The following is a 57,671-nucleotide window of genomic DNA, read 5'->3' on the forward strand; positions in this document are numbered from 1 at the left end:
TCGAGCAGGTACGAAAGTAGGTCTTAGTGATCCGGTGGTTCTGTATGGAAGGGCCATCGCTCAACGGATAAAAGGTACTCCGGGGATAACAGGCTGATACCGCCCAAGAGTTCATATCGACGGCGGTGTTTGGCACCTCGATGTCGGCTCATCACATCCTGGGGCTGAAGCCGGTCCCAAGGGTATGGCTGTTCGCCATTTAAAGTGGTACGCGAGCTGGGTTTAGAACGTCGTGAGACAGTTCGGTCCCTATCTGCCGTGGACGTTTGAGATTTGAGAGGGGCTGCTCCTAGTACGAGAGGACCGGAGTGGACGAACCTCTGGTGTTCCGGTTGTCACGCCAGTGGCATTGCCGGGTAGCTATGTTCGGAAAAGATAACCGCTGAAAGCATCTAAGCGGGAAACTTGCCTCAAGATGAGATCTCACTGGGACCTTGAGTCCCCTGAAGGGCCGTCGAAGACTACGACGTTGATAGGTGGGGTGTGTAAGCGCTGTGAGGCGTTGAGCTAACCCATACTAATTGCCCGTGAGGCTTGACCATATAACACCCAAGCAATTTGTTGACCCGATACAGGGCACCAGATTGCGGTGTGTGAAGACGCTATGAACCGAAAGTTCGCACAACACACAAACCTATCGCATACCCATTTGCTGGAACGTGACCGCAAGGCACGCGCTGGCTACCGAATTTCTTGACGACCATAGAGCATTGGAACCACCTGATCCCATCCCGAACTCAGCAGTGAAACGATGCATCGCCGATGGTAGTGTGGGGTTTCCCCATGTGAGAGTAGGTCATCGTCAAGATTAAATTCCGAAACCCCTATCTGCTGACGCAGGTAGGGGTTTTGTTTTTGTGCCGAAAAAAAAGGATGACCTGAAGAGGTCATCCTTTTTTTGCATCAATGGTTAAGCCCCAGGGACCGGGCAGCTCAGATCACCTTCTTCGCACTTGAGGTAGGTCTTGAGCGTCTCGACCCGGGCCTTGGTTACGGCTGTGGCGCAATTGCTGTGGACCAGCGGATAGACGCTACCCCCTTCGACTCCGGAGGCAGAAAAATTGCATTCGGCGTCACGGAAGCTGATCCAGGCCCGCTGTGCCTTGACCAGTAGCTGCTTGGCCTGCGGGTCATCTTTAAGGCGTGCAGTGATCTGCTTGTACAGACTGTTCAGCTCGTCGTCAGCGGCTTTGTTCTCTTGGGCTGCGCACTGGTTCATTGCTCCCTGGGTGCTAGCATTGGCGCAGTCATCGGCTTGGACAATACTGATAAAAAGCAGCGGCGTCAGGCCCAGAAACAAGCGTGGGAACATGGTCGATCTCTCCTTGATGGGATTTCTAAATGCCGAAGGAGTGTACCCAAACGCTGGGTCGATACAACTTTCTGGTTGGCCTCGTGGTCTTACAGGCCTAGGGTTGAACACAGGAGGTGACTCATGCATTCATCTGATCGCATCGAAAGAAAAATTCTGCTCAAGGCGCCGCGCTCTCAGGTCTGGCGGGCCTTGGCCAATGCCGAAGCCTTCGGTCAATGGTTCGGCGTCGCGCTTGAAGGCAGACGATTTGTCGCGGGCGAGCGTACCCAGGGGCAGATCACCTATCCTGGTTATGAACACCTTATCTGGGACGTTGCGGTAGAGCGGGTCGAGCCGGAGCGGGTTTTTTCGTTTCGCTGGCATCCGTACGCCATTGAACCGCAGGTGGACTACTCTCAGGAACCCGAAACGAGGGTTCAGTTCGAACTTGAAGACATGGATGGCGGCACCTTGCTCAAAGTGGTGGAGTCGGGCTTTAACGGTATCCCGGAGGCGCGTCGGCTTAAGGCTTTTCGTATGGACAGCCGTGGTTGGGACGAGCAGATGGCGAATATCGAAGCATTCCTGGCCAAGGCCTGATCCTCAGTGCCCGTGCATCTAAGGGTTTACGGAAGGGCTGCTATAGCGAATGTCTTACACGCCATGGTTGCTATATCGTCTGTTGCGCTTTGGATCCGATGCGTAATCTGTACTCAACCACTGAAGCACAGGGAGTGCTTCAGGATCAGGGACGATCGACCTTGCAAGGATGGCTATCGACAGGGAGTCGTGATGGTCTTGGAAAAACCCGCCTCGGCGGGTTTTTTTTCGTCTGCAGAAAAGCCGACCTATCAAGCCAGGCGTCGCGCCATGGTACGGTCGGAACCATCAGCGGCAAGTGCCTGCCCAGGTGTGCGGTCGGAACCATCAGCGGCAAGTGCCTGCCCAGGTGTGCGGTCGGAACCATCAGCGGCAAGTGCCTGCCCAGGTGTGCGGTCGGAACCATCAGCGGCAAGTGCCTGCCCAGGTGTGCGGTCGGAACCATCAGCGGCAAGTGCCTGCCCAGGTGTGCGATCCGAACCATCAGCGGCAAGTGCCTGCCCAGGTGTGCGGTCGGAACCATCAGCGGCAAGTGCCTGCCCAGGTGTGCGGTCGGAACCATCAGCGGCAAGAGTCTGCTCAGGCGTGCGGTCCGAACCATCAGCGGCCACAGGCTGCTGATATCCGAGCGTTTGCGTAAAGAAACGGTCCTGCTGCTGGCTGGGCAGGGCAAAGGCACTGACGCTCAGGACGAAGGTGGTAACGGCGATCAAGGAACTGAAAGTTTTCATGGCGATGACTCCGGTCATATCAAAAGGGGTTGAGTGCCGGGTCGTTCAGATGTCGCGATCTGCTGAACCCGTTGCAGCCCGGACGGTAGTCTTGCTGCATGGGTTCAGAGTAGGGGCGAGGAGGGGGACGCCGTTAGACGGATACTACCCTTGGTTTGCCTGATCCTGTTTGTGTGCAGGATCAGGCGCGACTCATCTGCAAGGCCTCGGCACGTAGCCGGGCGATGTCCTTGCTCGGCGAGGCCCCGAATAGACGGCTGTATTCGCGGCTGAACTGCGAGGGGCTTTCATAGCCCATTTTGTAGCCGATTGACGAAACGTCGCTGTTCTCCGCCAGCAGCAGCCGTCTGGCTTCCTGCAGGCGCAGCTGTTTCTGGTATTGCAGCGGGCTCATGGCGGTCACGGCTTTGAAGCGATGGTGCAATGCCGAAGGGCTGAGATTGATCATTTGTGCCAGGCTATCGATGCTCAGCGGCTCGGCATAATGGTTGTTGAGCCACTCGATTGCGCGACTGATACGGTGGGTTTGCGTGTCGGGGATGGCAATTTCGTGCAAGCGCTGGCCCTGTGCACCCCGTAGCAGGCGGTAGAAAATTTCCTGTTGGGCCAAGGGCGCGAGCGTGGCGATATCGTCCGGACTCTCCAACAGCCGCAGCAAACGCAACACCGCATCGAGCAGCGGCGCGTCGATGCGGTCCAGGAATAGTCCTCGATCGGTCCGTTGGGCCGGTACCCCAATGGGGCTGGCGTCGGCGATCAGACGGCAGATCTGCGCCGGGTCGATATCCAGGCGAATGCACAGGTAGGGGCGCTCGGGGCTGGCTTCGATCACCTGACCCGCCAGCGGCAGGGTGACCGAGACCACCAGGTAGTTGAGCGAATCATAGACGTAGCATTCATCCGCCAGCCGAACCTCTTTGCGCCCCTGGACGATCACGCACAAACCGGGCTTGTGGATCGTGTGCAGGGCTTCGGTGGGCTGGTCGCTACGGATCAGGTGCAAGGTCTCGATGGCGGTGGGATGAACGCCGAATTCCGGGGCGAAGCGCTTCATCAGTTCCGCCAGTTCGGTGCGGCGCTGGTTGACGCCGTCCTCAGGCGTTACGTGTATGGACGTGGATACCGACATGCCGATCTATCTCCCTGGCCAAATGGGTGGACCGCGCTAGTAAAGCCGATTGTGCGCCCGGCGACCAGAGGCGGTTTTATCGCTACAGGATCGTGCAAGGGCGCAGGAGGATCCGGCTAACCCAGACACGGATCTGCTCCCTAATCTGGACCTGTCAAAACGCTCCCATCGGGGGGCCATACATCCAGACGAGGAAACCATCATGTCCGCTATTCAAAACAAAGTTGTGGTGATCACCGGCGCCAGCAGCGGTATTGGCGAAGCCGCCGCACGGTTGCTGGCTGCCCGGGGCGCACGAGTGGTGCTGGGTGCGCGACGCGTCGATCGCTTGCAGGCGCTGGTGCAGGAACTTGAAGCCGACGGCCAGCAGGCTGCTTGCAAAGCCGTGGACGTGACGCGCCGTGATGATGTGCAGAGCCTGATCGACTTCGCTGTCGAGCGATTCGGCAAGGTCGATGTGATCGTCAACAACGCCGGGGTCATGCCGCTCTCCAAACTCGAGGCGCTGAAAGTTGACGAGTGGGATCGCATGATCGACGTCAACATTCGTGGCGTACTCCACGGCATCGCCGCCGGTTTGCCTTTGATGCAACGCCAGCGCAGTGGCCAGTTCATCAACATTGCTTCCATTGGTGCCTACACGGTCAGCCCGACGGCGGCGGTGTACTGCGCCACCAAGTTCGCCGTGCGAGCGATTTCCGAGGGTTTGCGTCAGGAGGTCGGTGGTGACGTACGGGTGACGGTGATTTCCCCTGGCGTAACCGAGTCGGAGTTGGCCGAAAGTATTTCCGATGAAGGTGGGCGCGCCGAGATGCGCGAGTTTCGCCGGATCGCCATTCCCGCCGAGGCGATTGCCCGGGCGATTGCCTACGCCATTGAACAGCCGGACGATGTGGACGTCAGCGAACTGGTGGTGCGCCCGACGGCCAGCCCGTTCTGAATTGAATCGATGCGGCAGGAGATTCTTCATGTCTTGTGTGGTGAGGGGATAAAACCCCTCACCACCTTTTTTTGGGGGGACTGATTGGCGTTAATCGTTATTGCAGTGCCAATCGCGCCGCTGCCCGTTGAGTAATCTGCGAGCGCACTCGAAACGACTCTGCTGCACGTCGGTTGGCTTCTGCCAACACTTGGGACGGTGCAGTGTCCGGGCAGCCGGCGGTGAACGGCGGGGCCGGGGCGTATTCAAGCTGTAGCTGGACCAGCTCGGCGGTGTCCTGGTCGAACAGTTCGGCCGCCAGGGTCAAGGCAAAATCTATCCCGGCGGTGATGCCACCACCGGTGAACAGGTTGCCGTCGCGTACCACACGGTCCTTGACCGGTGTGGCGCCCAAGGTTTGCAGCAGACTGTGATAAGCCCAATGGGTGGTGGCCCGTTTACCCTGCAATAAACCCGCCGCGCCAAGCACCAGCGAACCGGTGCACACGGAGGTGATGTACTGCGCGTGGGCCGCCTGTTGCTTGATGAACGCCAAGGTCTGCTCATCTTCCATCAACGGCCCGACGCCGCTGCCGCCTGGGATGCAGATCACGTCGAGCTTGGGGCACTTCTCGAACGTGGTGGTTGGTAGGAGTACCAGCCCGGTGCTGGCGGTGACTGGGGCCAGGTCTTTCCAGATCAGGTGCACCTTCACGTCTGGCAGCGAGGCGAGCACGTCATAAGGGCCGGTGAGGTCCAGTTGTTGAACCTGGGGGAATAACAGAAAACCGATCTGCAACGCCATGGCGCTTTCTCCTGAAGTGATGCCTGAGGGGGTGGACGGTTTAACTTTAGGCTCGTAGGCTCTGGCGTATACGCCAATAAGCCCACGAATTACGCCAATATGCCAAATCCACCGAAAACCGTTCATGTACTGGCTTTCGCCAACGTGCAGGTGCTGGATGTCACCGGGCCCTTGCAGGTTTTTGCTTCGGCCAACGACCTGGCACGCCAGCAAGGCTTGCCGTTGCCTTACGCCCCCACCGTGATTGCTGCCGGTGGCGGGGCGGTGATGTCGTCGGCGGGGCTCACGCTTATGGCCGAGCCGCTGCCGAGCGAGGGTAGCGACACATTGCTTATCGCCGGCGGTTGGGGGGTGTACGAGGCGGCGCAGGACGCGGCGCTGGTGGCCTGGGTCAGGGGCCATGGTCTGCGCTCGCGGCGCGTGGCGTCGGTGTGCACCGGGGCGTTCCTGCTGGCCGCCAGCGGTTGGTTGGACGGACGCCGAGTGGTCACGCACTGGACCCGTTGCGAACAACTGGCCAGGCAGCACCCGCAACTGCGGGTCGAACCCAACCCGATTTTTATCAACGACGGCCCGGTCTGGACTTCGGCGGGCGTTACGGCCGGCATCGACCTGGCGTTGGCCCTGGTGGAGGACGATTTGGGTCGCGCCATCGCTCTGGAAGTCGCCCGGCAACTGGTGGTGTTCCTCAAGCGTCCAGGCGGTCAATCGCAGTTCAGCGTGACCTTGTCACTGCAGAATCAGGGCAGTCGTTTTGATGATCTGCACGCCTGGATCGCGGAAAACCTCACCCAGGACCTGGGCTTGCCGAGTCTGGCGGCAGAGGCGGGGATGAGCGAGCGCAGTTTCGTGCGTCACTACCGTGCCGACACCGGCCAGACGCCAGCGCGGGCGGTGGAGCTGATTCGTGTGGAGACCGCCCGCCGGCTGCTGGCCGACACAGCACTGCCGATCAAGCGGGTCGCGGTGCAATGCGGCTTTGGCAGCGAAGAAACCCTGCGCCGCAGCTTCCTGCGGGCCATGGGTGTGACGCCCCAGGCGTATCGCGAGCGTTTCGCGGTCAGCCCTCAAGCAGATCCAGCAATGCCCTGAGCGTGGCCTGGGGGGCTTCCTGGGGAATGTTGTGGCCGACACCGGCGAGCACTCGACGCTCGTAGACACCGCTGAAATGTTCGGCGTCTTCGTCGAACTCAGGTGCAGGTCCAACGCCGTCATCGGCACCGCACAGGGAGATGCTCGGCACGCTGATGGCCGGTTGCGCGGTCAGTCGTTCCTCCATCCACTCCAGCGTCGGGTCGCCCGGTGCGTACATGAAGCGATGACGGTAGGAATGAATCACCACCTCGACGAAATCCGGGTTGTCGAAGGACGGGGCACTGAGGGGATACAGCGCTGTGCCGCGTGTCCAGGTCGGTGACCACAGGCGCCAGAGCAACTGGCACAGTTCGCGCCGGTTCTGTGTCAGGCTCTCGACGCCCCGGGCGCTGTGGAAGTAATACTGGTACCACAATCTGTGCTCGGTCTCAGGGTCCAGCGGCTGAGTCGATCGGGGAATGTCCTGCACGTTATAGCCATCGCCGGTCACCAGGCAGCGAACCCGTTCGGGCCACAGCGCCGCCACGATACACGCGGCCCGCCCGCCCCAGTCGTAGCCGCACAACCCGGCTTGGGGAATGGCGAGTGCCTGCATCAGGTCCAGCAGATCCTGGGCAAGCGCCGCTTGCTGGCCGGAACGCAGGATGCTCGGGTTATTGAACCGGGTCGGGCCGTAGCCGCGCAGGTACGGCACGATGACCCAATAGCCGCGCTGGGCCAAGGCCGGTGCGACTTCATCAAAGGCCCTGGGGTCGTAAGGGAAACCGTGCAGCAGGATCACTGGGGCGCCGCTGGCGGGGCCGTGCTCTTCGTAGGCGATGCGCAGCAGAGGCGTCACCGCGAAGTTGATTCTGGGCGCCTGGTTCATGTCGGTCTCCTGCACGGCTCGGTTGCCGTTATGCGGGTTCCTGATTCACATATTTGGCCCGATCCGGCGTGAAGGTCACGATCATGTTCGTGCTGGAGCAGGTCAGGGTGCGGTCCTGGGACAGATCGATGTCCAGGTCTTCACCGCGCAGGCCCTGCCATTGGGCGAGGTACTTGAGGCAGCCGAACTTTTCGTTTTTCTTCAGGCTGCGACTGACACCGCCTTTCCAGCCGAGCACCGGCAATTCACCGGCCAGGCAACGCTGCGCCAGATCGGGAAACTTCAGCGCCCGATCGCGGCCGATTTCCCAGCACTTGATCAGGCCCTTGTCTTGGCCTTCCCAGAGGTCTTCCCGGGTCAGGCCTGTTCGGGGCGGGGTGGTGATAGAGCGTTTTACATGGGTCATGTCAGATCCTTGAATCGGGTTTTATCGGGCAGCTCCGCTGCACCCTTGAGTGCATCGATCTTAGGAGGGGTTTACAGGGCTGGCAACCTGAAACCGGCGGCAGCGATAGATGGAGAAATGTTGGTGCCCGCTTCTGTGGCGAGGGGATTTATCCCCGCTGGGCTGCGTAGCAGCCCCGAAAACGGTCAACTCGGTCTGTCTGGCAAAGTGGATTGGCCTATGGACGGGCTGCTACGCAGCCCAGCGGGGATAAATCCCCTCGCCACAAGGGTGTGGAGTTCCTACAAAAAAATAGGTGAACCGGAATTTTCCGACGAGTCGTGGCGGTTGCTGGTTCGGAAACGGCGGGGCTAGGCTTTGCCGGTCGCTGCAAAATCAGCGACCGGGTTTGGTCACCCGTCCAATGTCAGGCGCACACGCGCCAACCTCAGCATGTCGGCGCTTTTTTGTGTGCTTGTCGGTATGCTTTGCGGTGGGCTGTGCGCGGGGCACTTTCGAGTGCGCCGGGTGCCTGACTTCCCGGTTGACCAACCTGCGTATAGCCCACCACCCCTCGTTTGGTCACGAGGTGAGTGGGCTCAATTTCAAGTCAGGAGCTTCACAAATGGTCAAGATCACCCCCAACCCTCCACGCGCCGAAAACCTGTCCGCCTACACCACCCTCGACACCAAAAAACTCCGCGAAGCCGCTGACCGGGCGCTGAATGTCCACTTGTCTCCCCCAGCCCCAGCCAAACCCGACACCCAGGACGGCCAGATATTTTCAGTGGTCCCCGGCCTCAACACCGAATCCGTGCTGACCAGCCTCAGCGAAACCCTGGCTTCGGCCAACGCCATGGTCAGTGACCTGGCATTCGAGCTGGAAGGTTCCCGGCGGCATGTTGCGCTGGGGATTCAGCAGTTGATTGAGCTGGGTACGTTGCTGGCCAATCGAGCGTTGGATGATCTCGAACTGGCTGAGTCGGCGCGGTAGCAGATACACCACTTGTTGTACTGAGCTTTGGTGGTGCAGGGTGGGAGCAAGGCTTGCCCGCGATGAGGGCGACTCGATTTCACGACCGCGTCGCCTTCATCGCGGGCAAGCCTTGCTCCCACAAAAGCCCGTGCACAGCGGGGAATACGTTCACTCGCCAGCCCGGCTCACGGCTGCCAATGCGTTTTGTCCCCACTCAATTTGCGGTCCAGGAAGCTGGCGGCGCTGATCAGCGCCAGGTGGGTCAAAGCCTGGGGGGTGTTGCCCAGGTGGTAGCCGTGGCTGTCGAACTCCTCGGCGTACAAGCCCAGCGGGTTGGCGTAGCGCAGCAGTTGTTCGAACTCCAGTTGGGCTTTTTCCACGCGGCCGGCGCGGGCCAGGCATTCGACGTACCAGAACGAACACGCAGCGAACGAACCTTCAATGCCGCTGAGGCCGTCGACGGGGCTTTCGTCGTTGCGGTAGCGGTAGACCATGCCATCGCGCACTAGGTCTTTTTCAATGGCATCGAGGGTCGAGAGCCAGCGCGGGTCGCGCGCGCTGACGAAGCGCACAAGCGGCATCAACAACATCGAACCGTCGAGGGCGGTGCTGCCCAGGCGCTGGATGAAATGCTGCCGTTCCTCGCTCCAGAAATTTGTCCAGATGTCTTCATAGATGGCCTGGCGAGTCTGGTCCCAGCGGGCGAAAGGCGCAGGCAAGGAGCGTTTGACCGCCAGGCGGATGGCGCGGTCGACGGCGACCCAGCACATCAGCCGCGAATGCAGGAAGTGGTGCTTCTCCCCGCGCATTTCCCAAATGCCCACGTCTTTGTCCTGCCAGATATCACAGACCTGATCGACCACATTGACGGCGTGTTTCCAGCCCTGATGGGAAATGGCTTCGCCGTATTTGTTGACCAGGTACACCGCGTCCATCAATTCGCCGAAGATATCCAGTTGCACTTGTTTGTAGGCCAGGTTGCCGATGCGCACCGGCTTGGCATGACCAAAGCCGCTGAGGTGTGGCAGTTCGACTTCTGGTAGCTCCAACCTGCCGTCCAGGCCGTACAGGATGTTGAGTTTGATCGGCTGATCGCAGCAGTCGCTGACCCGGCCCCGCAGAAAACGCATGTAGGCGTTGGCTTCTTCAACGAAGCCCAGGCGCATGAACGCGTAAACGGTGAAGGACGCGTCGCGGATCCAGGTGTAGCGATAGTCCCAGTTGCGCTCGCCGCCACGGGTTTCCGGCAGGCCGAAAGTGGCGGCGGCGAGGATGGCGCCGTGTTTGCGTGAGGTCAGCAGTTTCAGCGCCAAGGCCGAGCGGTTGACCATTTCCCGCCAGCGCCCGCGATAGGTGGATTGGCCAATCCAGCCGCGCCAGAACGCCAGTGTTCGCTCCAGGCATATTGCGCTGATGTCATCCTGAAGCCGCGGGTCGTCAATACCGCCCAGCAGGAACTCGGCGCTCTGGCCTTGTTCCAGCCTGAACTCGGCCACCGCCGCCCGGTCGTCCAGGGTCATGAGCTGATCGGAACACAAACGCAGGCCAGGTTGCCCCGGTGCTTCGAAGCAGATGTGATCGCCGTCACGGCGTGCGCTGGTGAGGCTGCGGGCGTAGTCGTGGCGGACCGCGCAGCGCATGCGAAACGTCGCGCTGCCGAGGGTCATGCTCACTTTACGGATCAATACCGGCAGGTCATCCTCGCTGTCGCCGATGGGCAGCAGGTCGGTGATTTCCACCACGGCGTCATCACTCAGCCAGCGGGTTTGCAGTACGTTGGTGTCAGGCAGGTAGATCTGCTGGCGACGGGCATTAGGCAGGTCCGGCGCCAGTTGAAAGATCCCCGCGTCCGGCGTGTCCAGCAGCGAGCAGAAAATTGATGGGCTGTCGAATTCCGGCCAGCAGAAAAAGTCGACACTGCCTCGGTCATTCACCAGGGCAGCACTGCGCATGTCGCCGATGATGCCGTGGTTCTCGATAGGGCTTTGGGTTTCGTGATAGTCAGCCATTGCCGTGGAACCCCGGATAAAGGCTCATCCCGCCATCGATGAACAACGTGGTGCCTACCACGTAATCGGACAAGTCCGACGCCAGCCAGACCACCGCGTTGGCGACATCTTCCACATCGCCGATACGCCCGTAAGGAATCAGCTCCAGCAATTTCTGCTCCTGTTCCCCTTCGGTGACCTCGCGGTTGATGGCCGTGCGGATCGCGCCGGGCGCGATGCTGTTGATGCGGATGCGCTGGTGGCTGATTTCCTGGGCCAGACTCTGCATCAGCAGATGGACGCCGCCCTTGGAGGCAGCGTAGTTGATGTGACCGGCCCAGGGGATGCGCTGGTGCACTGAGCTCATGTGGATGATTTTGCCGGCGGCCCGGGACACGCCCTGGCGAATGCCCTGCTGGTTGAAAATCCGCAGGGCGGCACGGGCGCAGAGGAACTGGCCGGTCAGGTTGGTGCCGATCACGGTGTTCCAGTCCTCCAGGCTCATGTCGACGGCGGCGGCGTCTTTTTGCAGGCCGGAGTTGGCCACCAGGATGTCCAGCGTGCCAAAGGCTTCGACAGTCTGGGCGAACAGTCGCTCGACATCCGGCTCCTTCGACACATCGGCACCGACGGCGATGGCGCGTCCACCGTTGGCGTTGATTTCACGGGCCAGGTCTTGTGCCGGGCCGGCGCTGGAGTGGTAGTTGAGCACCACCGCGGCACCGGCGTCTGCCAATGCCCTGGCCGCGCCTGCACCAATGCCGGAACTGGCGCCGGTGACCAGGGCAACCTGTCGGGCGAGGGATATCTGCATGGTCTAGCACCTTGAGTTGAGGGCTTTACCTGCTGACTGGTATGAGGTGCGTGGAGTTCATTTGGGTGAAGCAGTCTTCACGATGGAATGAACGCGCCACCCATGGCGAACACAAAACCTGTGGCGAGGGGATTTATCCCCGCTGGGCTGCACAGCAGCCCCAGAACCTGGCAACGGTGATGTGGCAGACAGTTTGAATGGGGCCGCTTCGCGCCCCAGCGGGGATAAATCCCCTCGCCACAAAGGCCGCTCGCCTCAAGTCAGCGCTCACCAACCCCGCCCCGAATTCACCCAGAAGTTCACTGACAACGAAGTGGACACCGACTCCACCTGATGGAACCAGCCTTCAGGCAGGAACAGCAGATCCCCGGCCTCCAGCGTCACCCGCAGGAAGGTCACGTCACGGGCGCGGGGGAAGCGCTGGTAGTCCGGCGCGTCCGGGTTGAAATCGCAACCGTCCAGGCCGCCTTGGGGCGCCGTGGACCAGGTGCCGAGGGCTTCTCTGTGATGGGGGGCGGCGAGGGTGAAGATTTTCTGGCCCCAGACCTGGGCGAACAGGTTGTCGGTGTCGTCGCGGTGCAGCGGGGTGAGGGTGCCCTTTGGGCCGATCCAGATGCGTGGCGGGATGAACAGCGACGGGTCGAAATAGGGCGGGTAGTTGATTTGCTCCATCAATTGCGCCGGCAGGATGTTGTTGCCCATGTAGGCCGGCGGTTCACCATCGGCGCCCTTGACCGCCGGGCTGTCCAGAGAAGCAATGAAATCGGCCATGGACGTGGAGCGGAAGTCCCGCTCGGTGGAGAAGGTTTTCTTCACGTAGTCGCCGTGGCGGGTGATGCCTTGCAGCTCGGCAAAATGCACCAGGGATTCTTCGCGACTGAGCTTGAACAACGGCCAGTCCTGCAAGGCATTGCTGATGACCACCGGAATGCCATGGGGCAGGTAGCGCGCTTGAAACGCTTGCACCGACAGCTCGCTGCGCGGGCGACGTTCCACGCTGCGCTGGGTCGGCAGGCTGGCGGTGAGCTTTTCGCTGAAGCGCGGCGGGGTGGGGTAGCGCTTGTTCATGTCGACCTTTTCCACCGTGCCACTGCCGTGGCGGGCATGCTCGATGATCTGCGGCAACAACGTCGCCAGGCCCATGTTGCCGCCGATCTTCAGGCGTCCGCTGGCAAACAGCTCCTCGACATTGGCCAGGCCGGCCATGATCCCGAGAAAGTCCTTTTCCGCCACTTCAATGGTCACGTCGGGGCTGCTGTGGCGACCGGCCTGGGTGCGGCTGCTGGTTCTGACCTCCGACCAGTACGCCTGCTGGGGGCCGAACACGAATTGGAAAACACCTTCGATACCAACGGCGCCCGCGTTGGCGAACAGTTTGCCCAGAATGGTTTGCAGGTCCACGGCGGTCACTCTTGTGGGTTTTGGTCTGAGCAGGTAACGAGGGCCGGGACCGGAAATTTAACCCTCGCTGCTCTAGCGGGTCGCGACCATGAACACACGGGGAAATGGCAGCAGCACCGTTCCATCGTCCATGGCCGGATAAGCCTGTTCAACGGCGTTGAGATACTGTTGCAGGTATTGCCCGCGTTGCACCTCATCCAGCGGGTCGAGAAACGGCCGCAAGCCGCTGCCCTTGAACCACTCCACCACGCCGGCGGCGCCCCCGGCCAGCGGGTGATGGTAGGTGGTGCGCCACACATCGACGCGGGTGCAATGGGGCTTGAGGATCGAGTAGTACAGGCTGGCATCGGCCACTTCCGTGCGCGTATCGGCGGCTCCGGCCAGTAGGCTGGCCCAGGGCCCATTGGCGGCGATTTCCCGCATCAAGCGGTGGGACGGCTGGTGCAGGGTGTCGGGCATCTGGATCGCCAGGTTGCCACCCTCGGCCAGTTTGCTGACCAGTGATGGCAGCAGGGTTGCGTGGTCGGGCAGCCATTGCAGCACCGCGTTGGCGAAGATCACATCGAAGGGGCCGGGTTCGTCCCATTGGCCGATGTCTGCGGTGTCGAAGGCCACTTCGGGCAGGCGCTGACGGGCGGCCTGTATCATGTCGCTGGAACTGTCCAGGCCACGCACCGTTGCCCCGGGAAAGTGCTCCACCAATAATTCTGTGGAATTGCCGGGGCCGCACCCCAGGTCGATCACCGAGCGCGCCTGCCCCGGCGGGATGGCCGCCAGCAGGTCCCGGGCCGGACGGGTGCGTTCCTGTTCAAACGTGACGTATTGCTTGGCAGACCAGGTCATGGCGTTCTCCTTTGCGATGGGCGAGCCGAGATGCCGCCAGTATAGGGGGCGTGTGAAGCCATGGGGCAGGTACGGCGACACTGACTAATTCAGACTGTCGCCAGTTCGTTATCTTCCATACACAACTGATCGGAGAAAACCGCGGTGACCCAACTGACCTTGCTATGCCTGCCGTATTCCGGCGCCAGCGCCATGGTTTACAGCCGCTGGCGGCGCAAGGTGCCGCAATGGCTGCAGGTGCAGCCGGTTGAGCTGCCGGGGCGCGGGGCGCGTTTCGGCGAGCCGCTGCACACCGACATGGGCCCGTTGGCGATGCAACTGGCCCGGGAACTGCGCCCCTCGCTCCAGGCCCCTTATGCGCTGTTCGGCCACAGCCTGGGCGCATTGCTGGCCTGCGAAATCGCCCATGCCTTGCGCGAGCTGGGTTGTCCGGAACCGGTAGCGCTGTTCGCCTCGGGCACCGCGGCGCCGACGATGCGCGCCGATTACGACCGCGGTTTTGCCACACCGAAAACCGATACCGAATTGATCGAACAACTGCGCACCCTCAATGGCACCAGCGAAGAAGTCCTGGCCAATGAAGAATTGATGGCCCTGACCTTGCCTGTGCTGCGGGCGGATTTTCTGCTGTGCGGGCGCTTCCAGCCGCGAACCCGAGCACCGCTCAAATGCCCGGTGCACGTGCTCGGCGGCACCACCGACAAGGCCAGCACCGAGCAACTGATCGGCTGGAGCCGGGAAACCTCCGGCAGCTTTTCGGTGGACATGCTGGCGGGCGGGCACTTTTTTATCCATGAGCACGAGGCCAGGGTGCTGCGCCTGATCAAGGATCAGTTGAGCGTGCATCATCGACGGCATGGGTTAGCAACTGTGGCGAGGGGATTTATCCCCGTTGGGCTGCGCAGCAGCCCTGAAAGCCGTCAACCCGGTTTGTCGGATTGATTGAGGTTGTTCTCCTGCGGGCTGCTTCGCAGCCCAACGGGGCGGTGCGACGTTTCGCTAAATCCCCTCGCCACAGTGTGGGTGGACTGTTTCATGTCTGGATGCTCTTCCTGACCTCTATCCTCAAGCGCTAATTTTTCCGGTCTGCATTCGTTTTATAGGGACGACATGCCTTTGTGCCTTGTGCCCACTGATTCCGGATACCCAGAAATGAATGCTGAAGACGCCTTGAAACTTGCTCGCCGGTTTATCGGGTTGCCCCTGGACAAGCGCCGGATGTTCCTGGCGGCGCTGGACAAGGAGGGCGTCGAGTTCAGCGGTTTCCCCATCCCCCAGGGCGTTGAAGCCGAAGATCGCCAAGCCTTGTCCTACGCCCAGCAGCGCATGTGGTTCCTCTGGCAGCTGGAGCCCGGCAGCGCGGCCTACAACCTGCCGGGGGCGGTGCGGCTCAAGGGCGCGTTGAGCCTGACGGCGCTGGAGCAGGCCTTCGCCAGCCTCGTCGCGCGTCACGAAACCCTGCGTACGGTGTTCCAGCGTCAGGCGGACGATAGCCTGTTGCAAGTGCCGACCTGCGCGCCGCTGCTGATCGAGCAACAGGATTTCAGTGCCTTGCCGGCCGCCGAGCGCGAACGGGCAGTGGCCGAGGCGGCGCAGCAACAGTCACTGCTGCCCTTCGATCTGGCGGTCGGGCCGTTGCTGCGGGTCAAGCTGCTCAAGCTCGACGAGCAGGAACACGTGCTGTTGCTGACCTTGCACCACATCGTCTCCGACGGCTGGTCGATGAACGTGCTGATCGACGAATTCATCCGTTGCTACGACGCCCATGAAGCGGGGCAGTCGCCGCAACTCGCGCCGCTGCCGATCCAGTACAGCGATTACGCCCTGTGGCAGCGCCGCTGGCTCGAAGCGGGCGAGCAGGCGCGGCAACTCGAGTATTGGCAGGCGCAACTGGGCAGCGAGCATCCGGTGCTCGAACTGCCGACCGATCACTCGCGCCCGGCCATGCCGAGCTATCGCGGCAGCCGTCATGAGTTTGCCATCGATGCCGTTTTGGCGGAGCAACTGCGCAGCACCGCCCAGCAGCACGGCATCACGCTGTTCATGCTGTTGCTCGGCGCGTTCAACGTGCTGTTGCATCGCTACAGCGGCCAGTCCGATATCCGCGTCGGTGTGCCGATCGCCAACCGCAATCGCGATGAAATCGAAGGCCTGATCGGCTTCTTCGTCAACACCCAGGTGCTGCGCACCGAACTTGACGGGCAGACGCGGGTTGCCGATTTGCTGCGCGCAGTCAAAGAGACCGCGCTCGGTGCCCAGGCCCATCAGGACCTGCCATTCGAGCGTCTGGTCGAAGCCCTGAAGCTGGAGCGCAGCCTCAGCCATACGCCGCTGTTCCAGGTGATGTACAACCATCAGCCGCACGTAGCCGACCTCACCACGGTCAGCACCGCGTCCGGGTTGGAACTCGGCATGCTCGACTGGCAGGGTCGCACCACCCAGTTCGACCTGACCCTGGACACCTACGAAAAGGCCGGCAAGCTGCACGCCGCGCTGACGTACGCCAACGACCTGTTCGAAGTGCCAACCATCGTGCGCATGGCCCGGCATTGGTTGCGTTTGCTGGCGGCGATGGTCGCCGATCCGTCGCAACGCATCGGCGAATTGCCGCTGCTCGACGCCGATGAGCACAAAACCCTGGTGCACGGTGGCAATGCCACGGCCCAGCGCTATCCGACCGACCGCTGCATGCATCACCTGATTGAAGCCCAGGTGGCGCGCACCCCGGATGCACCGGCGTTGTTGTTTGGCGAACAAAGTCTGAGCTACGCGCAACTCGATGCCCGCGCCAACCGCCTGGCCCATCTGCTGCGTGAGCGCGGTGTGCGGCCGGACACGCTGGTGGGGATCTGTGTCGAGCGTTCGGTGGAAATGGTGGTCGGTCTGCTGGCGATCCACAAGGCCGGCGGCGCCTATGTGCCGCTGGACCCGGAGTACCCGCAGGATCGCCTGGCCTACATGATCGAAGACAGCGGCATCGCGTTGCTGCTGACCCAGCGCTCGCTGGCGGCGGAGCTGCCAACTGATGGCGTCAGCGTGATTCTGCTCGATCAGCCGAGTGGCTGGCTCGACGGTTACAGCGAACGTCGCCCCGAGGTGACGGTTGATCCGTTGAGTCTGGCCTATGTGATCTACACCTCCGGTTCCACTGGCAGACCCAAGGGCGCGGGCAACAGTCACGCGGCTCTGGTCAACCGTGTGTGCTGGATGCAGCAGGCTTACGGCCTGGATGACAGCGATGCGGTGTTGCAAAAAACGCCGTTCAGCTTCGACGTGTCGGTGTGGGAATTCTTCTGGCCGCTGATGGCTGGTGCGTGTCTGGTGGTGGCCGCGCCGGGTGCGCACCGCGACCCGCTGCAATTGATCGATATCATCAACCGTTACCGCATCAGCACGCTGCACTTCGTGCCGTCGATGCTGCAGGCGTTTATCCATGAGCCGGGCGTGCAAACCTGTGAAGGGCTAAGGCGCATCGTCTGCAGCGGCGAAGCCTTGCCGCTGGATGCGCAGAAACAGGTCTTCGCCAAACTGCCGAACACCAGCCTCTACAACCTGTACGGGCCGACCGAAGCGGCCATCGACGTGACCCACTGGACATGCGTCGACGAAGGTGCCGATTGCGTGCCGATCGGTCGGCCGATCGCCAACCTGCGCACCCACGTGCTCGACGCCCAATTGGCGCCGGTGCCGTACGGCGTGCCTGGCGAGTTGTACCTGGGCGGGGCGGGGCTGGCGCGCAGTTATCACCAGCGCCCGGCGCTGACCGCCGAGCGTTTTGTACCGTGCCCCTTCCATGACGGCGCGCGCCTGTACCGCACCGGCGACCGGGTGCGCCAGCGTGCCGACGGGGTGATCGAATACCTTGGCCGCCTCGACCATCAGGTCAAGCTGCGTGGCCTGCGCATTGAGCTGGGCGAAATCGAAACCCGCCTGATGCAGCACCCGCTGGTGCGCGAGGCGGTGGTGTTGGTGCAGGACGGCAAGCATCTGGTGGGTTATCTGGTGCTGGAAAACACCCACCCGCACGAGCAGTGGCAGCAGGACGTCAAAGCGTGGCTGCTGGGCAGTCTGCCGGAATACATGGTGCCGACCTACCTGATGCCGTTGGCCAGATTACCGGTCACCGCCAACGGCAAACTGGACCGCAAGGCCCTGCCGCAACCGGATGCGGCGCCACAGCAGGCGTTCGTCGCGCCGCAGGATGCGCTGCAGATCGCGCTGGCTGGAATATGGCAGGACGTACTCGGGCTGGAGCGGGTCGGCCTCGAAGACAATTTCTTCGAGCTGGGCGGTGATTCGATCATCTCCATTCAAGTGGTGAGCCGTGCGCGGCAGGTCGGTATCGGCATCAATCCGCGTGATCTGTTCCAGTACCAGACCGTGCGCAGCCTGGCCCTGGTCGCCAGCCTCGACCATCACAGTGCGGTGGACCAGGGGCCTATCACCGGCGCGGCTCTCCTCGGGCCGATCCAGCAGCAGTTTTTCTCGCGGCCGATGAACGCCCGTGAGCACTGGAATCAGTCGCTGCTGCTGACCGCTCGCGAGCCCTTGAATGGGCAATGGCTCGATGCGGCGCTGACCTGCGTGATCAATCATCACGATGCCCTGCGCCTGCGCTTTGTGCCGGGCGCGGACGGCTGGCAGCAGAGCCACGGACTGCTGCGGCAAAGCGCTGATCTGTGGTTGCGCGATGCCCAATCCGCCGAGCAACTGAATGCGCTGTGCGACGAGGCGCAGCGCAGCCTCTCCCTGCAAGAAGGGCCGCTGTTGCGCGCCATGTTGGTGAATCTGGCCGACGGCAGTCAGCGGCTGGCGCTGGTCATCCATCACCTGGTGGTAGACGGTGTGTCGTGGCGGGTGTTGCTGGAAGATTTGCAGCAGGCTTACGAACAACTGGCGGCGGGTGGCGGCGTGACCTTGCCGGCCAAGACCAGCGCATTCCAGAGCTGGACCGCGCGTCTGAACGCCGAAGCGCCGCGCTTCGACGATCAGTTGGCCTACTGGAAAGCCCAGCACCAAGGCGCGCTGGACCTGCCGTGTGATCGGCCCCAAGGCAGCCTGGAAAATGCCCACGGCGCGAAGATCGAATGGCGTCTGGATGCCGAACTGACCCGACAATTGCTGCAACGGGCGCCTGCCGCGTATCGCACCCAGGTCAACGATCTGCTGCTGACCGCGCTGGCCCGCACCATCCGTCACTGGAGTGGGCAGCCGGACACGCTGATCGAACTGGAAGGTCATGGCCGTGAAGCGCTGTTCGATGACATCGACCTGACCCGGACGGTGGGTTGGTTCACCAGCCTGTTCGCGGTGAAACTGACGGCCAGCGACGATCTCGGTGGGTCGATCAAGGCGATCAAGGAACACCTGCGCGGCGTCCCGGACAAAGGCCTGGGTTATGGCGTGCTGCGTCATTTGGCGGCACCTTCGGTGCGCGCCGAACTGGCGGACCTGGCGCCACCGCGCATCACGTTCAACTATCTCGGCCAGTTCGACCGGCAGTTCGATGAGGCGGCGTTGTTCGTGCCCTCCAGCGAAGGCAGTGGCGTCGCCCAGGACCCGACGGCACCCCTGGCCAACTGGCTGACCGTGGAAGGTCAGGTCTATGGCGGCGAACTGGCGATGAGCTGGGGGTTCAGCCGTGAGATGTTCGACCGCGCGACCGTGCAGCAACTGGTCGATCGATACGCCATTGAGCTCAAGGCGCTGATCGAACACTGCGCCAACCTGGTCACGCCGCAAGCCACACCGTCGGATTTCCCGATGGCGCCTGTCACTCAGGCGCAACTCGACGGGCTGCCGGTGCCGGCCGGCCAGCTCGACGATCTCTATCCACTGTCGCCGATGCAACAGGGGCTGTTGTTCCACACCCTCTACGAGCAGGCCGCCGGTGAGTACGTCAACCAGTTGCGGGTGGACGTGCAAGGCCTGGACACCGAACGTTTCCGCGCCGCTTGGCAAGCCACCGTCGATGCGCAGGACATCTTGCGCAGCGGCTTCGTCTGGCAGGGGCAATTGCAGCAGCCGCTGCAGATCGTCCACAAGAAGGTGCAATTGCCATTCACGGTGCTGGACTGGCGCGAGCATAGTGATCCGTCGCAGGCCCTTGCCGCGCTGGCCGATAGCGAGCGAGCGCAAGGTTTCGATCTGAGCCAGGCGCCGCTGTTGCGCCTGGTGCTGGTGCAGACCGGCGCCGGGCAATGGCATTTGATCTACACCTATCACCACATCTTGATGGACGGCTGGAGCAATTCGCAGCTGCTCGGTGAGGTGATGCAACGCTACAGCGGTCGCACGTCGGCCAGCGCCGTCGGGGGCTATCGCGATTACATCGCCTGGCTGCAACGTCAGGACGGGCAATTGAGCGAGGCGTTCTGGAGCGCTCAACTGGCGACTTTGCAGGAGCCGACCCGCTTGGCGAGTGTGATGTCCGCCAGCGAAATCCACAGCGGTCATGGCGATCACTTCCAGACCCTGGACGTCCCGCGCACCCAGGCCCTGGAACAGTTTGCCCGCCAGCAGAAAGTCACCCTCAATACCCTGGTGCAAGCGGCGTGGCTGTTGTTGCTGCAACGCTATACCGGTCACGACTGCGTGGCCTTTGGTGCCACCGTGGCCGGGCGTCCGGCGGACTTGCCGGGCATCGAGCAACAGGTCGGCCTGTTCATCAACACGTTGCCGGTGATCGCCGCGCCGCGCCCGGATCAGTCGGTCGGCGCCTGGCTGCAAGCGGTGCAGGCGCAGAACCTGAGCCTGCGCGATTTCGAGCACACGCCGTTGGCCGACATCCAGCGCTGGGCCGGGCAGGGCGGCGAAGCGCTGTTCGACAACATCCTGGTGTTCGAAAACTACCCCATCGCTCAGGCCCTGCAAGAAGGCGCCGGGCAGGGCGTGGTGTTCGGTGAGGTCACTCACCAGGAGCAAACCCATTATCCGTTGAGTGTTGCGGTGACCATTGGCCAGAGCCTGGCGCTGCACTACAGCTTCGACCGGGCGCATTTCAGCCCGGCGGCCATCGCCGGCATCAGCGAGCACCTGTTGCAACTGCTGGAACGCTTCGCCGAATCGGCGCTGCGCAACCTGGGGGAAATCGCCTTGGCCGGCGCCGAGGAGCAGGCTCGGCAACAGGCGGCCAACCATCCGCAGCCATACCCGACCGACATTGCCGTACACCAGCGCATCGCCCATCTGGCAGCGCTAAACCCACACAGCACGGCGGTGATCTTTGACGGTCAGCGTTTCAGTTATGGCGACATCGAGCGGCGGGCGAACCAATTGGCCCACGCACTGATGGCCCATGGTGTGGGCCCGGAAACCCGGGTCGGCGTGGCCTTGCCGCGCAGCGAAGGGGTGATTGTCGCGCTGCTGGCGGTGCTCAAGGCCGGAGGTGCTTATGTGCCGCTGGACACCGGCTATCCCCGTGAACGCCTGGCGTACCTGATCGAGGATTCAGGGCTGGCGTTGTTGCTCACCGACTCCCGGGTGTCGGCGCAGTTGCCGTTGGAAGGCGCCGCCCAGGTGCTGGAACTCGATCGCCTGGACCTGAGCCTGCAACCGCTGAGCGCACCGTCCGTCCAGATCGACCCGCAAAACCTCGCCTATGTGATCTACACCTCCGGTTCCACCGGAAATCCCAAGGGTGTGAGTGTGGCCCATGGTCCGCTGGCGATGCACTGCCAGGCCATCGGCGAGCGCTATGAAATGCACAGCAGCGATTGCGAATTCCATTTCATGTCCTTCGCTTTCGACGGTGCCCATGAGCGCTGGCTCACCAGCCTGACCCACGGTGCCTCCTTGCTGATTCGCGATGACAGCCTGTGGACCCCGGCACAAACCTACAACGCCCTGCGCGAGCACGCTGTGACGGTGGTGGCGTTCCCGCCGGTGTACCTGCAACAACTGGCCGAACACGCCGAGCGCGAAGGCAACCCGCCGAAGGTGCGGATCTATTGCTTTGGCGGCGATGCGGTGGCCAACGCCAGTTTCGAACGGGTCAAGCGTGCCTTGAATCCAGATTTCATCATCAACGGCTACGGCCCGACCGAAACCGTGGTCACGCCGCTGATCTGGAAAGCGGGTCGTGACGAGGTGTGCGCCGCCGCGTATGCGCCCATCGGCAGCCGCATCGGCGACCGCAGCGCCTACGTGCTGGACGCCGACCTGAACCTGCTGCCCCAGGGCATGGCCGGTGAGCTGTACCTGGGCGGCAGCGGTCTGGCTCGTGGTTACCTCAACCGCCCAGGCTTGACGGCCGAGCGGTTTATCGCCGACCCGTTCAGTGCTGGTGGTGGCTTGCTGTACCGCACCGGCGACCTGGTGCGCCAGCGCGCCGACGGCACGTTCGATTACCTGGACCGCATCGACAACCAGGTGAAGATTCGTGGTTTCCGTATCGAACTGGGGGAAGTCGAAGCCAGCCTGCAAGCCCTCGAGGGCGTGCGTGAAGCGGTGGTGGTCGCCCAGGAAGGCAGCGCCGGCAGCGGCAAGCGTCTGGTGGCCTATGTGGTGGCCGATGAATCAATGGCGCCGCGTGCCGATTTCACCGAGCACCTGCGCGACCAACTCAAGGCCACCCTGCCGGCGCACATGGTTCCGGCCTATCTGCTGCTGCTCGAACGCCTGCCACTGACCCCCAACGGCAAGCTCGACCGCAAGAACCTGCCCAAGCCTGACGTCAGTCAATTGCAGCAACGCTACGTGGCACCGCGCAGCACCCTGGAGCAGCAACTGGCGTCCATCTGGCAGGACGTGCTCAAGCTCGGCCAAGTCGGCCTGCGGGATAACTTCTTCGAACTGGGGGGCGACTCCATCGTCTCGATCCAGGTGGTCAGCCGCGCCCGTCAGGCCGGTATTCACTTCACCCCCAAAGACTTGTTCCAGCACCAGACCATCGAAGCGTTGGCGGTGGTGGCGCGTTCGGGTGAAACCACGCACGTCATCGATCAAGGGCCGGTGAGCGGTAAGCTGACCCTGTTGCCGGTGCAACGGCTGTTCTTCGGGCAGGCGATCCCTGAGCGTCAGCACTGGAACCAGGCGGTGATGCTCAAACCCACGCACGCTCTGGATGCCCGCGTGCTGGCGCAAGCCTTGAGCGCGCTGGTGGTGCACCACGATGGCCTGCGCTTGAGCTTCAGCGAACGCAGCGAGGGCTGGCAGGCCACTTACCGGTCCCCGGCCAGCCACTGCGCAGAGCTGCTTTGGGCGGTGGACGTGCCTGACGCCCAGGCGCTGGAAAACATTGCCAACCGCGCGCAACGCAGCCTGGACCTGCAAGACGGGCCGCTGCTGCGGGCGGTGCTGGCGACGTTGGCCGATGGCAGTCAGCGGCTGTTGCTGGTGATCCATCACCTGGTGGTGGATGGCGTGTCGTGGCGGATTCTGTTCGACGATCTGCAAAGCGCCTACCGGCAACTGGCCGACGGCGGGATGCTGCAGTTGCCGGCGAAAACCACCTCGGCACAGGTCTGGGCCGAACGTTTGCAAGGTTATGCCCGCAGCGCGTCGTTGCAGGAAGAACTGGCCTACTGGCAGACCCGGCTGGAGGGTGTCGATGGGCGGTTGCCGATGGACAATCCCCAGGGTGGCCAGCACAACCACCTCGCGCTGACGGTACGCACCCGGCTCGATGCTTCATTGACTCGCCAACTGCTGCAAGACGCGCCCAAGGCCTATCGCACCCAGGTCAATGATCTGCTGCTCACCGCTTTGGCCCGGGTCATGGTGCGCTGGACCGGCACCGACAGCGCGTTGATCCAGCTCGAAGGCCATGGCCGCGAAGCGTTGTTCGATGACGTGGACCTGACCCGCACCGTCGGTTGGTTCACCAGCCTGTACCCGGCCAGACTGACGCCGTCGATGGACCTGGGGACCTCTCTCAAGCAGATCAAGGAGCAGTTGCGCTCGATCCCCAACAAAGGCCTGGGTTTCGGTGCCTTGGCTCATCTGGCGGATAACCCGACGCAGGCGATCCTTTCCCGGCTGCCGGTACCGCAGCTGACCTTCAATTACCTGGGGCAGTTCGATGCCAGCTTCAGCGAAGCGCAAGGTGCCTTGTTCGTGCCGGCCAGCGAAGGCGCCGGCGATGAATTGAACGCCCAGGCTCCGCTGTCCAACGTCCTGGCGCTGAACGGCCAAGTGTTTGGCGGCGAACTGAACCTGGGCTGGACCTTCAGCCGCGAGCAGTTCAACGAAGCCACCGTCCAGGCCCTGGCCGACGATTACGCCCGCGAGCTGCAAGGCTTGATCGAACATTGCTGCCACGGCGAGCATGGCGGCGTGACGCCGTCGGACTTCCCCCTGGCCCGCCTGAACCAGCAGCAACTCGATGATTTGCCGGTGGCGACGGCGCAGATCGCCGACCTGTATCCACTGTCGCCGATGCAACAAGGGATGCTGTTCCATAGCGTCTACGGCGACGCCACGGGCGACTACATCAACCAATTGCGCCTGGACGTTGAAGGCCTGGAGCCGCAACGTTTCCGTCAAGCCTGGCAGGCGGCGGTGGACGCCCATGACATCTTGCGCACACGGTTTGTCTGGCAGGGTGACCTGCCAGATCCGGTGCAGATCGTCAGCAAGCAATTGGACTTGCCTTACCGCTTACATGATTTGCGGGACGATGCGCAGCGCGATGAAACCTTGCAGGCCCTGGCCGAAGCCGAGCGTCGGCAGCTGGACCTGAGCGCGCCGGCGCTGTTGCGACTGCTGATCGTGCGGCTCGATGAGCGGCGCTATCAGTTGATCTACACCCACCATCACATCTTGATGGACGGCTGGAGCAATTCCCAGTTGCTGGGGGAAGTGTTGCAGCGCTACAGCGGCCAGAGCGTCTCGGTTCACGGCAGTCGTTACCGCGACTACATCGCCTGGCTGCAACGCCAGGATGGCGCCGCCAGCGAAGCGTTCTGGAGACCTGCGCTGCAACGTTTGGAGGCCCCGACGCGGCTGGCCGATGCCATTGCGCAGTCCGGGGAGGCCGACACGGGCTACGGCGATCACGTGCAGGTTCTGGACGAGACGCTGACCCGCCGTCTGGAAGCTTTCGCCCGTGCCTCGAAAGTCACCGTCAACACGCTGGTGCAGGCCGCGTGGCTGCTGCTGTTGCAGCGTTACACCGGCAAAGACACCGTAGCCTTCGGCGCGACGGTGGCCGGTCGTCCGGCGGACTTGCCCGGCATCGAGCAGCAGATCGGCCTGTTTATCAACACCCTGCCGGTGATCGCCAGCCCTCGGGCCGAGCAGTCCCTGGACAGTTGGCTGCAAGCGCTACAAGCACAGAACCTGGCGCTGCGCGAGTTCGAGCACACCGCGCTGCTGGATATCCAGCGCTGGGCCGGGCAGGGCGGTGAAGCGCTGTTCGACAGTTTGCTGGTGTTCGAGAACTACCCGATTGCCCAGGCCTTGGAACAGGGCGCACCGGACGGTTTGCGCTTTGGCCCGGCGCTCACCCAGGAACAAACCAGCTACCCATTGACGCTGTTGGTGGGGTTGGATCGGCAACTGTCGGTGCACATGAGCTACCAGCAGGCGAGCTTCTCGGCGGCCACGGTAGAACGGCTGGCGACCCATCTGGTTCAGTTGCTGGGCCAGATGACCGATAGCGGCGAGCGTTGCCTGAGTGAACTGTCGATGCTGGAGTTCGATGAGCATCAGCGCCTGACCCACGACTGGAATCCGCTGGACGCGCCGTTCGAGCAAAACCTGTGCATTCACCAGATGATTGCTCGCCAGGCCGAGGCCACACCGGATGCCCTGGCGGTGACCTTCGCCAATACCCGATTGAGCTACAGCGAAGTCGATGGCCGCGCCAATCGCCTGGCCCACCAGCTCATCGAAATGGGCGTGGGCCCGGAAGTGCGCGTGGGCGTGGCGATGCCGCGCTCCGAGCACCTGCTGATCGCCTTGCTGGCGGTGCTCAAGGCCGGCGGCGCCTACGTGCCGCTGGACCCGGATTACCCGGCCGAGCGCGTGGCCTACATGCTCGACGACAGCCGCGCCAAAGTGCTGCTGACCGAACAGGCGGTAGTGGCAACGCTGAGCGTGCCGGCCGAAACCGCCGTGCTCATGCTGGATCAGCTCGACCTGGCGCACTACCCATTGAGCGCACCGCGCACAACCGTGACGCCCGACAACCTCGCCTACGTGATCTACACCTCCGGTTCCACCGGCCAACCCAAGGGCGTGGCGATTGCCCATCGCAACGTGCTGGCGCTGATCGACTGGTCCAGATCGGTCTACAGCCACGATGACATTCAGGGCGTGCTCGCTTCGACCTCGGTGTGCTTCGACTTGTCGGTGTGGGAGCTGTTCGTGACCCTGGCCAACGGCGGTTCGCTGATCATCGCCCGCAACGCCCTGGAACTGCCGCAACTGCCGACCCGCGATCAAGTACGGCTGATCAACAGCGTGCCCTCGGCCATCGCCGCGTTGCAGCGCAGCGGCGAGATTCCAGCCAGTGTGCGCATCATCAACCTGGCCGGGGAACCGCTGAAGCAAAGCCTGGTGGATGCGCTGTATCAGCACCCCATCGGTGGGAGCGAGCCAGTGGAAGCAAAACCAGTAGGAACAGAGCCTGTGGGAGCAAAGCTTGCTCGCGATAGCATCCTATCGGCTGGCCCATGTGTAACTGACCCACCGCCATCGCGAGCAAGCTTTGCTCCCACAGACTGTGCTTCCACAGGAGTGCTCCCACAAGGGATTGAGCACGTCTACGACCTTTACGGCCCCTCGGAAGACACCACCTATTCCACCTGGACCCGCCGCACTGCCGGCGGCACGGCGAACATCGGCCGACCCGTCAAGCACACCGCCAGCTACCTGCTCGACGCCGACCTGCAAGCGGTGCCCCAGGGCGTTTCAGCCGAGCTGTACCTGAGCGGCGCGGGTATCACCCGTGGCTACCTCGGCCGCGCCGCGATGACCGCCGAGAAGTATGTGCCCAACCCATTTTCCACAACCGGCGAACGTCTGTACCGCACGGGTGACTTGAGCCGTTATCGCGCCGATGGCGTGCTCGAGTATCAGGGCCGCATCGACCATCAGGTGAAGATCCGCGGCTTCCGCATCGAGTTGGGAGAAATCGAAGCACGGCTGCTGCAACAGCCCCAGGTGCGTGAGGTGGCGGTGCTGGCCCAGGACGTGTCGGGCGGCCAGCAACTGGTGGCCTACGTGGTCGCTCCGTCCCTGAATCTGGATGACACCGAGGAGCAACGCGCACTGCGCGATGAACTCAAGGCCAGGCTCAAGGACTACCTGCCCGACTACATGATCCCGACCCATCTGCTGTTCCTCGAGCAATTGCCGCTGACCCCCAACGGCAAGCTCGACCGCAAGGCCCTGCCGGCTGTGGACACTGGCTGGTTGCAGGCCGGTTATGTCGCTCCGGTCACTGAGCTTGAGCAGCAGGTCGCGGCGATCTGGGCACAGGTGCTCACGGTGCAGCGCGTGGGCCTGAACGATCACTTTTTCGAGCTGGGCGGCCATTCGCTGCTGGCGGTCAATGTCGTCTCGCGCATGGCGCTCGAACTGGGGTTGACCCTGACCCCGCAACTGATTTTCCAGCACCCCGTCCTGAGGGATTTTGTCGCGCAACTGGACACCGGGGACGCGCCAATCAATGAACAGAAACTCAGCAAGCTGCAAGCCCTGCTTGATGAAATGGAGGAAGTCTGATGGACAAGAGTGTTGCTTTGACGATTGCCAAGCGCTTTATCACTCTGCCGCTGGACAAACGTAAGCTGTACCTGGAGAAAATGCTCGAAGAGGGCGTCTCGCCGGCCAATCTGCCGATTCCCCAGGTCCGTCTCGGGTTCGAACACATCCCGCTCTCCTACGCCCAGGAACGTCAATGGTTCCTCTGGCAAATGGATCCCCACAGCTCGGCTTACCACATCCCCAGTGCCCTGCGCCTCAAAGGGCAGTTGGACGTGCCGGCCCTGGAGCGCAGTTTCAACGCACTGCTCGATCGCCACGAAAGCTTGCGCACCACCTTCGGCGAGAACGGCGAGCAAACCGTGCAGGTTATCCACCAGCATATGTCCCTGGGCATCGCCGTGCAGGCCTTGCCCGCCGCTCCGTCGGCCAGCGAGGACGACGCCATCAAGGCGTTCGTCGAGGCTGAAACCGCACGCCCGTTCGATTTGCGCCAGGGGCCGTTGCTGCGGGTTTCGCTGTTGAAAATCGCCGAGGACGACCACGTGCTGGCGCTGATCCAGCACCACATCATTGCCGATGGCTGGTCGATGCAGGTGCTGGTGGATGAGTTGGTGCGTCACTACGCGGCCGACACCGCCGGCCAGCCGTTGGCGTTGCCAGCGCTGAGCGTGCAATACGCCGACTATGCGATCTGGCAGCGTCACTGGCTCGAGGCCGGTGAGCGTGAGCGGCAGTTGGCCTACTGGGTGCAGACCCTGGGCGACGAACAACCGGTATTGGAGTTGCCCCTCGATCATCCGCGCCCGCCCGTGCAGAGTTTTCGCGGTGCGCGCCTGGACCTGAACCTGCCGCCGGAACTGGGCGCGGCGCTCAAACAGTTGGCCCAGCGCGAAGGCGCCAGTCTGTTCATGGTCTTGCTGGCCTCGTTCCAGGCCTTGCTGCACCGCTACAGCGGCCAGCCGCAGATTCGCGTCGGCGTGCCGGTGGCTAACCGCAATCGGGTCGAGACCGAGGGCCTGATCGGCTTTTTCGTCAACACCCAGGTGCTCAACGCCCATGTGGATGGACAACTGCCGTTCGACCGTTTGCTCGCGCAGGTCAAGCAGTCGGCCATGGCGGCCCAGGCTCATCAGGACTTGCCGTTCGAGCAGTTGATTGAGGCCCTGCAACCTGAACGCAGCCTCAGCCACAGTCCGATCTTCCAGGTCATGTTCAACCACCAGACCGCCAGCGACACCCAGGACCGGCAACAGCAACTGCCGCACTTGAGCGTCGAGGACCTGGTGTGGGAAGGGCGCACCGCTCAGTTCGATCTGACCCTGGGCACTTATGAAACCGGGCAGGGTGTCGCGGCGGAGCTGACTTACGCCACCGACCTGTTCGAACCCCACACCATCGAACGCCTGGCCCGCCACTGGCAGAACCTGTTGCAGGGCATCGTCGATGCGCCGCAGCAGCGCATCGGTGAGTTGCCGCTGCTCGACACCGCCCAGCAGCGTCGCACACAGCAAGACTGGCACCGCGTGGTCGACCATGGCAGCGACGCCCTGTGCGTGCACCAGCGCATCGCCGAACAGGCGCGGATAACGCCTGATGCACTGGCGCTGACCATTGATGGACAGACCTTGAGCTACGGGCAACTGGAGGCCTGCGCCAACCAACTCGCCCACCGCTTGATCGGCCTGGGCGTGACGCCGGACCAGCCGGTGGGCATCGCGGTGCAGCGTAGCACCGAGATGCTTGTCGGCCTGCTGGCGATTCTCAAGGCCGGCGGCGCTTATGTGCCGTTGGACCCGGCGTACCCCGAGGATCGCCTGGCCTACATGATCCAGGACAGCGGCATCGAGTTGCTGCTGACCCAGGCCCGCTTGCAGGCTCAACTGCCGATCCCGGCGACCCTGCGCACCCTGTTGCTGGACCAGCCGGACGCCGCGTGGCAGGCCGCACCGTCCACATGCCCGGCGGTGCCATTGACCACCGAGCACCTGGCCTACGTCATCTACACCTCCGGTTCCACCGGTAAACCCAAGGGCGTCATGGTCCGCCATGGCGCGCTGAGCAACTTCGTCACCAGCATGATCGCCCGGCCAGGCATCACGGCCAGCGATCGCATGCTGTCGCTGACGACGTTTTCCTTCGACATTTTTGGCCTGGAAATCTACGGGCCGTTGTCGGCCGGGGCCAGCGTGGTGCTGACCGGCCAGGACGTGCATCAGGATCCACAAGCGGTGCTGGCGCTGATCGAGCGTCACGACGTGAGCGTGCTGCAAGCCACACCTTCGAGCTGGCGCATGTTGCTGGATCATGAGCACTCGGCGGTGCTGGCCGGTCGCACGTTCCTCTGCGGCGGCGAGGCGTTGCCCCTGGAGTTGGCGCAACGACTGCTGGCACTTTCGCCGAAGGTCTGGAATCTCTATGGCCCGACCGAAACCACGATCTGGTCGGCGGTGCATCCGCTGAGTCTGGAAAACAGCCGTCCGTTCCTGGGCAAGCCGCTGGACAACACCGCCCTGTACATCGTAGGCAGTGACCTGACGCTCAACCCTCCGGGCGCGCCGGGTGAGTTGCTGATCGGCGGCGACGGGCTGGCCCGCGGCTACTTTCAACGTCCGGCGTTGACCGCCGAACGGTTTGTGCCTGACCCGTTCTCCACCTGTGGCGAGCGGCTGTACCGCACCGGCGACCTGACCCGTTATCGGGCCGAAGGCGTGGTCGAGTACATCGGACGCATCGACCATCAGGTCAAGATTCGCGGCTTGCGTATCGAGCTGGGTGAAATCGAAGCCGCATTGCTGGCCCAGGACACTGTGCGGGAAACCGTGGTGGTGGCCCATGAGGCCCCGACCGGTGCGCAACTGGTGGGTTACGTGGTGCTCGCGATCGGTGAAGCAGCGGACGAGGCTTCGTTACGCGCTTCGCTCAAGGCCGCGCTCAAGGCGCAATTGCCCGAGTACATGGTTCCGGCGCACTTGGTGTTCCTGGCACAACTGCCGCTGACGCCCAATGGCAAGGTCGATCGCAAGGCGTTGCCGGCGCCCGATGTGGGCGAAGTGCAGCGGCTTTACGTGGCGCCCCGCAGTCAGCGTGAGCAACAGGTGGCGGCGATCTGGCAGGAGGTGCTCAAGCTTGAGCGGGTAGGGCTGGAGGACAACTTCTTCGAATTGGGCGGGCACTCGCTGCTGGTCACCCAGGTGGTGTCTCGGGTCCGTCGAGCGTTGGCTATCGAGGTGCCGCTGCGCAGCCTGTTCGAACACAGCACGTTGCAGGACTTCGTCAATGCCCTCGACGCCGGCCAAGGCGAACTGGCGCCCGCGATGGTGCCGGTGTCGCGTGACGCACCGCTGCCGCTGTCGTTCGCCCAGGAACGCCAGTGGTTCCTGTGGAAAATGGACCCCGACAGTGCCGCCTACAATATTCCGACCGCGCTGCGGATGCACGGTGCGCTGGACAAAATCGCCCTGCGCCAGAGTTTTGAAGCGCTACTGCAACGTCACGAAAGCCTGCGCACAGCGTTCGTGGAGGACGATGGCCACACCTGCCAGGTGATTCGTCCGCAGGGGCAGGTCCACTTCGTCGAGCAACGCCTGGCAGTGGCTGACGAGGCCAGTATTCAGGCGTTCCTCGAGCAGCAGACGCAACGCCCGTTCGATCTGCTGAGCGAGGCGCTGTTGCGCGTGGCGCTGCTGGAGTTGAGCGAGCAGGAGCACATTCTGGTCCTGACCGTGCATCACATCGTTGCCGACGCCTGGTCGTTGCAGGTGATGGTCGACGACCTGATGAGTCTGTATTCGGCGTTCATTCAGGAACAGCCTGCGCAGTTGCCGCCTCTGGCGGTGCAATACGCCGACTATGCCGTCTGGCAGCGGCAATGGATGGCCGCCGGCGAACGGGAGCGACAACTGGCCTACTGGACCGGGCAACTGGGCAGCGAGCAACCGCTGTTGGAGCTGCCCACGGACCATCCGCGCCCGGCGCAGCAAAGCCTGCGCGGCGCGCGTTTGCCGATTGTGCTGGATCGCTCGCTGAGCGACGCTCTCAAAGCCCTGGCCCGACGGGAAAACGTCACGCTGTTCGTGCTGTTGCTCGGTTCTTTCCAGGCGCTGCTACATCGCTACAGCGGTCAGGCCGACATCCGCGTCGGGGTGCCGATTGCCAACCGTTATCGCCTGGAAACCGAGCGGTTGATCGGTTTCTTCGTCAATACCCAAGTGCTGCGGGCCGAATTCCACCGTGATCTGACCGGCGCGGATTTGCTGCAACAACTCAAGCAGACAGCCATGGCGGCGCAGATGCATCAGGACCTGCCGTTCGAGCAATTGGTCGATGCCTTGCAACCGCAGCGCAACCTGAGCCACAGCCCGTTGTTCCAGGCCATGTTCAACCACCGCAACGAAACCGGTGCGGCACTGGCCAATGCCTTGCCGGGCCTGGCGGTCGAACCGCTTGGCTGGGAACAGCGCACCGCACAATTCGACCTGAGCCTGGATACCAGTGAGAGCCCGCAAGGCCTGCACGCCGCCCTGACCTACGCCACGGATCTGTTTGAGCCGGCCACCATCGAGCGCATGGGCCGGCATTGGCTCAACCTGTTGCAAGGCCTGGTGCAGGACCTGCATCGGCCCGTTGCGCAGTGGGCGCTACTGGACGCTGACGAACGGCGGCGGATGCTGCTCGACTGGAACGCGACGACGGCGCAATACCCCCTCGATCGCAGTGTGCATGGGTTGATCGAAGAACAGGTGCGGCGAACCCCGGACGCCCCGGCGCTGGTTTTCGGCGAGCAACGCCTGACGTATGCCCAGCTCAATGCTCGGGCCAATTGCTTGGCTCACCGGCTGATCGAGCAGGGTGTCGGTCCGGATGTGCTGGTGGGCATTGCCGTGGAGCGTTCCGTGGAAATGGTGCTGGGGCTGTTGGCGATTCTCAAGGCCGGCGGTGCCTACGTGCCCCTGGACCCGGAATATCCACGGGAGCGCCTGGCCTATATGTTCGAAGACAGCGGTATCGGTTTGCTGCTGACCCAGAGCCACTTGCTCGAACAATTGCCGATCCCGCCGGGGCTGCGCAGCCTGGTGCTGGATCTGCCCGATGACGGGCTGCAAGCAGGCCGCGACGCCAATCCGCACGTCAGACTCGACGGCGAAAACCTGGCGTATGTGATCTACACCTCGGGTTCCACCGGCAAGCCCAAGGGCGCGGGTAATCGTCATTCGGCGTTGGTCAATCGGCTGTGCTGGATGCAGGACGCGTATCGGCTGGAGGCGGACGACAGCGTGCTGCAAAAAACGCCGTTCAGTTTCGACGTGTCGGTCTGGGAGTTTTTCTGGCCGCTGCTGACCGGCTCGACACTGGTGGTGGCCGCGCCGGGCGCTCATCGCGACCCGACACAACTGATCGAACTGATCACCGCGCAACGCATCACCACGCTGCACTTCGTGCCGTCGATGTTGCAGGCTTTCCTGCAAGACCCACGCGTGGCCGAATGCACCAGCCTGAAACGCATTGTGTGCAGCGGCGAAGCCTTGCCGGTGGATGCGCAGCAGCAGGTGTTCGCCAAACTGCCGAACGCCGGCCTGTACAACCTCTACGGTCCGACCGAGGCGGCCATCGACGTGACCCATTGGACCTGTGTCGAGGAGGGGCGCGACAGCGTGCCGATCGGTCAACCGATTGCCAACCTTGGCACCTGCATCCTTGATGATGAACTGTCACCGGTGCCAGTGGGGGTGATCGGCGAGCTGTACCTGGCGGGCGAGGGCCTGGCCCGTGGTTACCATCGACGTCCGGCGCTGACGGCCGAGCGGTTCGTGACCGGCCCCTTCGGCAATGGTCAGCGCCTGTATCGCACCGGCGACCTGGCGCGCTACCGCGCCGATGGCGTGATCGAATACGCCGGGCGGATGGATCATCAGGTGAAGATCCGTGGCTTGCGTATCGAGTTGGGTGAAATTGAAGCGCGCCTGGCCGAGCACGACGACGTGCGTGAAGCCGTTGTCATCGCTCAGGACGGGAGCTTGCTGGTGGCCTACGTGGTGCCGGCGCGCGCCGAGTTGCTGGCCGCCGAAGACATCGTTCGCCAGACACTGCAAGGTCATCTCAAGGAGCATTTGAGCCAGGCCTTGCCCGACTACATGGTGCCGCAGCACTGGTTGTGGCTGGAAAAAATGCCCGTCAGCCCCAACGGCAAACTGGAGCGCAAGGCGCTGCCCAAGGCCGATATCACCGCCAACCCCAAGGCTTACATCGCACCGGTCACCGCCATCGAACAGGCGTTGGCCGGTATCTGGCAAAGCGTGCTCGGGCGCGGGCAAGTGGGGCTCAGCGACAACTTCTTCGAGCTGGGGGGCGATTCGATCGTCTCCATCCAGATGGTCAGCCGGGCCCGTCAGGCAGGCATCCATTTCAGCCCCAAGGATCTGTTCATACATCAGACCATCCAGGGTCTGGCCAGCGTGGCGACCCTGGGTGACAGCGGGCTGGCTATCGATCAGGGGCCGGTGACGGGAGAGACGCTGCTGCTGCCGTTCCAGCAATGGTTTTTCGACCAGCCCATGGCCGAGCCTCATCACTGGAACCAGTCGGTGCTGCTCAAGGGGTTGCGGCCTTTACACGCCGGGCATCTGGAGCAGGCGTTGCAGGCATTGGTTGCCCATCACGATGCCTTGCGCCTGGCCTTCAGGCGTGAGGACGACGCCTGGACCGCTCGCCATCAAACACTCGCTGAACAGCAGGCGAACTGGCGTCGCTCACCGCTGTTGTGGACGGCTGAGGTGGCAGATGCCCCGGCGCTGGAGCGCCTGGCCGAACAAGCCCAGCGCAGCCTGGACCTGGAAAGCGGCGCGTTGTTGCGCGGTGTCCTGGCGAACCTGGCCGATGGCAGCCAACGGCTGTTGCTGGTGATCCATCACATGGTGGTGGACGGGGTGTCCTGGCGCATTCTGCTGGAAGACCTGCAACAGGCTTATGAACAATTGCAGGCCGGCCAGACCCCGAAACTGCCGGCCAAGACCAGCGCCACCCAGGCCTGGGCACAACGCTTGAAAACCCATGCGGGCAGTGCAGCGTTCCAAACCCAGATGGCGTACTGGCAAGGGCAACTTGAGGGCGCTCGCGGCGATTTGCCCTATGACCGGCCGCAGGGCGAACTGCGCAGGTGCCATGGGGCCCAGGTCCAGACGCGGCTGGATAAAAACCAGACCCGCCAACTCTTGCAGCAAGCGCCAGCGGCCTATCGCACCCAGGTCAACGATCTGCTCCTGACGGCCCTGGCCCAGGTGATCGGTCGCTGGACCGGGGAGGCCTCGACCTTGATTCAGTTGGAGGGCCATGGCCGCGAGGCTCTGTTCGATGACCTGGATTTGAGCCGCAGCGTCGGCTGGTTCACCAGCCTGTTTCCGGTCCGGTTGACACCGGCCACGACCACCGAGGATTCGATCAAGGCCATCAAGGAACAATTGCGCGCGATACCCGACAAGGGCCTCGGATTCGCCGTGCTGCGCTACCTGGGTGATGAGCCGACGCGGTGTGCCCTGCAGGCGTTGCCGGTGCCACGCATCACCTTCAACTATCTGGGCCAGTTCGACAGCGGATTTGCTGATGACGCCGCTGGGCTGTTTGTTCCGGCCGGCGAATCGGCGGGTGCGCCACAGAGCCCGCTGGCGCCGCTGGACAATTGGCTGACGCTCAATGGCAGCGTCTACGCGGGCGAATTGAGCATCGACTGGACATTCAGCACGCAGATGTTCGATGAGTCGACGATCCAGGCGCTGGCCCTGGATTACGCTCAGGAGCTGCAGGCGTTGATCGAGCACTGCTGCCAGACCCGGCATCAGGGCTTCACACCGTCGGACTTCCCGCTGGCCGGGTTGACTCAGGCCCAGCTGGACACGTTGCCGCTGGCTGCGCGGCAGATCGAAGACATCTATCCGTTGTCGCCCATGCAGCAAGGCATGCTGTTCCATACGCTGTATGAGCAGCAGGCCGGCAATTACATCAATCAACTGCGTGTTGATGTCGCAGGCTTGGACGTCGAGCGCTTCCGCCAGGCCTGGCAGGCGGCCATGGACGCCCATGAAGTGCTGCGTAGCAGTTTCGTCTGGGACGGTGATTTCAAGCGGGCGTTGCAGGTTGTACACAAGCAGATGGAGGTTGCATTCCTGTTCCACGATGGGGGGGGCGCAGCGAATCCATCCCAGAACCTGGACGCCCTGGCGTTGGCGCAGCGCCAGCAGGGTTTCGAGCTGGATGCGGCGCCGCTGTTGCGCTTGCTGGTGGTGCGCGTGGCAGAGGACCGCTATCACCTGATCTACACCAGCCATCACATCCTGATGGACGGCTGGAGCAACTCGCAGTTGCTCGGGGAAGTGTTGCAGCGCTACAGCAGCCAACCCGTCGTTGCATCTGGCAGCCGCTACCGGGACTACATCGCCTGGCTGCAACGCCAGGATGGCGCCGCCAGCGAAGCGTTCTGGAAGCCCGCGCTGCAACGTTTGGAGGCCCCGACGCGGCTGGCCGACGCCGTTGCATCACCGACCCAGACCGGCGCCGGTTATGGCGATCACGTGCAGGTCCTGGACGAGACGCTGACCCGCCGTCTGGAAGCTTTCGCCCGTGCCTCGAAAGTCACCGTCAACACGCTGGTGCAGGCCGCGTGGCTGCTGCTGTTGCAGCGTTACACCGGCAAAGACACCGTGGCCTTCGGCGCGACGGTGGCCGGGAGACCGGCGGACTTGCCCGGTATCGAGCAGCAGATCGGCCTGTTCATCAACACCCTGCCGGTGATCGCCAGCCCTCGGGCCGAGCAGTCCCTGGACAGTTGGCTGCAAGCGGTACAAGCACAGAACCTGGCGCTGCGCGAGTTCGAGCACACCGCGTTGCTGGACATCCAGCGCTGGGCCGGGCAGGGCGGTGAAGCGCTGTTCGACAGTTTGCTGGTGTTCGAGAACTACCCAATTGCCCAGGCCCTGGAGCAAGGCGCGCCGGATGGCCTGCGCTTTGGTCCGGCGGCCACCCAGGAGCAGACCAACTACCCGTTGACGCTGTTGGTGGGCCTGGATCGGCAGTTGTCGGTGCACATGAGCTACCAGCGGGCCAGTTTCGAACCCGCCACAGTGACGCGGCTGGCGACCCATCTGGCTCAGTTGCTGGGACAGATGACCGATGGCGGCGAGCGTTGCCTGAGTGAACTGTCGATGCTGGAGTTCGATGAGCATCAGCGCCTGACCCACGACTGGAATCCGCTGGACGCGCCGTTCGAGCAAAACCTGTGCATCCATCAGATGATTGCTCGCCAGGCCGAGGCTACACCGGATGCCCTGGCGGTGACCTTCGCCAATACCCGATTGAGCTACAGCGAAGTCGATGGCCGTGCCAATCGCCTGGCTCACAAACTCATCGAAATGGGCGTGGGCCCGGAAGTGCGCGTGGGCGTGGCGATGCCGCGCTCCGAGCACCTGCTGATCGCCTTGCTGGCGGTGCTCAAGGCCGGTGGCGCCTACGTGCCGCTGGACCCGGATTACCCGGCCGAGCGCGTGGCCTACATGCTCGACGACAGCCGCGCACGGGTATTGCTGACTGAACAATCCGTGGCGGCAACGCTGAGCGTGCCGGCCGAAACCGCCGTGCTCATGCTGGATCAGCTCGACCTGGCGCACTACCCATTGAGCGCACCGCGCACAACCGTGATGCCCGACAACCTCGCCTACGTGATCTACACCTCCGGCTCCACCGGCCAACCCAAGGGCGTAGCGATTGCCCATCGCAACGTGCTGGCGCTGATCGACTGGTCCAGATCGGTCTACAGCCGCGATGACATCCAGGGCGTGCTCGCGTCGACCTCGGTGTGCTTCGACTTGTCGGTGTGGGAGCTGTTCGTGACCCTGGCCAACGGCGGTTCGCTGATCATCGCTCGCAACGCCCTGGAGCTGCCGCAACTCCCGGCCCGCGATCAAGTACGGCTGATCAACAGCGTGCCCTCGGCCATCGCCGCGTTGCAGCGCAGCGGCGAGATTCCAGCCAGTGTGCGCATCATCAACCTGGCCGGGGAACCGCTGAAGCAAAGCCTGGTGGATGCGCTGTATCAGCACCCCATCGGTGGGAGCGAGCCAGTGGAAGCAAAACCAGTAGGAACAGAGCCTGTGGGAGCAAAGCTTGCTCGCGATAGCATCCTATCGGCTGGCCCATGTGTAACTGACCCACCGCCATCGCGAGCAAGCTTTGCTCCCACAGACTGTGCTTCCACAGGAGTGCTCCCACAAGGGATTGAGCACGTCTACGACCTTTACGGCCCCTCGGAAGACACCACCTATTCCACCTGGACCCGCCGCACTGCCGGCGGCACGGCGAACATCGGCCGGCCCGTCAAGCACACCGCCAGCTACCTGCTCGACGCCGACCTGCAAGCGGTGCCCCAGGGCGTTTCAGCCGAGCTGTACCTGAGCGGCGCGGGTATCACCCGTGGCTACCTCGGCCGCGCCGCGATGACCGCCGAGAAGTACGTACCCAACCCGTTTTCCACAACCGGCGAACGGCTGTACCGCACGGGTGACTTGAGCCGTTATCGCGCCGATGGCGTGCTCGAGTATCAGGGCCGCATCGACCATCAGGTGAAGATCCGCGGCTTCCGCATCGAGTTGGGAGAAATCGAAGCACGGCTGCTGCAGCAACCCCAGGTGCATGATGTAGCGGTGCTGGCCCAGGACGCTCCGGGCGGTCAGCAACTGGTGGCCTACGTGGTTGCTTCGGCGTTGCAAGCGGACGAAAGCAGTGCGCGCGCCCAGCTCAAGGCAGGCCTCAAGGAGCATCTGCCCGACTACATGATCCCGACGCACCTGTTGTTCCTCGAACACCTGCCCCTGACGCCCAACGGCAAACTCGACCGCAAGGCCCTGCCAGCCGTGGATACCGGGTTATCGCAAAGTGGTTACGAGGCACCCGAGGGTGAGCTGGAGCAACAGATTGCCGGTGTCTGGCAAGAGGTGCTGGAGCTGGAACAGGTCGGTCGCAACGACCACTTCTTCGAGCGCGGTGGTCACTCATTGCTGGCGACCCAGGCCGTTTCACGCTTGCGTAAGCTGACCGGCTATCCGCTGAGCCTGCGTGACCTGTTCGATCATCCGCAGCTCAAGGCGCTGGCGGCGCTGATGGCCGGCACCGTCGATGGACCGGTCCGGGCGGGCGATTCCCGTGGGGTGCGGCTCCAGGCCCATGGGCCACGCCGTTCCGCGCCGCTGTCGTTGGTGCAGCGACGTTTGTGGGTCGCCGAACAATTGTCCGGCGGCACTTCGGCGTATGGCATGCCCATGGCGCTGCGCCTGTGCGGCGAGTTGTCGGTGGAGCGTCTGATGAGCAGCTTTGCCGACGTGGTACGCCGTCATGACGTATTGCGCACTGCGTATCGCCAAAACGAAGAAGGGGATCCGGTGGCGCTGATTGCCGATGAGGTCCGACTGGACTTCCCGGTGATCGACCTGTCTGGTCTGTCGCCCAGTGCCCGGCAGGAACAGGTGGCCCAGGCGACGCTGGAAAATGCCCGCACCCCGATCGATCTGGAGCAGGCACCGCTGCTGCGCGGGCGGATCCTGCACCTGGGGCCGACCGAACATGTGTTGCTCTACGCCATGCATCACATCATCTCCGATGGCTGGTCGATGGGGCTGCTGATCAACGAACTGGTGCAGGTCTACGAGGCATCCCTCAAGGGTGAGCCGATGCCGTTGGCGCCCCTGGAGATTCAGTACCATGACTTCGCCTTGTGGCAGCAGGCGCTGGAAGAGCAGGGCGTACTGGCGCGTCAGGCTGACTATTGGAAACACCGGCTCAGTGGCTACGAGGGGCGCCTGAACCTGCCGCTGGCCCGCCCTCGGGGCCAGACCGCCTCCTATGACGGCGATGCGCTGCAGTTCCAGCTTCCCACCGGGCTGACCGGTGCCTTGCGCCGGTTGTCCAGCGAAGCCGGGGTCACGCTGTACAGCACGCTGCTGGCGTCCTTCCAGGTGTTATTGCATCGGCTCTGCGCTGCGCAAGATCTGGTGGTTGGCGCCGACGTGGCGGGTCGTGAACAGCCGGAGCTGGAGCGGCTGATCGGTTTCTTCGTCAACGTGCTGCCCCTGCGTTCGCGTCTGGACGCCGATGCCACGTTCGCAAGCTTTTTGGCGCAAACCCAGGACAACCTGCTTGGCGCCCTGGAGCATCAGGACTTGCCGTTCGACCAGATTGTCGAGGCCTCGGGCGTGCCACGACACAAGGGCATGAATCCCTTGCTCCAGGTGTTGTTCGTGATGAACAACGTGCCGGTGCGCACCCGCTCCATAAAGGGGTTGAGCGTGGAATTGCTGCCGGCGTTGGAGACCCATTCTAAATTCGACATGGCGTTGTTCGTTGACGAAGAAGAAGGGCAATTGCGCGGCACTTGGCAATTCGCCACAACCTTGTTCGGACATGAGCACATTCAGCACCTGATTCAGGCCTGGACCGCCCTGTTGGAACAGATCGTCGCTGATCAGGACATTCAATTGGGAGCTATCAGCATGCCAGTCGACAACTTGGCGGCCGCCGCCAAGCCTGCCACCGTCCCGGGGCCCAAGGCCGATAAGCTGGGCAAGTTTCTCAAACGCTCGGTGACACCGCTCGCCAAGCCTCGACCGGCGCGGGTGCGTGAATCACTAGTGGCAGCACCGCAGCGATTCCCGTTGATGCTGGAGCCGGGTGAACCCCAGCTGGATGTCATCGAGTGGATTCATCAGAACCGGCCGCTGATCGAGCAGAAGCTGGCCGAACATGCGGGCATTCTGTTCCGCGGTTTTGAACTGGATGGCATCCAGGGCTTTGAAGCGTTCGCCGAAGCGATCCAGCCCGGCCTTTATGGTCAGTACGGCGATTTGCCGAAGAAGGAAGGGGGCAAGAACACCTACCGTTCCACGCCGTACCCGGAGCGCAAGATGATTCTGTTCCACAACGAAAGCTCCCATCAGGACCGCTGGCCGCGCAAGCAGATGTTCTATTGCGAGCAAGCCGCGCCTGTGGGCGGTGCGACTCCAGTGGTGGATTGCCGGTTGATGTACGAAAAACTGCCGTCGGACCTTCGCGAGAAGTTCGAAGACAAAGGGCTGCTGTATGTGCGCACCTTCACCGACAAACTCGACGTGTCGTGGCAGCACTTTTTCAAGACCGAGGACCGCCGCGAAGTTGAGGCCCGGTGTCGGGCGGGCGGTATCCAGTGGCGCTGGCTCGACAACGACGAGTTGCAGACCCGCACACCGGGGCCGGCGATCATCACGCACCCGATCACCGGGGAGAAGTCGTTCTTCAATCAGGTGCAATTGCATCACATCTATTGGCTGGAGCCGGATGTGCGGGAGGACCTGCTGTCGATGTTCGGTCTGGAGCGCATGCCTCGGCATGTGTATTACGGCGATGGCACACCGATTGAGGATGAGGTGATGGCGCGCATCGGTGATTTGTATGAAGCCTGTGCGGTGCGTTTCGACTGGCGCAAGGGCGACGTGATCCTGCTGGACAACATGCTGGTGGCCCACGCCCGCGACCCGTTCGAGGGCCCCCGCAAGATCGTGGTTGCCATGGGCGATATGTATGAGCGCAGCGCGCTGGAGGGCCTGGCCGATGCCGGGACCGCCATCCAGGGCATCCGCAACCTGGAGGAAACCGGAGCATGAACGAGGTATTGATGGACCAGCAGGACCCCGGCTTTGCCTTGACCCCCGAACAACAAGCGATGCTCGAGCAACTGTCGAGCACGGCGACCTATGGCGAGGCATTGCGTTGGCTGAACGTGGTCATCGACGGCGATCTCGATCCGCAGCGATTGCAGATCGCCTTCGATACGCTCCTGGCACAGCAGCCAATGCTGCTGGCGCGGCTGGACAAAGTGGCCGGTTTCCACGGCTTGCGTCAGGTCGCCAGCGGCGCCGCTCGTTTCCCGCTGACGATACAGGCAGGCGAGCAACGGACCGAGGATGTCCAGGCGCAGATCAAGGATTCGCTGGGCTGTGCTTTTGTGGTGGGCGAATCGCCAAACGTCCAGGCCGTGCTTTATCGTCTGGCGCCGCAGCAATGGCAACTGGTGCTGGGCATCGCTCGCTACAGTGCCGATGCGCAATCGCTGAATCTGCTGCTGGAGCAAATCCAGCAAGCGTACGCCGCAGTTCAGGCGTCGGAAGACGAAGCACCGGGCGAGTTTGCCCAGTACCTGGAATGGCGCAGTGAGGTGGTGCTTGATGAAGATGCCGCCACCGGACGAACCTATTGGCAGCATTACCTGCAAGGCGTGCAGACGGACATCGCCACACCGTGGTTGGCTGCGCGCAGCGCCGGCAGCGAGACGGGGGCCGCTGATACCAGTGTGTCGCTGACCCTGGAACCGGCCCAGCGCGATGCGTTGCAACGGTTGGCCGAGCAGCTCGGTCAGCCGCTTGCCACGCTGCTGCAAGGCGCATGGTGGGTGTTGCTGGGACGTTTGAGCGGCCTTGAGCAGGCGCTGGTGGGCGTGCGTCATGACAGCCGTGGCGACTATGAATACTTCGCCAATGCTGTGGGCGTGTTCGAAAAAACCCTGCCGCTTAGCGTTTCATTGCCCGCGACGGTGTCGTTCAGCGAGTGGCTGGACGAGCTGGCGGCGCGCCTGGAAGCCCATCGCACCTGGCAGGAATACTGGGCGCCGGAACTGTCGCCTGAGGCGGCGCGCCCGGCCTACGGCTTTACGCTGGGGCAGGCTAACCGGGCCGGCAACAGTGGCGGCCTTAACTGGGCTGTTGCAGAGTCCGTGCGGGTGCCGGCAGATCCATTCGAGTTGCTGTTGCAGGTGCAATTGAACGCTGCCCAGCAGCTTGCCGCGGTCAATCTGCATTACGCCAGCTCGCGTTACTCGCCGGCCTCGGCCAGCGCCGTGTTGGAACAGTACGGCGTGCTGTTGGCGTCGATCCTTGCCGCTCCACACACCGCATTGGCGCGGCTCGATCTGTTGAGTCGCACCGCAGAGCAGCGCTTGCTGGCAATCAACCCCGCCATGCACGCGTTAGCTGATGGCCGTTATCTGCCGCAGCGCATCGCCGATCTGGCGTCGCATACACCGAACGCCATTGCCCTGACCGACGCCCGTCAGCAAATGAGCTACGGCCAGTTGCAAGCCCGGGTCGACAGCATGGCGCAGGGCCTCAAGCAGCAAGGCGTGGGCGCCGGTTCGATGGTCGCGCTGGCGTTGCCGCGCTCGGTGGATCTGGTGATTGCAATGCTGGCGAGCTGGCGCCTTGGTGCGGCGTATCTGCCCCTTGATGTGCAGTGGCCCCAGGCGCGTCAGGCGTTGATGCTGGAACAGGCCGGCGCGGCGTTGTTGTTGACCGATGCGGCGCATCTGCCGGCCTGGCAGGATCAGCCGTATAAGGCGCTGACCGCGGCTGAGCTGAGCCATCCGGCTACGCCACTGCCGGCGCTCGCCACCCAGGGCAACGATATCGCCTATGTGTTGTTTACCTCTGGCTCTACCGGTGTGCCCAAAGGCGTGGTGATCGAGCATCGGCAACTGCTCAACTACACCGCCCAGGCCAGTCAGGCGCTGGGGCTTGCCCAGTGCAAGAACGTCGGTTTCAGTTCCAGCGTGGCGGCGGACCTGGGTAATACGGCGTTGTTTGGCGCGTTGTTCAACGGCGCGACCCTGCATGTGGCCAGCGATGAGCAGATGCAGGACGGCGTGTTGTTTGCCCAGTACCTGCAACAGCAGCAGATCGACTGCCTGAAAATCGTGCCCTCGCACCTCGCGGCGCTGCTCGACGGTGAACGGGCGCTGCTGCCGGGCACCCTGGTGCTTGGCGGTGAGCCGATTGCGCCGACCTTGGTCGAGCGCATCGCCCGGTTGCGCAGCGATTGCCGGGTGTTCAACCACTACGGGCCGACCGAAGCCACGGTGGGGGTGATGATTCATCCGCTGTCACTGAACGGCGCGGCCGGCGACTGTTCGGCGCTGACCCAGGTGCTGGGCAACAACCAGGTTTACGTGCTGGACGCCGATCTGCGTTTGGCGCCGGTGGGCGTGCTGGGTGAGGTGTACCTGGGCGGAGCGCAGTTGTGCCGGGGCTATCTTAATGCCGAGGCCGATGCGCAGGCGTTCATCCAGAGTCCCTTTGATCCGGCGCAGCGGTTATATCGCACCGGTGACCTGGCGCGTTATCGGCCGGACGGGGCGATCCAGCTATATGGTCGGCGCGATCAGCAGGTCAAGGTGCGTGGGTTCCGTATTGAACTGGCGGAGATCGAGGCCGTGCTGGTGCGCATGCCGCAGGTGGCCGAAGCATTGGTGTTGCCGGCAGCGTCGGCCGAGCAGGGGCTGTTGGCTTTTGTCGTGGCGCAGCAGGGACCGTTGACGGGCTTGCTCGACGCCGCGCGCGCTGAGCTGAGCGCCCGCTTGCCCAGCGTGATGGTGCCGCAGCACGTGCATCTGATCGAACGATTCCCGCGACTGGCCAACGGCAAGATCGATCGCCACGCACTGCAGCAGTTGGCGGTGGCTACAGCGGACGATGAAGACGCCGCGCCACGCGATGCGCTGGAGCAATTGCTCGCCGCGCGCATGGCGCAGTTGCTTGGACTTGAGCGATTGGGCATCGATCGCGACTTCTTCGCCGCCGGAGGTCATTCGTTGCTGGTGATCAAACTGGTGGCCGGTATTCGCAAGTTGTTGCAGTGCGAAATTCATCCGGGACTGGTCTTCGATCATCCGACCGTGGCGTCGTTGGCCCTGGCCTTGCGGGCGCTGGAGAGCAGTCCGGGGCAATTGGAAAAAATGGCCCAGGTGCGCCTGCGCATGGAGGCGATGAGTCCCGAGGAAAAGGCCCTCCTGACCGAACAGGCTCGGCAGCTGCAAGCCGCCAAGGCGGCCCAAGGCAGCTGACATGGCATGAACAAAAAGGCCTTTTTTAAGTTCTCGTTCCCCCGCTCTGCGTGGGAATGCATTCCGTGACGCTCTGCGTCACCTTCCAGGGGCGGAACGCGAAGCGTCCCTGGCGGCATTCCCACGCGGGAGCGTGGGAACGATCGAAAGGCAGCTGACACTCGCATGAAACAAAAGGCCGGCGCCCCTCTGCGCCGGCTTTTTTTTAACTTTTTTCGCGAATGATAAATAAACTCATTCCGGTTTTTGGCAGGTGCTGCGTCTTACTTAGGTATGTGGACAAATCGGGTCGGGCAGGACGCTCAGGCACCGGATGTGTTCAGCAAAAATTTCGCCGTCGTCCAGCCGGATGACCGTGCCCGGGGAGGGGCCGGTCGGCCCCGCACTGACACATTGCCCTTGGGGCAATCGACCGTGCGGGTTCTCTCGTGCTGGCGAGCGGCGGGCCTTTCGGCCCCATGGACTTTTACTTCTACCAATAATAGAGAGCACGATGTCATCCATTCATGAGTTGAAACCTCTGTTCAAGGCACTCGTCATGTCCCGCGGCCTGCGTTCGCGTCGGGTGTTGACCGGTCTGGGGCTGGTCTGCCTGCTGCCACTCAGCGCTCAGGTGATGGCTGAAGACGTCAGCGTCGACATCCCTGCGCAATCGCTGCCCCAGGCACTGCAAGCGTTCGGTCAGCAGACCAACCAGCAAGTGATCTACAACGCCGGCGATATGGCCGGGCTGAAAAGCAACCGCGTCAGCGGCAAGATGAGCCCGCAGGCGGCCCTCACCGAATTGCTCAAGGGCACGGGGGTGCGGTACAGCGTTGAGGGCAATACCCTGATGCTGCTGCGCGGTTCTGCCACTGGGTCCCTTGAGCTGGGCGCGACCACCGTCAAGGCACAGGAGCTGGTGGCGACGACCGAAGGCAGCAAGTCATACACCAGTAACGCCGTGACCATCGGCAAGGGCACCCATACCCTCAAGGAAATTCCTCAGTCGATCACCGTGATGACGCGTAAGCAGATGGATGACCAGAACCTGGTCAACCTCAAGGACGCCGTCAACCAGACCACCGGCATCGTCGGCCTGCAGGGCGTTGGCCAAGGCATGATCCTGTCGTCACGCGGCTTCCAGATCGACGATTGGCAATACGATGGTGTGCCGATCCTGCGTAACAATTATTCGCTGGGCAACTGGGCGACCCAGGACCTGATCTTCTTCGACCGCCTGGAAATCATGCGCGGCGCCTCCGGCCTGCTGCAAGGCACCGGCAGCCCCGGTGGTGCCGTCAATCTGGTGCGCAAGCGTGGCCAGAACGCACCGACCGTGACCCTGACCGGCAAGGCCGGCTCCTGGGATCACTACGGCCTGCAACTGGACGCTGGCGGCCCGCTGAACCAGGCCGGCAACATCCGCGGTCGCATCGTCGTCGACGAAGACCAGAGCAATTCATTCGTCGACCATGCGTGGAGCAAGACTCACTCGCTGTACGGCGCGCTGGACGTCGACCTGAGCGAAGACACCACCCTGGGTTTCGCGGTCAGCCAATCCAACGGCGAATCGCGGGGCAACATCCGCGGCCTGCCACGCTACGCCGATGGCAGGATGCCGGACGTGTCGCGCTCGACCTACACGGGGGCGCGCTGGAACCGCTCCGAAATCGACGTCACCACCCTCTATGCCGATCTGGAGCACCGCTTCAATGAGGACTGGGCGTTCAAGGTCGGCGCGGTGCACATGAGCGAAGACAACCAGGCGAAAAACCAGCGCGTCCAAAGGGGAGGTGGTCTCCTGCCTGATGGCAGCGGCGTGCAATATGCCGACTTCCTGACCGATTTCCAGTCCACGAAGGCCGGTCTGGACATGAACCTGACCGGCAAGTTCGAAGCCTTGTCGATGGAGCAGGAAGTCATGCTGGGCGGCAACTACTCCCAACTGGAAACCGATGACCGCTACGCCCGTACATTCAACAACACCAGCGACTCCATCTTCGACATCGACAATGACCGTCCGGACATCAGCTACGACAGTTTGATCGCCGCGGGCGGCCAGGGCACCCTCAGCAAATACGATATCCGCCAGAAGGGCGTGTACGGCACCTGGCGCGTCAAACCGGTGGACGATCTGACGCTGGTGCTGGGTTCCCGGGTCAGCTGGTATGACTACAGCTACAAGTCGAAAACCGAAAACTCAGCCGGTATCACAGGTAACGCGCCAAGCACCGGAACTGAAACCGGAGTGGTCACGCCCTACGCGGGCATCATCTATGACCTGAGCCGTGAATGGGCCGTGTATGCCAGTTATACCGACGTGTTCCAGCCGCAGACCAATCGCGATGCCAACGGTTCGGTGCTCAAGCCGATAGTCGGCACCAACTACGAAGTCGGCCTCAAGGGCGAGTTGATGGACGGTCGGGTCAATACCTCCCTGGCGATCTTCCGCTACGACCATGAGAACCGTGCCATCAACGACGGTGGTTCGGGGTGTGGCGGCTCGGGTTGCTCGGTAGCCTCGGGCAAAGTGCGCAGCCAGGGTATCGACGCCGAAATCAGTGGTGAAGTGATAGACAACCTGCAGCTGTTCGCGGGTTACACCTACAACACCACCAAGTACCTGGAGGACCCGGACAATGAAGGGAGTATTTTCAGCACCTGGACGCCGAAACACATGCTGCGCGTGTGGGGCAACTACCAGTTCACCGGCGACTGGAGCCGTGTCAGCACCGGCTTGGGCTTCACCAGCCAAAGCCACACGATGGTTTACGACTACGATCGTGAAGTCCCGGGTTACACCGTATGGAACGCCCGCGTCGGCTACCAACTGACGTCGGAAATCGCCTTGGCGGTCAACGCCAACAACCTGTTCGACAAGACGTACATTACGTCCGCCTACAACCAGCTCAATGGCAACAACAACTTCGGTGATCCACGCAACCTGATGTTCAGCGTGACGTACAAACCGCAGTTCTGATCCTCGCGGGAATGAATAGACCTGCCTTGTGGGTGGTGCTGTTCACTTAAGGAAACGGCGCTTTTCGAGACGGGAAAGCGCCGTTTTTTTTGCCAAGGTGCCCACTGCGCAATGCCTGCGTTCGGCCAGCGTGGTTAACGGGGCGCCGAGATCAACGTCCGACGCGAGGCGGCCTGACTCTTTCGGGTGTACACCCATCCGACCTGTTTGAGCAGTAGCTGTGGGAGCAAAGCTTGCTCGCGAGGCGGCCTTATAGCCGACCTGTTCTTGCGGGGGGACTCAATCCAATTGTGGGAGCGGGCTTGCTCGCGAAAGCGGCGGGTCAGTTTGCGTTGATGTTGGATGTGCCGACGTCATCGCGAGCAGGCTCGCTCCCACATGAGTTTGCTGGTGTCCTCAGCATCTGCAAACGACACAAAAACCTGTGGGAGCGAGCTTGCTCGCGAAAGCGGCGGGTCAGTTTGCGTTGATGTTGGATGTGCCGACGTCATCGCGAGCAAGCTCGCTCCCACATGAGTTTGCTGGTGCTCTCAGCATCTGCAAACGACACAAAAATCTGTGGGAGCGAGCTTGCTCGCGAAAGCGGCGGGTCAGCTTGCTAGGATGTTGGATGTGCCTGCGTCATCGCGAGCAGGCTCGCTCCCACATGAGTTTGCTGGTGTCCTCAGCATCTGCAAACGACACAAAAACCTGTGGGAGCGAGCCTGCTCGCGATAGCGGTGGTTCAGGCACACCGGGCCTAAGCGAGGTGCCGAGTGGTGAGGCAGAAGCGCTTTGGCTACTTTCGCCTGGGCCGGCTTGCGGATTTTCGAAAGTGACCCGCCGTAACGGCGGAACCCTAAGTGGCGGTTACCGCAGCAACGGATATACACACCGACCCCAAGCGCTATTCCCCTTCTATCGTACTGGCCCAAAAAGCCTCGACCAACGAATCAAGCAACCCATCATCAAAAATCATACTGCGGTGACGCAACGGCGAATGCATCGAGCATTGCAGCTCCCCGGTCAGGCTGCAGCTCTTGATCAAGGCTTCGCAGAATGCCAATTCTTCCGGGGTTTTTTCTACCTGTGTCCACCAGCAGCTAGGCCGAACCCGTACCGGTTTGAAGGTGAACCCGTCGAAGGCTTCCAGCAAACGATCATGCACCGAGAACGCCTGGGCGTTCATGACTTCATCCTTGACGCTCTGCACGATCGCCAGCAAGTCGCCTCGTCCCGGCTCGATCTGGCTGGCGGCCCACTCATGGAAGGCCTTGACCGTGCTTTCGGGTTGCTCACGCCGATAAGTCGCCGTGCGTTCCGTGAGGGTCGGAAACAGCAGGTCGAAGTATTCGATGGCCTCCAGCAGATCCTGAGAGGCCGGGTCGGCTTGTTCAGCGCCTGGTAAATGCCGATGACGCGACAACGTTGCCGGATATAGATGCTCCGGGATCGTGCTATCCACCAAACCGAGAAAACTCACGGTGTGACCCAGGCTTTCCAGCGTCGCGGCGATGTCCAGCGCAATGGCGCCGCCCAACGACCAGCCCATCAGGTAATAGGGACCTTGCGGCTGGGCCTTGACGATTTCCCGGCTGTAATCGGCGACCATCTCGCGCCAGGCTTCAGGCCCGGCATGCGGTTCACTGAAGCCGCGGTGCATGACGCCAACGGTGCGCGCCCGCTGTTGGAGTTTGCGTGCCAATGGCTGGTAACAGAACACGATGCCGCCGCTGGGGTGCAGGCAAAATAGCTGCGGTGCGCTGGCCGGTGCGTTGTTCAGTTCGACCAGGCATTGGGTCTGTTCCCGATGTTTTTGCGAGATGAACAAGGCCAGCTCGGCGACGCTCGGGTTCGCCAGCAACTCTTGCAGCCGCACGCTGATATTCAGGCGTGCCTTGAGGTTGGCAATCAGTTCGATCGCCAGGATCGAATGCCCGCCCAGTTCAAAGAAGCTGTCGTTGACACCGACGCGCGCAACCTTGAGGGACTGTTGCCAGAGCTGTGCCAGGGCTTCTTCCAACTGAGTGCGAGGCGCCAGGTAAAGGGAATGCCAAAGACCGGCGTCGGGTTCCGGCAAGGCCTTGCGGTCGAGCTTGCCATTGGCATTGAGCGGGAAATGATCGATGAACAGCAGGTGGCTGGGCACCATGTAGTCCGGCAACTGCGCTTTGAGTGCGCTCAACAAGCCTTCGCGTAACTCGGCCGTGGCCGCTTGGGCGGCAATCACGTAGGCGACCAGCTGCAGGCCGCCTGGGCCTTCATGGGTCAACACGACACCGTCTTGCACCGCCGGCAGCGTTTGCAGGCGCGCCTGGATTTCCCCCAGCTCGATGCGGAACCCGCGAATCTTGACCTGATGATCCAGGCGTCCGATGTACTCGATGCTGCCGTCGGTGCGGTAGCGGGCCAGATCCCCGGTGCGATAGAGGCGGCCACCCGGCAGCGGGTCGAACGGGTCGGGGATGAAGCGGGTAGCGGTCAGGTCGGCACGTCGGTGATAGCCGCGGGCCAGGCCGGCCCGGCCAACGTATAGCTCACCGATGCAACCCTTGGGCACCGGGTTCAGATGAGCGTCGAGCAGATACCAGGACAGGTCGACGATGGGTTCGCCGATGGGGCTAGCGGCCTCGCTGTGCAAGTCACTCATCGACAACGGCCGCCAGGTGACATGCACAGTCGTTTCCGTGATGCCATACATATTGATCAGTTGCGGCGTCTGGTCGCCGAAGCGTTCGAACCAGGGGCGAAGACTCTGTACATCGATCGCTTCGCCGCCAAAAATCACCTGTCGTAACCGGTGGGCAAGAGGTTGCCCAGGTTCGCAGGCGACCTGCAGCAACGCTTTGAACGCCGAGGGCGTCTGGTTGAGCACCGTGACGTTTTCCTGGCAAACCAGGGCGTAGAAATCCTGCGGTGAACGGCTCACGGCGTGGGGCACGATGACCAATCGGCCGCCGTGCAGCAGGGCGCCGAAGAGCTCCCACACGGAAAAGTCGAAGGCATAGGAATGGAACAGGCACCAGACATCCTGATGATCGAAGCTGAACCAGTGGTCCGTGGCCTGGAACAATCGGCTGACGTTGTGGTGCGCCAGCAGTGCGCCTTTGGGTTGGCCGGTCGAGCCTGAGGTGTAAATCACGTAGGCCAGGTTATCCGGGTCCATCGGCACATTCGGATTGTGCTCGGGATAGGGGCTATTGGCATCGACCGAATCCAGCAACAGACAGTTGATGTCGGCGGGCAACGCCAGGGATTCACGCAGATGAGCCTGGGTCAGAATCTGCGTCACGCCGCTGTCCGCGATCATGTAAGCCAGGCGGTCGGCCGGGTAGGCCGGGTCCAGCGGCACGTAGGCGCCACCGGCCTTGAGGATCGCCAGCAGGTCGATGATCATCTGTGGCGTACGCTCGACGGCGATGCCGACCAGCACATCGGGCCCGACGCCTTGCTCGATCAGCCGATGGGCCAGTTGGTTGGCCTGTCGGTTGAGTTCGGCATAGCTCATGTGCTGCCCTTCAAAGGTCAGGGCGATGGCGTCGCCTGTGCTGGCGGCGTGGGTTTCGATCAACCGGTGCAGACATTGTTCGCTGCGCAGTTGGGTCGGCTGACGGTTCCAGTCGCCCAGGGTTTTTCGGTGTTCATCGGCGCTCAACAGTTGCAGTTCGCCAAGCGCGCATCCAGGCGTCTCGACCAGGCCCCGCAGCAGGTTCTGCCAGTGGCCGGCCATGCGCTCGATGGTCTCTGCGCGGTACAGATCACGGCTGTATTCGAACGTTGCCAGCAGCTGTTGCTGGGAATAATCGACATCCAGCGACAGGTCGAACTTGGCCTGGTTGTCACCGGTACTGAGAAACTCCAGCGTCAGTTGACCCAGGTTTGGCGCCGACGGTGAGGACGACCCGGTGCGCCAGTTGAACAAGACCTGGAACAGCGCACTGGCGCCCTGTGCGCCGGGACGTTGCAACTGATCCAGGATCAGTTCCAGCGGGTAGTCGGCATGTTCCAGCGCGGCGAGCGACTGCGCGCGCAGGTCCCGGAGGAAATCCAGCGCGCTGCGGCTCGAGTCGATCCGCGCCCGATACACCTGGCTGCTGACGAAAAATCCCACCAGCTCCTGGCTCTCGTGGCTGTTGCGGTTGGCGTTCGGGACGCCGACGGTGAAGTCGTTCTGGTTGCTGTACCGAGCCAATAACAATTGCCAGGCCGCCAGCGCCACGACAAAAGGCGTAAGCCCCTCCCGCTGACAGAACGTATCCAAGGCCTGGACCATTGTCGGGTCTAGTGACACCTGCACGCGTCCGGCCATGTGTTGCTGATTGGCGGTGCGCGCAAACTCCTGAGGCAGTTCCAACGCCGGCAGCTCATGGCCCAGGTAGTCGCTCCAATAGGCGCCACTGCGCTGGCAGGCCGGGCTCTGCACATAGTCGCCACGTTGCCAGCTCGCGTAGTCGGCGTATTGCAGGGGCAACGACGGCAGTGTTGACGGATCGCCCAGCAAGGCCTGGGCATAGGCCATGGTCAGGTCCTGCATGAGGATCGTGTTGGACCAGGCATCGGAAACGATGTGATGCATGTTGAGCAACAACACATGCTCGTCACTGCCCAGCCTGAGCAACGTTGCCCGCATCAGCGGCGCCTGGGTCAGATCGAACGGTTGTCGGGCGTGCTGTTCGATGCGCTGTGAAACCGCCAGCTCCCGTGTTGGCTGATCGAGCGTGGCGAGGTTCTCCCGGTGCACGATCAGGCTGGCGTTACGCTCGATCACCTGGGTGGCGGCGCCGTCGATTTCAGTGAAGGCGGTGCGCAGGATGTCGTGTCGGTCGATGACGCGATTGAGTGCCTGTTCCAGGGCGTCGGCATTCAGTTCACCCGTCAGGCGCAGGGCGCGCGGCAGGTTGTAGGCCGAACGGCTCGGGTCGCGCTGTTGCTCCAGCCACAAGCGCTGCTGGGCGAAGGACAAGGGCGCGCGGTCCGGCCGGCTGCGGCTGGAGCGGGCTTGCATGGCGTCAGCGTCCTCCTCCAGCAGCAGGGTCAGCAGGTCATCATCTAGCAATGGGTTCATGGTGTTCTCGCGGTTCAGGCAAAGGCTGCGGGGGCTTTTTCACTGATGACCTGACCGGCCTGCATCCGGACCAGTTGATCGGCGATGTCGAAATAGCGGTCGTCGTGGGAAATGACGATGATGGTTTTGCCCAACGCCTTCAGCTCCGGCAGCAGTTCGGTATAGAAAACCCGTCGGAACACCGGGTCCTGGTCGGCGGCCCATTCGTCGAACACCAACACTGGGCGCTCCTCAAGCCAGGCGTTGAGCAACGCCAGGCGTTTGCGCTGGCCGGTGGAAAGATCGGTGGTGCTGAAGGCGCCGTCCTGAATGCGAACCTTATGAGCGATTTCCAGGCGCTCCAGGTAGCGGTTGGCGTCGTCAGGCACCTGCTGGTCACCCTGAACCAGGTCATCGAACAGGTAATAGTCGGCAAAAATCGTGGTGAACAACTGGCGATAATCGTCCCGTTGCGCGGCCCCTACCGGCGCGCCGTCGAGGAGGATTTCGCCGCCCTGGGGGAAATAGAGGCCCAGCAGCAGTTTGATCAGCGTGGTCTTGCCGCCCCCGTTTTCACCGACGATGAACACAATGTCGCCCTGGGCGATGGAGAGGTTGACCGGTCCCAGGGCGAAGGGTTGGCTGCCTTCGACCGCCGGGAAGGCGTAGTGCACATCACGCAGTTCAAGCTGCTGGAGCGCTGGCCTGGAAAGGCTCTTGTCGTCCAGCAGCAGGTGCGGCTCCGGTGAGGAAAACTGCTCGTCAAGCTCGGCAATGCGCTTGAAGGCAATGTTTGCCCGGCTGATGACCGGCAAGGTCATCACCAGGTATTCCAGCGGGCCCTTCATGTACAGCAGCACCAGCACGAAACCGCTAAGCACGGCCTTGTCGGTGCCCAGCCACAGCGATTGCAGGGCCAGCACCAGGCCAATGACCACAAAAAACAGCATCGAGCCGAAGGTCTTGGCCACCACGAAGGTGTTGACCGCGCGAATATTGGTGTCGCAAATATTATCGGCGGTGGCTTCGATGCGCTGGCTGAACATGCGCTGGCGGCGTGGGCGATGAATGCGCAGTTCCTTGGCGCCAGCGGCGATCGCGCTGTAGTGTTTTTGCAGCGCGTCTTCGGCCTCGCGGGCGGCTTCGAACCCCCTGATGCCACGGGCTCGGGCCAGGTATTGCACGACCGTGCCGATCACCAGCGCCACCAGCAGCAACAAGAACATCGGCAGTGACAGGTAGGCCAGATAACCCAGGCAACCGAGGGTCACGGTGAAGGCGATGGCCAGCGGTGCGAACGAAAACGCGAAATTACTGACGGTGTTGACGTCGTGGGTCAGTACCGGGATGAGCCGGTGGCTGCGATAACGTTCGATCTGTTCGATGGGCGCCAGCAGCACCTTCTTGCCCAGGGACTTACGCAACCCGGCGATGATGTTCTGACCGACGTGGTTGCTACCGATGTCCGAAAGAATCGAGGTCAGCAGCGCCACCGCGCAGAGCACCACGAACGTTACCAGCGTCTGGGCTGTGGGTTTGGCCGCGGCGTTCAGGGCGTCGTTGATGGTCGCCAGCAGGGCGGTGATGCTCAGGCCGCCAAGCATGCCCAAGAGGATGGAGCCTACGACAATCAGCCGGAAAGGTTTGAGCAGGATGAACAGTTCATTGATCACCCCGCGTTTTGGTTGGCTCATGGAGGTTTCCCTGCTTGATGAAAAGGGCGAAGGCCATCGCGGGTGGTCGCCGGGAGGGCTTTAGGGCGCAGGCACGCTGGATTGGGTTGTGCCCATCTTTAGAACGATTGGAGGGCAGGGGAATTTATCCTGTGGGAGCAAGGCTTGCCCGCGATGAAGGCGACGCGCTTTTCTGTGAAATCGAGGTGTCTGCATCGCGAGCAAGCTTTGCTCCCACAGGGGCCGAGCTGTGCTCGGCCTACATATCCCGCGCCACCCGAAAACCAATCCAGTCACCCCGATTGCCCGGCACCAGCGCGTTGCGGTTGCCGGAGCGGGAGAACACCGGTGCCTCGCCCCAATCGTTGCCGCGGATACGCTTGAACTCGCATTTGCCGGTCAACCAGGCGCTGCCATCGCTCGGGGCGCCGATGTAGTTTTCGTTATAGCAATCGGCCGTCCACTCGTAGACGTTGCCGTGCATGTCGTACACGCCGAAGGCGTTGGGCGCGAAGCTGCCGGCCGGGGCGGTGAAGTTGTAGCCGTCGGCCGCGCCATAGGTGTTGGCGTGTTGGGCGATGCTGTATTCCTTGCCCTCGTCGAAGGGGAAGGGGAACGGCCCGCTGGTGCCGCCGCGTGCGGCGTACTCGCGCAGGGACTCGCTGACCAGGCGGTATGGCTTGCCGGTTTTTTTCGACAACCAGGCCACGTAAGCGTTGGCCTCTTCGAAATTCATGCACACCGCCGGGTGCCGGTCGGTGTATTGCTTGCGCGGATCACTGCCCTGATAGTCCGGGATGCCGGCCTTGCACGCGCGGCCGGGACGTTTATCGCCGTCGGGCATCGAGTAGCCGGTGTCGCGCAGGTAGGCGAACCATTCGCCCTTCAAGACCTGGAAGCGGCTGATCGCCAGCGGTTTGGCGAAGGTCACCGGGTGCATCGGGCCTTCGTCGGGCTCGCGGCCCACTTCATCTTCCGGGGTGCCCATCTGAAAGGTGCCGGTGGGCAGCACGACCATTTCCGGGCAGTCCTTGCAGTCGCGAAAGACCTGGCCCGGTTGTGACGCCTGGGCGCCGGAGGGCAGCAGGGCGGCGAGGGCCAGTGCCGGGAATAGCTTCAACGAAAAACTGTTCATCCATCTCTCTCGATAAAGTCAGGTTCAGAGTGTCTTGCCCAGCAAGCCCATGAAGCGATCGATCTCGGCTTCGGTGTTGAGCAGGCCCGGCGCGGTTCGAATGACAGGCCCGGCGTCGCGATGCACGGCGTCGGCGATCACCCGGTTCTGCATCAGGTAGGCGGCGATCTCGTCGCTCTTGCGGCCCTTGACCCGGAAGAAGGTGAAACCGGCCGACACGTCCGGGCTCATGGGCGTGACCAGCTCGATTTGCGGCAACGCCAGCAGCTGTTTTTTCAAGTAGGTGTTGAGCGCGTGAATGCGCGCCTGCACGTCGGCCTTACCCAGTTGCAAGTGCAGCTTGAACGCCTCGTCCGCCGCCCAGCGATGCTCGAAGGCGTGGTAGCCGCCGGGCGTCATGGTGGTGGAAAACGCCGTGGCTTCGGAGAAGGTCGGGATGATCGGCGTGACGTACTTGAGCTCTTCGCTGCGACTGCACACCAGGCCGGTGCCGCGGGGGCCGAACATCCATTTGTGGGTGCCGGCGATGAAGAAGTCGCAATTCATCGCTGGGAAGCTCAGGTCTTCAACACCGAAGCCGTGCACGCCGTCCACCACGTAGATGATGCGTTGCGTATCGCTGCGGCCCTGGTTGTGCTTGTCCACCAGCGCGCCGATCTTGTCGATCGGCAGCTTCACGCCGCTGCCCGAATGCACCCAGGTCATGCCCAGTACGCGGGTTTCGGGACGGATGTTGCGGTCGATGGCGCTCAGGATGTCATCGTGGCTGGCGTTGTGGGCGTTCTCGAACAGTTTGATCTTGCGCACCCGGGTGCCGTCGCGTTGGTTGCGTAAATCAAGGATGGTATGGGTGGCGTAATGTTCGTGGGCGGTGCTGAGGATTTCCTGGTCGGCTGCCACATGGACGCCGCCGTAGATGATCGACAAACCTTCGGTGGTGCTGCCGGTGAGGGCGATCTGCTTCGGGGTCGCTTGCAGGTAGCGGCCGGCCCAGACCCGCACGTTTTCCTCGCGCTCCTCGGTGACGCCCAGGTCCCAGTCCATCAACAGCCCCGGGTTTTTATCCAGCGCGGCGCGATGCCGGTCGATGGCCTCACGTACCGGGCGCGGGTGGGTGGTGACCAGGAAATTGGAGAAGTGCAGGTAGTCCGGGTCCTGGTTGAACAGCGAGCGCAACTGCGCCCATTTGTCCCGGGGCAATGGCGGCAGGGGATCGGCAATGGCCGGGGCGGGAAGACTGGCGGCCAGCGGCAGGCCGGCGGCAAGGATCCCGGCGTGCTTGAGAAAGGTCCGGCGCTCATTCATGGCTGGACGGCCCCCCGGGTCGAGGCCACGGCAGGCCGCGCGGCTTGCTGGACCTGATCCCAGACCCGCAGAAAGTTGCCGCCCCACAGTTTGGCGATGTCCGCTTCGGAGTAGCCGCGGGTCAGCAGTTCGGCGGTGACGTTGCGGATCTCGCCCACGTCTTCCCAGCCTTTGACGCCGCCGCCTTCGTTGAAGTCCGAACTGATGCCGACATGGTCGATGCCGATCTTGCGTACGGTGTAATCGATGGCGTCGCCCAGGTCCTTGAGGCTGGCCTTGGGTTCCTCCTCCAGAATGCCGTAGAGCTGGCCGGCGTATTCACCGAATTTCTGTTCCGGCCACGCGGCGATGATCGGATCGCCCGGCATCAGCGCCATGGCCAGGTTGGGCAGCGGTGGCAGGTCGAAACGCTTGCGCAGGTCGTTGAGTTTATCCTGGGTCTTTTGCGTCAGCGGGCGCAGGTACTGGGAGAAACCGACGACTTGCACCACGCCGCCGCTGGCCTTGATCAGCTGCATTTCCTTGTCGCTGAGGTTGCGCGGGATATCCACCATGGCCCGGGGTGCGGAATGGGAGGCCACCAAGGGTGTGCGGCTCAGTTGCGCAACTTGCTCCAGGGCCTGGGTCGACATCTGCGAGACGTCGATGATTACGCCCAGGTCGTTCAGGCGCGTCACCGCTTGCTTGCCAATCTCCGATAGGCCGCCGAGGGCGTCAGGTGAGTCGTTGAAGAACGGCAGAGGGCGCGAGGAGTCGGCCCAGTCGTTGTTGCCGATGTAGCTGAAGCCGAACATGCGCATGCCGCGTGCCGTCCACAGGTCCAGCAGGCTCAGGTCATGGCCAAGGGGATAGGCGTTGAGCATGCTGATGAAAATCGCGAACTTGCCTTCGCCATGCAGGCGCCGGAAGTCATCCGGGGTGTAGGCGATGGCGACCTGGTTGGGAAAGTCGCGGACCATGCCGGTGATGATCTTGAAGCGCACTTCCTGCTGATTGCGCGCTTCCTCGACGAAGCCGGCGGTGGGCTTGTGCGGCGCGTTGGGGCCGTTCCACAACTCCGGCCAGCCGAAGATCGTCAGGGCCGCGCCGGACAGGTGCCCGCGGTTGGCTTTGACCAGATCGAACTGGCCTTTACCGTCTTTGTCCGCCTCGTGACCGGCGGTGCCGAAATC

24 protein-coding genes and 2 rRNA genes (2 of these 26 only partly in view) are annotated in these 57,671 nt (G+C 62.7%); 11 read left to right on the forward strand and 15 right to left on the reverse strand.

All coding sequences use genetic code 11. The features are described 5' to 3' along the window. A 23S ribosomal RNA gene (locus BW979_RS12130) occupies positions 1 to 542 on the forward strand (it extends 2,350 nt beyond the left edge of the window). A gap of 150 nt (positions 543 to 692) precedes the next feature. Beyond that, a 5S ribosomal RNA gene (gene rrf, locus BW979_RS12135) occupies positions 693 to 808 on the forward strand. A gap of 102 nt (positions 809 to 910) precedes the next feature. Here rrf and BW979_RS12140 read toward each other — a convergent pair. Continuing rightward, complete coding sequence (locus BW979_RS12140) at positions 911 to 1,312, reverse strand: lysozyme inhibitor LprI family protein (protein WP_047230566.1); 402 nt, start codon at positions 1,310 to 1,312, stop codon at positions 911 to 913. Positions 1,313 to 1,435: 123 nt separating this feature from the next. On the opposite strand from BW979_RS12140, the gene BW979_RS12145 reads away from it, so the two are divergent. Continuing rightward, on the forward strand, positions 1,436 to 1,894 hold the full coding sequence (locus tag BW979_RS12145; RefSeq protein WP_047230567.1) for an SRPBCC family protein: 459 nt from the start codon (positions 1,436 to 1,438) through the stop codon (positions 1,892 to 1,894). 251 nt (positions 1,895 to 2,145) lie between these two features. Here BW979_RS12145 and BW979_RS12150 read toward each other — a convergent pair whose 3' ends face one another. Together BW979_RS12150 and BW979_RS12155 are read right to left on the reverse strand one after the other, a co-directional pair. After that, the gene (locus tag BW979_RS12150) at positions 2,146 to 2,625 is read right to left on the reverse strand and encodes a hypothetical protein (RefSeq protein ID WP_083714380.1); all 480 of its coding nucleotides are present in this window, start codon (positions 2,623 to 2,625) and stop codon (positions 2,146 to 2,148) included. A gap of 181 nt (positions 2,626 to 2,806) precedes the next feature. Further along, positions 2,807 to 3,754, reverse strand: coding sequence for an AraC family transcriptional regulator (locus BW979_RS12155; protein ID WP_076383875.1), 948 nt, complete (start codon positions 3,752 to 3,754; stop codon positions 2,807 to 2,809). 202 nt (positions 3,755 to 3,956) lie between these two features. On the opposite strand from BW979_RS12155, the gene BW979_RS12160 reads away from it, so the two are divergent. After that, complete coding sequence (locus tag BW979_RS12160; protein ID WP_047230449.1) at positions 3,957 to 4,694, forward strand: SDR family oxidoreductase; 738 nt, start codon at positions 3,957 to 3,959, stop codon at positions 4,692 to 4,694. 97 nt (positions 4,695 to 4,791) lie between these two features. Here BW979_RS12160 and inhA read toward each other — a convergent pair whose 3' ends face one another. Beyond that, on the reverse strand, positions 4,792 to 5,478 hold the full coding sequence (inhA, locus tag BW979_RS12165) for an isonitrile hydratase (protein WP_076383876.1): 687 nt from the start codon (positions 5,476 to 5,478) through the stop codon (positions 4,792 to 4,794). A gap of 99 nt (positions 5,479 to 5,577) precedes the next feature. Here inhA and BW979_RS12170 point away from each other — a divergent pair, with 99 nt between their 5' ends. Then, entirely contained in the window at positions 5,578 to 6,570 is a 993-nt protein-coding gene (locus BW979_RS12170; RefSeq protein ID WP_076383877.1) for a GlxA family transcriptional regulator, read from the forward strand. On the opposite strand, the gene BW979_RS12175 is transcribed toward BW979_RS12170, so the two are convergent. Together BW979_RS12175 and BW979_RS12180 are read right to left on the reverse strand one after the other, a co-directional pair. Next, positions 6,539 to 7,441 carry an alpha/beta fold hydrolase gene (locus tag BW979_RS12175; protein WP_076383878.1) on the reverse strand — a complete coding sequence of 301 codons (903 nt, stop codon included), beginning with the start codon at positions 7,439 to 7,441 and terminating at the stop codon, positions 6,539 to 6,541. The genes BW979_RS12170 and BW979_RS12175 overlap by 32 nt on opposite strands. Positions 7,442 to 7,469: 28 nt before the next feature. Then, positions 7,470 to 7,847 carry a hypothetical protein gene (locus BW979_RS12180; RefSeq protein WP_047230453.1) on the reverse strand — a complete coding sequence of 126 codons (378 nt, stop codon included), beginning with the start codon at positions 7,845 to 7,847 and terminating at the stop codon, positions 7,470 to 7,472. A gap of 604 nt (positions 7,848 to 8,451) precedes the next feature. On the opposite strand from BW979_RS12180, the gene BW979_RS12185 reads away from it, so the two are divergent. Continuing rightward, on the forward strand, positions 8,452 to 8,820 hold the full coding sequence (locus tag BW979_RS12185) for a DUF6124 family protein (protein ID WP_076383879.1): 369 nt from the start codon (positions 8,452 to 8,454) through the stop codon (positions 8,818 to 8,820). 167 nt (positions 8,821 to 8,987) lie between these two features. Here BW979_RS12185 and BW979_RS12190 read toward each other — a convergent pair whose 3' ends face one another. From BW979_RS12190 to tam, 4 genes are all read right to left on the reverse strand, one after another. Further along, entirely contained in the window at positions 8,988 to 10,811 is a 1,824-nt protein-coding gene (locus BW979_RS12190; protein ID WP_076383880.1) for a glycoside hydrolase family 15 protein, read from the reverse strand. After that, positions 10,804 to 11,604 carry a glucose 1-dehydrogenase gene (locus BW979_RS12195; protein WP_076383881.1) on the reverse strand — a complete coding sequence of 267 codons (801 nt, stop codon included), beginning with the start codon at positions 11,602 to 11,604 and terminating at the stop codon, positions 10,804 to 10,806. Before BW979_RS12195 ends, BW979_RS12190 begins: the two co-directional genes overlap by 8 nt. A gap of 267 nt (positions 11,605 to 11,871) precedes the next feature. Next, positions 11,872 to 13,005, reverse strand: coding sequence for a cupin-like domain-containing protein (locus BW979_RS12200; RefSeq protein WP_076383882.1), 1,134 nt, complete (start codon positions 13,003 to 13,005; stop codon positions 11,872 to 11,874). A 72-nt stretch (positions 13,006 to 13,077) separates the two neighbouring features. Beyond that, entirely contained in the window at positions 13,078 to 13,848 is a 771-nt protein-coding gene (gene tam, locus BW979_RS12205; protein ID WP_076383883.1) for a trans-aconitate 2-methyltransferase, read from the reverse strand. Between the two features lie 144 nt (positions 13,849 to 13,992). On the opposite strand from tam, the gene BW979_RS12210 reads away from it, so the two are divergent. The 5 genes from BW979_RS12210 to BW979_RS12230 all read left to right on the forward strand — a co-directional run bounded on the left by BW979_RS12210 (position 13,993) and on the right by BW979_RS12230 (position 47,363). Next, on the forward strand, positions 13,993 to 14,790 hold the full coding sequence (locus BW979_RS12210; protein ID WP_076383884.1) for a thioesterase II family protein: 798 nt from the start codon (positions 13,993 to 13,995) through the stop codon (positions 14,788 to 14,790). Between the two features lie 210 nt (positions 14,791 to 15,000). Beyond that, positions 15,001 to 27,519, forward strand: coding sequence for a non-ribosomal peptide synthetase (locus tag BW979_RS12215; RefSeq protein ID WP_076383885.1), 12,519 nt, complete (start codon positions 15,001 to 15,003; stop codon positions 27,517 to 27,519). Beyond that, positions 27,519 to 41,174 (forward strand): non-ribosomal peptide synthetase, encoded by a 13,656-nt coding sequence (locus BW979_RS12220; protein WP_076383886.1) that lies wholly within the window; start codon positions 27,519 to 27,521, stop codon positions 41,172 to 41,174. Before BW979_RS12215 ends, BW979_RS12220 begins: the two co-directional genes overlap by 1 nt. Beyond that, the gene (locus tag BW979_RS12225) at positions 41,171 to 44,401 is read left to right on the forward strand and encodes a non-ribosomal peptide synthetase (RefSeq protein WP_076383887.1); all 3,231 of its coding nucleotides are present in this window, start codon (positions 41,171 to 41,173) and stop codon (positions 44,399 to 44,401) included. Before BW979_RS12220 ends, BW979_RS12225 begins: the two co-directional genes overlap by 4 nt. A gap of 493 nt (positions 44,402 to 44,894) precedes the next feature. Then, positions 44,895 to 47,363 (forward strand): TonB-dependent siderophore receptor, encoded by a 2,469-nt coding sequence (locus BW979_RS12230; protein ID WP_076383888.1) that lies wholly within the window; start codon positions 44,895 to 44,897, stop codon positions 47,361 to 47,363. 886 nt (positions 47,364 to 48,249) lie between these two features. Here the strand turns inward: BW979_RS12230 and BW979_RS12235 are convergent. The 5 genes from BW979_RS12235 to pvdM form a co-directional block, all read right to left on the reverse strand. Further along, entirely contained in the window at positions 48,250 to 52,407 is a 4,158-nt protein-coding gene (locus BW979_RS12235) for a non-ribosomal peptide synthetase (RefSeq protein WP_076383889.1), read from the reverse strand. Positions 52,408 to 52,421: 14 nt separating this feature from the next. After that, on the reverse strand, positions 52,422 to 54,080 hold the full coding sequence (locus BW979_RS12240) for a cyclic peptide export ABC transporter (RefSeq protein ID WP_076383890.1): 1,659 nt from the start codon (positions 54,078 to 54,080) through the stop codon (positions 52,422 to 52,424). Positions 54,081 to 54,318: 238 nt separating this feature from the next. Next, the gene (gene pvdO, locus BW979_RS12245; RefSeq protein ID WP_047229293.1) at positions 54,319 to 55,194 is read right to left on the reverse strand and encodes a dihydropyoverdine dehydrogenase; all 876 of its coding nucleotides are present in this window, start codon (positions 55,192 to 55,194) and stop codon (positions 54,319 to 54,321) included. Between the two features lie 24 nt (positions 55,195 to 55,218). Beyond that, positions 55,219 to 56,499 (reverse strand): pyoverdine-tailoring periplasmic protein PvdN, encoded by a 1,281-nt coding sequence (pvdN, locus tag BW979_RS12250; protein WP_076383891.1) that lies wholly within the window; start codon positions 56,497 to 56,499, stop codon positions 55,219 to 55,221. After that, positions 56,496 to 57,671 carry the 3' portion of a pyoverdine-tailoring dipeptidase-like protein PvdM gene (gene pvdM, locus BW979_RS12255; protein ID WP_076383892.1) on the reverse strand. Its footprint extends 195 nt past the window's final position, so only the last 1,176 of its 1,371 coding nucleotides appear in the window; the start codon falls outside the window, past its right edge — the gene reads right to left on this strand; its stop codon occupies positions 56,496 to 56,498. Before pvdM ends, pvdN begins: the two co-directional genes overlap by 4 nt.

The organism is Pseudomonas sp. A214 (assembly GCF_900156295.1).
In the GTDB taxonomy this organism is placed as follows: domain Bacteria; phylum Pseudomonadota; class Gammaproteobacteria; order Pseudomonadales; family Pseudomonadaceae; genus Aquipseudomonas; species Aquipseudomonas rhizophila.

Excerpts from the sequence above, each read along its gene's own strand:
- BW979_RS12140 (WP_047230566.1), bottom strand. The coding sequence starts at position 1,312 with ATGTTCCCACGCTTGTTTCTGGGCCTGACGCCGCTGCTTTTTATCAGT.
- BW979_RS12145 (WP_047230567.1), top strand. The coding sequence starts at position 1,436 with ATGCATTCATCTGATCGCATCGAAAGAAAAATTCTGCTCAAGGCGCCG.
- BW979_RS12150 (WP_083714380.1), bottom strand. The coding sequence starts at position 2,625 with ATGAAAACTTTCAGTTCCTTGATCGCCGTTACCACCTTCGTCCTGAGC.
- BW979_RS12155 (WP_076383875.1), bottom strand. The coding sequence starts at position 3,754 with ATGTCGGTATCCACGTCCATACACGTAACGCCTGAGGACGGCGTCAAC.
- BW979_RS12160 (WP_047230449.1), top strand. The coding sequence starts at position 3,957 with ATGTCCGCTATTCAAAACAAAGTTGTGGTGATCACCGGCGCCAGCAGC.
- inhA (WP_076383876.1), bottom strand. The coding sequence starts at position 5,478 with ATGGCGTTGCAGATCGGTTTTCTGTTATTCCCCCAGGTTCAACAACTG.
- BW979_RS12170 (WP_076383877.1), top strand. The coding sequence starts at position 5,578 with ATGCCAAATCCACCGAAAACCGTTCATGTACTGGCTTTCGCCAACGTG.
- BW979_RS12175 (WP_076383878.1), bottom strand. The coding sequence starts at position 7,441 with ATGAACCAGGCGCCCAGAATCAACTTCGCGGTGACGCCTCTGCTGCGC.
- BW979_RS12180 (WP_047230453.1), bottom strand. The coding sequence starts at position 7,847 with ATGACCCATGTAAAACGCTCTATCACCACCCCGCCCCGAACAGGCCTG.
- BW979_RS12185 (WP_076383879.1), top strand. The coding sequence starts at position 8,452 with ATGGTCAAGATCACCCCCAACCCTCCACGCGCCGAAAACCTGTCCGCC.
- BW979_RS12190 (WP_076383880.1), bottom strand. The coding sequence starts at position 10,811 with ATGGCTGACTATCACGAAACCCAAAGCCCTATCGAGAACCACGGCATC.
- BW979_RS12195 (WP_076383881.1), bottom strand. The coding sequence starts at position 11,604 with ATGCAGATATCCCTCGCCCGACAGGTTGCCCTGGTCACCGGCGCCAGT.
- tam (WP_076383883.1), bottom strand. The coding sequence starts at position 13,848 with ATGACCTGGTCTGCCAAGCAATACGTCACGTTTGAACAGGAACGCACC.
- BW979_RS12215 (WP_076383885.1), top strand. The coding sequence starts at position 15,001 with ATGAATGCTGAAGACGCCTTGAAACTTGCTCGCCGGTTTATCGGGTTG.
- BW979_RS12220 (WP_076383886.1), top strand. The coding sequence starts at position 27,519 with ATGGACAAGAGTGTTGCTTTGACGATTGCCAAGCGCTTTATCACTCTG.
- BW979_RS12225 (WP_076383887.1), top strand. The coding sequence starts at position 41,171 with ATGAACGAGGTATTGATGGACCAGCAGGACCCCGGCTTTGCCTTGACC.
- BW979_RS12230 (WP_076383888.1), top strand. The coding sequence starts at position 44,895 with ATGTCATCCATTCATGAGTTGAAACCTCTGTTCAAGGCACTCGTCATG.
- BW979_RS12235 (WP_076383889.1), bottom strand. The coding sequence starts at position 52,407 with ATGAACCCATTGCTAGATGATGACCTGCTGACCCTGCTGCTGGAGGAG.
- BW979_RS12240 (WP_076383890.1), bottom strand. The coding sequence starts at position 54,080 with ATGAGCCAACCAAAACGCGGGGTGATCAATGAACTGTTCATCCTGCTC.
- pvdO (WP_047229293.1), bottom strand. The coding sequence starts at position 55,194 with ATGAACAGTTTTTCGTTGAAGCTATTCCCGGCACTGGCCCTCGCCGCC.
- pvdN (WP_076383891.1), bottom strand. The coding sequence starts at position 56,499 with ATGAATGAGCGCCGGACCTTTCTCAAGCACGCCGGGATCCTTGCCGCC.